The following is a 50118-nucleotide window of genomic DNA, read 5'->3' on the forward strand; positions in this document are numbered from 1 at the left end:
AGTGATAAAACTAAGAATTAAATTTTGAACTGTCGTTCTTAGTACTCCTTAGAAAGGAGGTGATCCAGCCGCACCTTCCGATACGGCTACCTTGTTACGACTTCACCCCAGTCATTAACCCTACCTTCGACGCCTTCCTCCTTGCGGTTAGATCGGCGGCTTCGGGTATTGCCAACTCCCATGGTGTGACGGGCGGTGTGTACAAGACCCGGGAACGCATTCACCGCGACATTCTGATTCACGATTACTAGCAACTCCGACTTCATGTAGGCGAGTTGCAGCCTACAATCCGAACTGAGATTGGCTTTTAGAGTTTTGCTTGACATCACTATCTCGCTTCTCGTTGTACCAACCATTGTAGCACGTGTGTAGCCCAAGACATAAAGGGCATGATGATTTGACGTCATCCCCACCTTCCTCCGATTTATCATCGGCAGTCTCTCCAGAGTCCCCACCTTTACGTGCTGGTAACTGAAGATAAGGGTTGCGCTCGTTGCGGGACTTAACCCAACATCTCACGACACGAGCTGACGACAACCATGCACCACCTGTATAGCTGTCCCGAGGGACTTATCAATTTCTCAATAACTCAACTATATGTCAAGCCTTGGTAAGGTTCTTCGCGTTGCTTCGAATTAAACCACATGCTCCGCTGCTTGTGCGGGTCCCCGTCAATTCCTTTGAGTTTCAGTGTTGCCACCGTACTCCCCAGGCGGAATGCTTAATGTGTTAACTTCGGCACCGAGATTTGACTCCCAACACCTAGCATTCATCGTTTACGGCGTGGACTACCAGGGTATCTAATCCTGTTTGCTCCCCACGCTTTCGTACCTGAGCGTCAGTAAAAGTCCAGAAAGTCGCCTTCGCCACCGGTATTCCTCCTAATATCTACGCATTTCACCGCTACACTAGGAATTCCACTTTCCTCTCCTTCACTCAAGCCTTCCAGTTTCAAGTGCTTAATGAGGTTAAGCCTCACGCTTTCACACCTGACTTAAAAGGCCGCCTACGTACCCTTTACGCCCAATAATTCCGGACAACGCTCGCCCCATACGTATTACCGCGGCTGCTGGCACGTATTTAGCCGGGGCTTCCTCCTATGATACCGTCATTATCTTCTCATAGGACAGAGCTTTACGATTCGAAAACCTTCTTCGCTCACGCGGCGTCGCTGCATCAGGGTTTCCCCCATTGTGCAATATTCCCCACTGCTGCCTCCCGTAGGAGTCTGGACCGTGTCTCAGTTCCAGTGTGGCCGTTCATCCTCTCAGACCGGCTACTGATCGTTGCCTTGGTAGGCCTTTACCCTTCCAACTAGCTAATCAGACGCGAGCCCATCTTACACCGATAAATCTTTGACCCCTATACCATGCAGTATTGTGGTCTCATGCGGTATTAATCGTCGTTTCCAACGGCTATCCCCCTGTGTAAGGTAGGTTGCTCACGTGTTACTCACCCGTTCGCCACTTTCATTTTACTTCCGTCCCCGAAGGTCCTTCCATAAAAATCACGTTCGACTTGCATGTGTTAAGCACGCCGCCAGCGTTCGTCCTGAGCCAGGATCAAACTCTCTATTAAAAGTTCGTCTGCTCTCGCTGACTTTTTGTTACACCAAATTATTGTTTTTCTTTGTACTCTCAAAGTTTTTATCACTGTTTACTTTTCTTGGTTCATTGTCACACTTACTGCGACCTTAATATTATATCACTTGGATACTCCTTTGTCAACACTTTTTTTAAATTTTTTTAAAAATATTTTTAAAGGATTAAATATTAGTCCGTTTACATGTGTCTATATATTATATCAATCTAGTTTTATTAAGTCAATACTTATCTATAAATAAAAAAGGAATCCAAAACGGATTCCTTATTATCTTATTATATAGTAACTTTTACAAAATTGAATTTCCTGTTATGTTCTTTCCTACCCATGATTTTAAAACATCTATACTTGGGAACATAACTTGACTTGCATAAGCGTCTCTCATTAATCTTTCGATATTTCCTTTTCTATTGTATGCTTGTCCACCACCAATTCTCATTGCAATATTTGCATTTTCAATTGAATTTTCAGAAGCTATTATTCTAGCAGTCATTATTTTTCTAAATCCATCTTCTTCTAATTTACTAAATGAATTAACAGCTGATTCTAAAGCTCCTTTTGCAGCTAGTACATTTGCATATAGTTTTGATAAATGAACTTGAATAGGTTCAATGTCTGCTAGTGAACTTTCACCGTATTTTCTATTTTCTGCATGATATAAAGCTGATTCAAATAATGATTGACATACACCTGAATAAACTCCTGCAAGTCCAGTCATAAAGTATATTACATCTATATTCACTTCATAAGGTTGAGGACAAGTTTTTCTGCAAATTTTAATTCCATATTTATTGTCTAATTTTATATTTTCCATAATCATTGGACAGGAGTTATTACCCTTCATTCCAATTCCTCTCCAATCACTTTCTTTAAATGATAACCCTTCTGATTCTCTTGGTATTAACCAGTTTTTCATTTCACCTTTAGAATTTTTAGGAACTGAAATTAAATAGTAATCAGCATAGTTAGCTGATGTAATCATACTTTTAACTCCATTAATTGCTGCATGATCTTCAAACTCCTCCAACTGTGTTTGAGATTTGAATACATGTACTCCAGTTTCAAATTCACTTCTAGCTAGTGATAACATTTTATTGTTTTCGACAACTTCTTTAATAATGAATTTTTTGAAGTCTTCATCTGCAAATGTTAAAACAAATTTTAATGCAACATTATGCATTGTATATCCTAACCCAACTGTTGCAGCACCTTCAGCAAATGCTTGAGTAATAAAAGCTTGTGCCTCTGGACCTGCACCTTCTCCGCCGTATTCAGTTGGAACTAAAACTTTAAAAAATCCTTCTTCTTTGATTTTGTCAAATATTTCTTTTGGGAATTTTCCTTTTTCATCAATTTCTTCTGCCACTGGCTTTATATACTTGTCAGAAAATTCTTTTGCCCATTTATAGTAATCTCTCATCTCTACCTCCTAAAATTTGATTATTTGAATTATACCCCTAACACTCGACATTAACATTAAAATTTTCTATGCTAATTTTCTGTTATAAATAAAATTTATGGATAATTTCGCAAACAAAAAAAGACTCAATTCAATTAAACTGAGTCTTTAAAATATACCTTATTCTTCATCTTTATCCCAATCAAAAGTTCTTTTTACAGCTTTTCTCCAGCCCTTTAACTTTTTCTTTCTATCTTCATCGCTTATTAAAGGTTGAAATATTTTATCTTTTTTCCAAATATTTTTAATTTCATCTGTACTTTTCCAAAAGCCCACAGCAAGCCCTGCTAGGAATGCACAGCCCATTGCTGTTGTTTCAAGAATTTCCGGTCTTGTAACTTCTGTATTCAACATATCTGATTGAAATTGTAGTAAAAATCCATTAGCACTTGCTCCACCGTCAACTTTTAAATTTTGAATTTTTATATTTGTATCTTCTTCTATGCAGTTAAAAACATCCACACATTGATACGCAATTGATTCAAGCATCGCACGAATTATATGTTCTCTTTTTGTTCCTCTTGTAAGTCCAAAAATTGCTCCTTTTGCATTCATATCCCAGTATGGAGCTCCAAGTCCTGTAAATGCCGGAACTATGTATACGCCATCAGTATCATCAACTAATTTTGCATATTGTTCAGATAAACTCGCATCATATAGTAGTCTAAGCTCATCTCTTAGCCATTGAATTCCTGCTCCTGCAATAAATATACTTCCTTCAAGAGCATATGTAACTTTGCCATTAATTCCCCAAGCTACAGTTGTCAGTAAACCATTTTTAGATTTTAGAACATCTTCTCCTATATTCATTAAAAGGAATGCTCCTGTTCCATAAGTGATTTTAGCTTCAGCTTTTTCAAAACAAGTTTGTCCAAAAAGAGCTGATTGTTGATCTCCTATAACTGCAGAAATCGGAATTTGAGCTCCACCAAATGTATATTCATCAGTATATCCATATATTTCACTCGAATCTTTAACTTCTGGTAACATTGACTTTGGTATATCCAAAATCTTTAAAATATCTTCATCCCATTGTAGAGTATTAATATTAAATAACATTGTTCTTGAAGCGTTTGAATAATCAGTTATATGCACTTTTCCTCTTGTTAAGTTCCAAACTATCCAAGTGTCAACAGTGCCAAATAACAATTCGCCTCTTTTTGCTCTTTCTCTTGCCCCTTCAACATTATCTAGTATCCATTTTATTTTTGTGGCGGAAAAATAAGCATCAAGTTTTAAACCAGTTTTTTCAAAAATCAAATCTTCATATCCAGCTTTTCTTATTTCTTCACAAATCTCAGCAGTTCTTCTACATTGCCAAACTATTGCGTTATATATTGGTTTTCCAGTTTCCTTTTCCCATATAATCGTAGTTTCTCTTTGATTTGTTATTCCAATCGCCTTTACTTCATTAGGTCTTACGAAGTTTCTTTCTAAAACTTCTCTACAAACTCCTGATTGTGTAGCCCAAATATCCATTGCATCATGTTCAACCCAACCAGCCTTAGGAAAAATTTGTTTGAATTCTTTTTGAGAAACTCCTTTTATTGTTCCATTGTTATCAAACAAAATAGCTCTTGAGCTTGTAGTTCCTTGATCTAAAGCCAATATATATCCGTCCATAAAAACCTCCTAAGCTCTTATATCAATATTTAATATCCACTTTCTATTAGCACGTGCTAAGTAAAATTGTAAACAACAAAACAATACAACAATAACTGCCAAAACAATAATTGTATAATACTCTTGAACATTAGGATATACAATTCTATATATATAAGTTAAAAGAATAACTCCAAATGAGTACATATATCTATAGAAAGTTTTATGAACACCCTTGCCTTTTTTCATAGAAATATTTTTATAAAGTAATGATATAAAAGTTGCTAATTCAGCACTAACACATATCGATAAATAGATTACAACTAAACGAATAATAGTCTCTAAATCCATAATATTTGAAAATAATTTCGCATAGAAAATTTCAAATAAAAATATCAATAAAAAGAAGGCTAAACTATAAATCATACAACTTAAAGTTTTTATATTTGCTATTTTCTTTCTGCTAAAACCATTTATAAACAATTGATTTATAATGTTTTTTCCCGAAAAAATAAATGTTAAGAAAATCGCAACTAAAACGGACATAAATACATCTGTATCAAGATAAATATCAAAATTCAATAGTTTTGCTATTGCTAAAAATACTAATTCACTTAAAACAGAAAATAAAATTCCAGCAAGAAAAGTATCAAACAATACTCTTAAAGAATAATTTAATCCCTTTTTCAACTTAACGACCTCCTTCTTCAGAAGCAGTAATAGCTTCATATAATTCTTTCAAGGAAACAGTTCTGCTCGCATGAGCTCTAACTTCATCCTCATCATTAGCTAGAATATAAGCTATTTTCAATTTAGAAAAGTTTTTAAGCGTTCTAATCGCCAACACATTTCTATCCTTAACAGCTGTGCCAATAAGATCAACAGAACCGGAAATAGAATAAACCATTTTTTTAAGTTTTTCTCTACTTTCAAAAAGTACAACTTTTTTATCTTTTATAATTATTATATAGTCAAGATAATCAAAAAAGTAATTTGCATTTTTACTATGAATAATTGGAGTATAGCCTCTTCTTCTATAATTTCCCATTAAAATATCACTTAATTTTCTAATATCCAGACTTGAAAGTCCAATTTCTGGTTTATTAAATAGAAGATATTTTTTATTCATACAAATTGTAACAATAGTTCTAAAAATAGTGCAATTTTGAACATTTTCCTCTGCTTTAAACTTGCTATCTAAATCTATTTTAAAGGATTCACAAAGCTCTAATGCATAGTCTAAATCAAATTCGGAATTAAATTCAGAAATTGTCTTTAAAACCTGTCTTAATGTATATCCATTATAAAATTCCATTTTTGGACACATATATATCAAATCTCTTGCGTTTTCAGGAGCTTTTCCATCAATCAAAACAGTTCCATCTTCTTGAAAAGTATAATTACATAGAATATTAAAAATAGTCGTTCCACCAGAATTAACTCTTCCTAAAATTCCATATGTTTTTCCTTCTTTAATTTCTAAATTAAAATCATCAATTGCAACAAATTTGCCGTAGTTTTTCTTTAAATTTTTAATTTCAATCATCTATATTTCCTCTATAATATCCAAAATAATACTCTTAACAACCTTTGCTGACTCTAAAACAAAAGTTTCAAAATCACAATCTGCCTCTTCGTTTGCATTATCAGATATTGAACGTAAAGCTAAATATCCAACATTGTTTAAATGACAAGTATGCACGATAGAGCAACTTTCCATTTCACAACAAAGAGAGTCAAAATTTTCTTTAATCCTATCTTTAATTTCCTTTTTAGCTACAAAAATATCCCCAGTAGCTATAATTCCTTTAAAAATTCTATTTTCAGGAAGAACTTTTAAAGCCTTTTCATAAGAAATATCAACTAATTTTTTATCAGCAATAAATTTAACATCACGAAGTGCTGGTATTTGTCCCATTACATAACCAGCTTCTGTACAATCAAAATCATGATAGAAATATTCTGTGCCTATAACTAAATCGCCAATTTTTACTTTATCATCAGTAGAACCAGCAACACCAATATTAATAATAACGCTCGGAGAGAAGTTGTCAATCATGCTTTGAGTATAAATTGCAGAATTTACCTTTCCTACACCGCAAATTCCTAAAACAACTTCCTTATTAGAAATATTTGCAAGGTAAAAAGTAAAATAACCCTTTGTAACTTTTTTTGTTTCAATTTTATCTATAATTTCCATTAGCTCTTCATCAAGAGCACTTATAATACCTATCATACAACCACCTCGTCATTATTTTTTTAATTTTTTCAGGATTTTTATTTTTTAAATTTTATTTAAGGTTAATATGGCAAAATATATATATCTTAACCAAGATAAATAAAAATTTAAATTAGTATTACATAAAAATGTAAACTAATAAATCATACTTTAAAAATAATTCCCCAATAATAAAGTATGAAACCATAAAACCTTATACACCAAATCTTTTTTGATAATTTTTAAGATGGGTGTAGAATTATCTTACTCAATGTAAAAGTACTAAAATGAAAGTAAAATAATTGTGTCTTTATCATTTTGCATAAAGGCACTTTTATTTTGCCTAAATACTATACCATAATTTCTTTAGATTATTTTTTATGGCAATTATGGTTCAATATTTATAGATTAAAACAAAGTTTTAATCTATAAATATTATATCATACACCACAATTATAAAAAAGGGAATTTTCCCTATTTTTCAAAGTTTTTCAAAAAAAAAAAAAAACGCAAAGACAAAAATTATACTTTATCTTCGCTCTTAATGTATTGTATATACATATTGAAATTATATTTTTTTATTTCTTTCAGAAATATTATTGTTTGTAAACAAACAATAATTGAGATCTCTCCGCTCCGTTACTCTCCGGTCGAGATGACGTGTTTGGGGTTCTTCTTTTTTAATTGCTATGACGTGAACTATTTTGTTTTATAGCCTATATTTTTAAATAAGTTTATATGATTTTTTACTATATTTTTTCTACTACATTTAAAAAGATATTTTGGAGTTTATTTACTCTTAACGTCTAGCTATTAAACAACGATTATTCCCTTATACGTCATCTTGAGCGAAACGTAGCATAGCGAACCGAAGTCAATCTAGCCCTAACTTTGTTTACTCGTAAACAAAAGTAGGTCTGACGCAAAGATTGTTCAAATCTTTGATTTGAGTACAATCGACTGTGAAGATCTCATACTTTTGCTTTAGCAAAAGTAAATGTATCGTAGATACATTGGGTACCCAAAAACCTTGTTGTTTCACAATAAAAAAAAGTGTGGAAATTTTCCACACTTTATTTTTAATTATTTCTATTTATCAACTTCTGGTGATTCTTTAGTTAATTCTAAGTCAGAATTTCTAAATGGAGCTTGTCCTTCTTTAGGTAAAGAAATATCATATTTTTTAACTCTATTGTTAACAAATGATTTTGTAGTATGTGAGAAAGTTGGAATTACTATAGCTTCATCAACAACTAAGTACTTACTTAAATCTTTATAATGTTGTAATCTAACATTTGGATCAGTGTTATCAAGAGATACTATATTAGCTAATAATTTATCTAATTCTGGAGAAGCAAATCTTTGGAAGTTATATACTTCATGTCTTCCGTAGAAACCAGTTGGGTCTGGGTTAGAACCTGTACTCCATCCACCCATGTAAGCATCGATTTCTGGATCATCTTTTTCTATTTTTTCATAGAATGAGTTGAATTCAATTAATCTTCCAGTAACAAGTTGAACATCAAGACCGATTGCTTTCCATTGTTGAATTAGGAATTGAACTGTTGGTTCTTGAGTAGCACCACCTTGCATTGCAGCAAAGTTAATCTTTAATGGTTGTCCATTTTTATCTTCTCTTATTCCGTCGCCATTAGTATCTTTGTATCCAGCTTCATCAAGAACTTTTTTAGCTCCTTCTAAATCATATTTAATTCCTTCGAAGTTATTATCATAAATTGTAGAGAACATTGGTGGAATTAATTGATATAGAGGAATACTTAAATTATTTTGTAATTTCTTATTAACAGTATCTCTATCAACAGCCATTGCCATAGCTTTTCTTAAGTTCTTATCAGCCATTTTTGCATTAGGATCTGTAACAACTTCGTTCTTTTCTTTGTTCCATTTTCCTAATTTGAATGAAATATATCCATATCCACCATAGTAGTTACTTGCTATTTTACCATTCTTTAATTCTGCAAATTTTTCATACAAATCAGATCCAAATGTATCAATAATATCATATTCACCTGATTTAGCAGCTGCTACTACTTGTGCAGATGGAACTGCTTTGATTTCCATTTTTGGAGTCTTTGGTTTACCAAATGCATAGTATGGGTTAGCTTCAGCTATAACTTGTTGTCCAGGAACTATTTCTTTGATTACATAAGGTCCAAATGATAATGGATGTTTTCTTGTAGCATCAGCTGTTGCTTGTTCTTTAACAGGAATATCTTTGTAAACATGGTCTGGTACTGGATTGAAAGGAATTCCCTTACCCCAATATATAGAGTGGTCAAATTCTTTAAAGCTTATTTCTAAAGATTTATCAGAAAGTATTTTAACCCCTGATACTTCTTTTGATTTTCCATCATGATATTCTTGCATACCTACTACGTTCATGTAGTCAGTACCGAAACGAACTCCTTCATAATCTGGATGTCCGATGATTAAATAATATCTTAAAAAGTCTTTTGCAGTAACTGGAACTCCGTCACTCCAAGTTGCTTTTTCATGAATTGTAATAATTGCTTTCTTTTCTTCTTTTTTAAATTCGATCTTACCTAGTCCTGTATTACCAAGTTTTTGGTCAGGGTCTCCATCAAAGAAGCCTCCCATACCAACCCAGTTCATAATAGTCATATCGAAGTTATCATTAGCGAATGCTTCGTGGAATACACCCTTGAATGGTGATTCAGCAATGATACCAATTTTTATAGTACCATTTTCGATTGGTGTTCCTTCATTTTCAACTACTGGATTTGGTTTAAATCCTGATTCTTCTTTCTTTCCGCTGTCTTTGCTGTCTTTGCCATCTTTTCCAGTTTTAGCTCCACAGCCTGAAAGTATCATCAAACTAGCTAATGCTAAAGCTGTTAATTTTGACGCTTTTTTCATCTTAAGTCTCCTCCTTGAGAAAAAAATAAATATTTTTCAAGATAATCGTTTTCTAATTTATATCACACAAAAAATTTAGTTCTACTGTGATTTTATATGAGTATAACTCAACACTTAAGAAACATATCTTATCTTTACAACTAGAATTATAGCATAACATTTCCTAAAACAAAAGTTTTTTTTTGATAAATTAAAATATAGACAAAATTATTAACTATAATAATGTTTTAACACTTAACTTATTCATTTAGCTTTTTATTTCAAGCAAAAAATTTTTTGTATATAAAATCCCTTATTTTCAATATTTTAATTATTTTTTTTACTTTTAAAATTAAAAAAATATTAAAATTTTTACTTTTGAAAAAAGTTACATTTTTTTAATAATTTCCTGATTTTGTAATTCAAATCACATTTTTAAAGTTTTTTTACAAAAAAAGAAACCACTTTCGTGGTTTCTTATTAATAATTTACTTACTATTTAACTGGTTCTTCAGAAGTTAATTCAACATCATATAATCCAAAGCCAGAGCCTGGAGTTATATCCCATTTCTTAACTCTGTTGTTTACAGCAACTATATTTTTTCTAAATAGAGTTGGTACAACTGGTGCATTTTCAAACATATAGTTTGCAAATTCTTTGTATGCTTTTGATCTAAAATCTTTATCTACTGCTTCTACAGAGTTTATCTTAGCTAAGATAGCATCTAATTCTGGAGATGAAAATCTTGAGAAGTTAAATGCAGCTTTTCTTCCGTAAAGATTAGTTGGATTAGGGTTTGATCCTGTTCCCCAAGCTCCTTGGTAAACATCTATTTCTGGATCATCATTTTGAATTTTTTCGTAGAATGAGTTAAATTCAATTAATCTTCCAGTAGCAAGTTCAACATCTAATCCGATTGATCTCCATTGTTGGATATAGTAGTTAGCAATAGGTTCTTGAACAGCTCCACCTGACATTGAAGCGAATTTAATTTTGAATGGTTGTCCATTCTTATCTTCTCTTAATCCGTCTCCGTTAACATCTTTGTATCCAGCTTCATCAAGAAGTTGTTTTGCTTTTTCAACATCTAATGTATATCCTTTTAATGAATCATCATAGAATTCTTTAAATGCAGGAATCATTAATTGTGTTGCATTTCTTCTTAAACCTTGGAAGAATTTTGATCCAACTGCATTATTGTCAATTGCATAAGCCATAGCTTGACGTAATTTAACATCTGCCATCTTTGCATTAGGGTCAGTTACTACTTCACCTTTTTCTTTATCCCATTTACCTAGTTTAAATCCTATATAAGTATAAGATAATTCATCTTTAATACCAAGTTTAATATTTTTTAAATCTTTAACTTTGCTATAAAGATCTGAATTCAATCCAACAGTTACATCATATTCTCCAGCTTGTAATGCAGCAACGATTTGTGCTGATGGTACAATTTTCCAAATAACAGTTTTAACTTTTGGTTGTCCTTTATAGTAATATGGGTTAGCTTCAAAAATTACTTGTTGTCCAGGAACTATTTCTTTAATATAGTAAGGTCCTGGAGATAATGGGTTCTTTCTAGTTATGTCATGAGTTTCTTGTTCCTTAACAGGAATATCTTTTAACTTATGACTTGGAACTGGCTCAGATGGAATTCCACCACCCCAAAGGATACTAGGAGTGAATTCTTTAAAATTAACTTCAAATTGTTTATCACTTAAAGTTTTGAAACCTGATATTTCTTTAGCTTTTCCATCATGATATTCTTCAATACCAACTACATTTCTTATATCGCCAGTAAAACGAACACCTGTGTAGTCTTTATCAGCTATAATTTTATAGTATTCTAAGAAGTCTGCTGATGTAACAGGAGTTCCATCATTCCATGTATATTTTTCATTAATAGTTACAATTATTTTCTTTTCTTCTGGTTTAAATTCAACGTCAGCACCGCCGCCGTTTACAATTTTAAAGTTTTCATCAACTTTGAATGTTCCACCAGCTGAATACTCTAAAATTTGCATATCTGGATCTGCTGTTGCGAATGCTAAATGGAAAATACCTGTAAATGGTGAGTCACTAATATAAGCAACTTTTAATGTAGCATTTTCTACTGGAGTTCCTTCGTTTTCAACAACTAAGTTATCTTGAACCCCAGCTTCTTTCTTTTCTTCTTGTTTAGTGCCGTTAGATTCTTTCTTTTCACTCTTACCACAAGCGGAGAATAAAAAAGATGTTGCTAGACACAATGCAACTAATTTTGATAATTTTTTCATATCTTTATCTCTCCCTTTTCTAATAAATTTACACGAATTACGGATCGCGCATAGATGGATTATAGACTTTAACAATAATCCTCTTTATTGTATTAAATAAAAACTTACAAAATAAAGAAGCCCCCAGTTTGCTTCCCTTTCCGTTAACTCTATTTAACTTTGAACTATTATACTATATAAAAATTATTTTTGCAATACTTTTTTAGAAAAAAATAAACTTTGTTTTTAAAATAACATAAAACTTAGGAAAATAACATTTTCCCGTTAAGTAAATAAAAAAGAAACCACTTTCGTGGTTTCTTATAAATAATTTACTTACTATTTAATTGGTTCTGGTGCTGTTAATTCAACATCCTTAACAGTAAATGTAGATCCAGGAGTTATATCCCATTTCTTAACTCTGTTGTTAACTGCAACTATACTCTTTCTGAATAGAGTTGGTACAACAGGAACATTTTCAAACATGTAGTTTGCAAATTCTTTGTATGCTTTTGATCTATAGTCTTTATCTACTGCTTCTACAGAGTTTATCTTAGCTAAGATAGCATCTAATTCTGGAGTTGCATATCTTGGGAAGTTGAATGCAGCTTTTCTTCCGTAGAAAGCTGTTGGGTTAGGGTTTGATCCTGTTCCCCAAGCTGCTTGGTAAACATCAATTTCAGGATCGTCTGCTTCAACTTTTTCATAGAAAGAGTTAATTTCTATAAGTCTTCCATTAGTAAGTTGAACATCTAATCCGATTGATTTCCATTGTTGCATATAGTATTGAGCTATTGGTTCAGCAGTAGCTCCACCTGACATTGAAGCGAAGTTAATCTTGAATGGTTGTCCATTTTTATCTTCTCTTATTCCATCGCCGTTAACATCTTTGTATCCAGCTTCATCAAGAAGTTGTTTTGCTTTTTCAAGATCTATTGTATATCCTTTTAATGATTCATCATAATATTCTTTAAATGCAGGAATCATTAATTGTGTTGCATTTCTTCTTAAACCTTCATAGAATTTAGTTCCTACTAAGTTATTATCAATTGCGTAAGCCATAGCTTTACGTAATTTAACATCTGCCATCTTTGCATTAGGGTCAGTTACTACTTCACCTTTTTCTTTATCCCATTTACCAAGTTTAAATCCTATATAGCTGTAAGATAAGTCATCTTGAACTCCTACTTTAATATTCTTTAAATCTTTAACTTTACTATAAAGGTCTGCATTTAAGCTAACAGTTATGTCATATTCTCCAGCTTGTAGCGCTGCAACGATTTGTGCTGATGGAACTACTTTCCAAATAACAGTTTTAACTTTTGGTTGTCCTTTGTAGTAATATGGGTTAGCTTCAAAAACTACTTGTTGTCCAGGAACTATTTCTTTAATATAGTAAGGTCCTGGAGATAATGGGTTCTTTCTAGTTATGTCATGAGCTTCTTGTTCCTTAACAGGAATATCTTTTAACTTATGACTTGGAATTGGTTCATAAGGAATTCCACCACCCCAAAGGATTCCTGGGTTAAATGTTTTGAAATTAATTTCAAATTTCTTATCACTTAAAGTTTTAAAACCTGAAATGTCTTTAGTTTTTCCAGCATGATATTCATCTATACCAACTACATTTCTAATATCATCATCAAAACGGATACCTGTGTAGTCTTTATGAGCTACTATCTTATAGTATTCTAAGAAGTCTGCTGATGTAACAGGAGTTCCATCATTCCATGTATATTTTTCATTAATAGTTATAATTACTTTCTTTTCTTCTGGTTTGAATTCGATATCGGCACCACCACCGTTGATTATCCTGAAGTTTTCATCAACTTTAAAAGTTCCACCTGCACAATAAGTCATAATTTCTAAGTCTGAACTATTTTGTGAAAAAGCATAGTGGAAAATACCTGAAAATGGAGAGTCGCTTATATAAGCAATCTTTAAAGTAGCATTTTCTACAGGAGTACCTTCGTTTTCGATAACTAAGTTATCTTGAACTCCAACTTCTTTCTTTTCTTCTTGGTTTGTTTTACTCTTGTTATTACTTTTACCACAAGCAGTAAATAAAAACGATGTTGCTAAACACAACGCAACGATTTTTGATAATTTTTTCATATCTAAATCCCCCTTTATGTATTTGTACGAATTAAGTACCGCACACGAGCGACAAAACACGTTAACAATCGCTCACTTTATTGTGTTATACAAAAAGTACAAATTTAAGAAGTGATAACAAACACTTCTTTTTTGTTACTTCTCTTCAACTTTACAATATTATACTATATAAAAAATCTTTTTGCAATAGTTTTCTGTAAATTTTTTATTGATTTTTCAAAATATTTAGGAAAATACTATAACATTTTCCTATTAAGAAAACAAAAAAGAAACCACTTTCGTGGTTTCTTATAAGTAATTTACTTACTATTTAATTGGTTCATCAGCTGTTAATTCAACATCGAATATAGTAAAGTTATTTCCTGGAGTTATATCCCATTTTTTAACTCTGTTGTTAACTGCAACTATACTCTTTCTGAATAGAGTTGGTACAACTGGAACATTTTCAAACATGTAGTTTGCAAATTCTTTGTATGCTTTTGATCTATATTCTTTATCTATTGCTTCTACAGAGTTGATTTTGTTTAGTATAGCATCTAATTCTGGAGTTGCAAATCTTGGGAAGTTAAATGATGCTTTTCTTCCGTAAAGACTAGTTGGGTTAGGGTTTGAACCTGTTCCCCAAGCAGCTTGGTAGATATCTATTTCTGGATCATCTGCTTGAACTTTTTCATAGAAAGAGTTAAATTCTATAAGTCTTCCATTAGTAAGTTGAACATCTAATCCGATTAATTTCCATTGTTGGATATAGTAATTTGTAATTGGTTCTGCTATTGCACTACCTGACATTGAAGCGAAGTTAATCTTAAATGGTTGTCCATTTTTATCTTCTCTTATTCCGTCTCCATTAACATCTTTGTATCCAGCTTCGTCAAGAAGTTGTTTTGCTTTTTCTAAATCTATTGTATATCCTTTAATTGAATCATCATAGAATTCTTTAAATGCAGGAATCATTAATTGAGTTGCATTTCTTCTTAAACCTTCATAGAATTTAGTTCCTACTAGGTCATTATCTATTGCATAAGCCATAGCTTGACGTAATTTAACATCTGCCATCTTTGCATTAGGATCAGGTATAGCTTCACCTTTTGCTTTATCCCATTTACCTAACTTAAATCCTATATAACTGTAAGATAAATCATCTTGAACCCCTACTTTAATATTAGAAAGAGCCTTTACTTTGCTATAAAGATCTGCATTTAAGCTAACAGTTAAGTCATATTCACCAGCTTGTAGAGCTGCAACGATTTGTGCTGATGGAACTATCTTCCAAACAACAGTCTTAACCTTAGGTTGACCTTTATAGTAATATGGGTTAGCTTCAAAAATTACTTGTTGTCCAGGAACTATTTCTTTAATATAGTAAGGTCCTGGAGACAATGGATTCTTTCTAGTAATGTCATGAGCTTCTTGTTCTTTAACAGGAATATCTTTTAACTTATGACTTGGAACAGGTTCAAAAGGAATTCCACCACCCCAAAGGATAGCTGGGCTAAATGATTTAAAATTAATTTCAAATTTCTTATCACTTAAAATCTTAATACCTGAAATATCTTTAGCTTTTCCATCATGGTATTCATTTATACCAACTACATTTCTAATTTCATCATCAAAACGAACACCAGTATAGTCTTTATGAGCTACTATCTTATAGTATTCTAAAAAGTCGGCTGATGTAACAGGAGTTCCATCATTCCATGTATATTTTTCATTAATAGTTATTATTACTTTCTTTTCTTCTGGCTTAAATTCAATATCAGCTCCACCACCATTAGTTAACTTATAGTTTTCATCCATTTTAAACGTTCCATTTGTACTATAAGCCAAAATTTCCATATCTGGATTTCCAGTTGCAAAAGCTTGATGGAAAATGCCTGTAAATGGAGAGTCGCTTACATAAGCAATTTTTAATGTAGCATTTTCTATAGGAGTTCCTTCATTTTCAATAACTAAATTATCTTGAACTCCAGAATCTTTTTTCTTTTCTTCTTGTTTAGTTCCGTTAGATTCTTTCTTTTCTGTCTTACCGCAAGCAGTAAATAAAAACGATGTTGCTAAACACAACGCTATGATTTTTGATAATTTTTTCATATCTAAATCCTCCTTTATGTATCTGTACGAATTAAGTATCGTACTTCGAGTAATTAGGTACGTTACCAGTTACTCACTGTATTGTGTTATAAAAAAGTCCAAAATTAAGAAGTGACCAGGACACCTCTATCTCATTACTTCTCTTTAACTTTATCATATTATACTATATAAAAAATCTTTTTGCAATACCTTCTTAAACTTTTTTGCAATTTTTATATAATTTATATTTTATTTATGAAATTAATTACTGTGAATTTATGCTGAAGTGGCTATCTTACTAATTTTGTCAAAAATTTTATATTATATAATTATAGTTCGAAAAAGTGGCTTTAAAATAATTCTTTAATAAATTTTTTCTATTTAAAAAATTCATATATCTCCTATCTTTTATACAAAAAAGCAGACAAATAATTGTCTGCTTTTTTTATTTAATCTCTTTTAAATCTACAATTTTATCTAATTTACTTTTAATAAGCGAACTATCCATTGCTGTTCTAAAAATTTTCTCACTATCAATATATATAGTCTTTCTTGTACTATTTTTATTTTCACTTGATTTATTAATTGTAAAACTCTTTTCCTCACCATTTACTTTATATTTTACAACTATCTCTCCTGACATTGGCATTCCTTCAATAATTACCTTCTTTGCTCCAGTAATATTCAAATCAGTAGTTAAGGAATTCAAATCAACTTCAACAAAGTCTTTTACATTTTTTGTATCTACATTGACTTCTGGCAAATCATCATATTCCTCTTCATATGAACTCTTATCTCCTGATATGAGTAATTTTTCAATATTTGTAGTAGTATAATTCAATTTTTTTAATTTTATTTTTGGTATTTCGATTATTTCATCATTTACATCTTTTATTGTAAACTCATTAAATTGATTTAAAATATTTCTTATAGTTCTATCAAAAAATAAATCTTTATCATATACACCATAAGTCAACTCTTTTTTTAGTAAATCATTATTTTTATTATCTTTTGATATTCCCATAATTTCAATAGGATTTTTAACTTCAATTATAATTTTAGTCTTATCTTCCATATTATCCATTTTTGAGAATGTAGATGAAAATTTATTGTACATAACTGAATCTTCTATTATTTTACCAATAAAATTGAATCTTGAAAATTCTTCCTTTTTAATAGTTTTTGTTACTACATTAATTTTATTTTCATTTTTTTTATCAAAAACTACTTCATTTTCAAAATATTTATCCTTATAAATTACAGTTATATGATTATAATCATCCTCACTTTTCTTGATTTCTACATTATCTCCATTATATTTGATTAAGTCTACATATTTTATTTCCTTGTCAGTTTTCAAAATCTCTTTTGTAGTATAAGTCAATTTTTTCTCAATTTCTTCATCAACTCTCTTTTGAACTTCACAAAACATTTTGTAAGAACCTGTAAATCCTACAGCAATTAAACAAAATGAAACAATCGCTAATACTTTTAATTTAAAATATTTTCCTTTCATATTAGTCCTCCTTTGTTTTTTGCAAATAAACTCTTGAATACATAAATTTTATTTTTATCCAATCATTATATTTTAAAACTAATCTATATATAAATATTGAATAATATTTTATCAATATGCACATTGCAATAAAAAGTCCTATCGCAAGCATTATTGGAAAAACTATCCATAATGAATTAAGAGATAATGTTGATAAAGCTGTTAACACAACTGGAGTTAAGAAACTTGCAAGTCCAACTCCAAAAATAGTCATTCCTACGAATAAAAACCAAATTCCACCTAAAACTATAAAAATTACAGCGCATACTAGCGAAATTAATACAAGAGAAAATATTCCCTTTGAAAATATGAATATTAATATTAAATTTAAAATGGACATTATAAATGCTAAATCAAATCCTACGCTTAGTATATTACCAGTTCCTCTAAATGCAAATAGTCCAAACAATAAAATAAAAATTATATTTACAAATGTTAGTAATTTTCCTTCTTTTGTTTGTAGCCCTTTATTTGTTCTAACTAAAAAAGACATTGAAACTACATATATTCCCAACATTTCAGTTATACCTATTAGTGAATATAAACCTAAAAACATCTCTACAATTGAAAAAATTGCCAGAAACATAAAAGTGAAAATTCCATATTTTTCAAATAATTTATCACATTTATTTTCTATTATTTCAATTTCTCCACTTTTGTTTTTATCTGAAAGTCCTTTTTCAAACCAGCCGTCAAATTTTTTACTCAAATTATAAAAAGCACCTTTCTTACTGGAAATGTTTTTTTCTTCTTCCCTTATCTCTTGAACAATTTTCTTAGGAGAACCAAGCTCTAAAATTATTTCTTCTTCTGTTTTTCCATCAAGTTTTCCATTTAAAAAATATTCTTCATAATCTCTAAGAATATCTAAACTTTCCTCTTCTGAGTAAAATTTTAAGAGATAATCTCTTAAAACATCTAAATAATCATTTTTAGTTATCATTATTTTCACCTCTCTTTAAAATACTATCCATTCCGTTTTTTAATTTTTCCCAAGAATTTAATTGTTTTTTATAAAATTCAATTCCTGAAGCTGTAATTCTATAATACTTTCTTGCAGGCCCTTCATTAGACTCAACAATATATGTTTCAAAATAACCTTCTTTACTCAGACGTCTTAGAATAGGATAAATAGTTCCTTCACTTACTTCAATCGATTTAGAAATACTTTGAACAATTTCATATCCATACATATCTTTGTCGATTAAAAAACTTAAAACACAGAGATCTAATAGACCTTTTTTTATTTGCGTATCCATTTTTACCTCCTTTTTAGTTTATATTATATCTTTATATATATTCTATCATACTACTATATATTACACAATACCTTTTATTGTATTTTATTAAATATTTTTTACTACATTAAATTTTTTCTATATAAATAATAAACTTATGTTGATTTTATTTTAAATTAGTGATAGAATTAAATTGATAAAATAGTTAAGTTAATATGCTAATTTTTAATTTTACCCTATATAACATGAAATACTGAAAAAGCGATTTCTTTTATGATTTTTTTTGATATTATCGTTATAAATGGGTATTTTATAAATGCATTTAAAATTTGGAAAATTTATAAATCATTATGGGAGGTGTTATAATGAAAATTTTATTCGAATATCCAAATTGTACAACTTGTAAAAGAGCAAAAAAATTCCTAAAAGACCATGATATTGAATTTGAAGAGATAAGCCTTAAGGAGAAAACTCCAACAAAATCTCAAATAAAGGCAGTTCAAGGAAGCATGGGACTTAAAAGACTTTTCAACACTAGTGGTAAAACATATAGAGATTTAAATTTAAAAGAAAATTTTGATGATCTATCTGCAGAAGAAGCTATTAAGTTATTAGTTAAAGATGGCTCTCTTATTAAAAGACCTGTATTAATTGATGAGGAAAACAAAGTTTTTCTAATTGGATTCAAAGAAAAGGATTGGAATGTTTTACTTAAAAAATAATTTATTAAGGAGAGAGAAAATATGGAGCAACAGTATTCATTAGTTGAAATTTATCCTTCTTATGAAAGTGCTGAATTTCAAAACGATTTCAAAAGAATAGACAGTTTATTTGCTGAATTCGACAAAATTAAATTAGAGGATAACATTGATTGTGTAAAATCAGTTATTAAAAAACTAGAAGAAATTAACACAACAATTTTTAGACTTTTTACTTATATCGAACTTAATCAAGCAATAAACACAACTGATGAAAAGACAACTTATTATAGCAATAATTTGAGTGCTAAACTTTCAGATTATGCTAAAACATTTACAATAATAGATAAATTCTTAGGTTCTATCACTTGTGATATTACTCAAGATGAATATTTAAAACAATATGAATTCTTCTTTAAAAACAAAAAAGAAGCATTAAAACATGTATTACCAGAAGATATTGAAGAAGTTATTGCAAAAATGAAACTTTCAAGCTCAAATGCTTGGGAATTTATGTTCAACTTCTTAACTTCTAAAGCATCAGTGGAATTTAGAGGCGAAGAAAAAACTCTAAGTGAAATCAGAAACTTAGCTTATTCTGAAGATGCACAAACAAGAAAAGAAGCATTTTATAGTGAATTGAAACTTTACGATAGCATAAAGGATTCAATAGCTTTCTCATTAAATAATATTAAACAAGAAGTTAATACAACTTCAAAAATGAGAGGTTTTGAATCAGCTCTTGCTGAATCTTTAGAAAATTCAAGATTAAAAAGAGAAACATTAGATGCTCTTTGGTCAAGTATTGATGATTACCTACCTCATTTTAGAAAATACTTTAAACATAAAGCAAAACTTTTAGGTTATGAAGGTGGATTAAAATTCTATGACCTATTCGCAAGTATTGGAGAAAGCAATAGAACATTTACAGTTGAAGAAGCTCAAGAATTTTTATTAAAACATTTTGCAACTTTCTCAGATGATATGGTACAAATGGTTAAAGGTGCTTTTGATAATAACTACATTGACTACTTCCCTAGAAAAGGAAAAGTTGGCGGTGCATTCTGTAGCAACCTTCCTTATATAAAGCAATCAAGAGTAATGATGAACTTTGACGGAAGTCTTTCTTCAGTATTAACTCTTGCACATGAATTAGGTCATGCTTACCATGGACTTCATGTTGAAAATCATTTACCTTTAAACTGGGATTATCCAATGCCAGTTGCTGAAACAGCATCAATTTTCAATGAAAACTTAATAATGTCCGCAGCATTAAATGAAGCATCCGAAGAAGAAAAGATTACATTAATGGAATCACAAATTTCAGACTGTGCTCAAATCACTGTTGATATATATTCAAGATTTTTATTTGAAAAAGAAGTTTTTGATAGAAAACTTGACCACTTTATGATGAGTGAAGAACTTGAAGAAATTATGAGAAACGCTCAAGAAAAAACTTATGGAGACGGACTTGATCCTGAAACTTATCACCCATTTATGTGGGCTTGTAAACCTCATTATTATTCAGCAAGTTTCTCATTCTATAACTATCCATATTCATTTGGTGGACTTTTCTCAAGAGGTCTTTATGCAATATACAAAGAAAATCCTGAAGGCTTCGTAGAAAAATATCAAGAACTTTTACACGCAACAACAATTAACACTTGTGAAGATGTTGCAAAAGTTATGAATATTGATTTAACTAAAAAAGATTTCTGGTTAAAATCTCTTGAAAGCATTAAAGAAGAAATTGACGAATTCATAGAATTAACAAGTAAATAATTATTAAAAATGGCGATAACTAATCGCCATTTTTTATGTCTAAAAACAAAATTAATATATTTTCCTTTTTTTGTTTAAAGTGTTGACTTTATTAATTTATTATGATAAGCTATGGCTAATAGAATATTTTATTAATAAACCGTTATAAATAAATACAGGTGGTGCTTTATGAAATCGAAAAAAATACTTATTTGTTTATTTATATTTTCTATTTTTCTAACTTCTTGTTCATCAAAAGAAAAGAAAAACTCAAATGTTGAAACTAATACAGAAGCAAAAAAAGAAAATGTAGAAAAAGTAGAATTTGATGAAGAAATAAAAAATGTAGAAATTCCAAAAAACGCTACTGAATTTCGTTTTTTAAATTACAATCCAGAAAATAATAAATTATATTTTACCTACACAAGTGAGGATAGAATAGTTTATGCATCTAAAAATCTAAAAGACGAAACTACTGACATAATTTATGAAATAAAAGGAAATGAAAAAGAAAATATGTTTGCTATTGCAAGAGATGGTGTTATTGACGAAACATTATTCATAGTAAAAGTGAATAATAAAAATGTAGCAAATAACAAAAAGAATAATAACGGAAAAGAAACCTTTGAATACAATTTTATAGTTGTGGATAAAAATAAAACCATTCAAAAATATTTTGATGAAGATAAATCTTCAATTACAAATGATAATCAAGTATATAATAAAATACCATCAGTAACTGTTGACGGTCATAATTTAATTTTAACTTGTGAGAATAATGTTGGAAAAGATATTCTTAAATCCTATCTGCTACAATTTAATATTGACGATGCACTTTTATCCTTACTTGAGGAAGAAGAGTTAAATACTAAAAACAATAAGTTAAATGGTAAATATATTATGTTTGCAGGTGGTATTGAAAATCATATATATTTTCAAGTTATAAATTACCAAAATGATGATTCTATGGAAAAAGGATATGCAGATATTTATAAACAGATTTCCCCAAACGAGTCTAAAAAAGTTTTAGAATTGGAAAAAATAACAACTCCTAAAGCTGTAAAAAATAGAAAAGTTATATTTGTTTCAGGAGATGATAAATTTTTATTTACAAGCGACTATGTAATAGAAGCATCAGACTACAATATAGGCAAAGTAATTAATTTAGAAACTATGGAAAGTTCAGAAATTCCAAATGTTGACAGCACTCACTACCTTACAGATGCTTATAAAATAAATGATTTTTACCTATTAGATAATAATGACAATATCTATGTTTATAATAAATCAGGAAAATTATTAATTCAAAAAAACTATAAAGAAAAAGGAAAATCAGCCTCTAAAATGGCTATTTCAAAAAATACTATTTCTTATTTGGTTAGAGAAAATGACGAATCTAAAGAAGCACAGCTTCATATACTAAGAATTAAAGAAAAATAAAATAAATTTTATTATTCATAAAACTTGACGTTTTTACTTTAATATGATATTATAGTTGTAGAGTGATATTAATAGGAGGGCTTATGAACAATAAAACAAAAAAAGGGCTTCTTTTAGTATGGTTATTATTGATACCGTATATAACAAATATTTTGATGTATATCCCATTTTGTGGACATTATTTAGATTTTGAATATACATTTTTAATATATCTTTCAATGTTAATTACGATATTAATTTTATATTATGAAGTATCTAAGGAAAAGTAAAAAGTAAAAACTTAAAAATAAATCAAAATTTAATATTAAAACTATCACTCAAAAGTAAATAAAACAAAGGGCATTCAAACGAATGCCCTTTTAATATATTATTTTCTTTTTGCGATTCCCGGTGTAGTCATTGAGAATACGTCTAAGATATTGTCAATTTCTTCTTCAGTCATAATTTTTTCAGCTATTAAAACTGCCTTTACAGGTAAGTTTTGTTCAATAGCTTTCTGAATAACTTCAACTGATTTTTCGTATCCAATATGTGGAGCGAAAGCTGTTACTATTCCATAGCTATTGTGAACCATATTTTTAGTTCTTTCTGCATTTGCAGTAATTCCTAAGATACAGTTATGAACAAATGTATTTGCAGCTTTACCAATAGTTTCAACTGATTCAAATAAATTGTAGAAAATTACTGGTTCAAAAGCATTGAGTTCTAATTGTCCTGCTTCTGCTGCCATTGTAACTGCAAAGTCATTTCCTGCACAGTTGAAAGCAACTTGTGAAACAACTTCTGGAATTACAGGGTTAACTTTTCCTGGCATGATTGAGCTTCCTGCTTGTCTTGCTGGTAAGTTGATTTCTGCAAAACCACAAGTTGGACCTGAAGACATAAGTCTTAAGTCATTAGCTATTTTAGACATACTGATTGCACAGCTCTTTACAAGACCTGAAACGTGAACGAAAACGTCAATGTTTTGTGTTCCGTCAATTAAGTCTTCAGCTTGTACTAATTCCATATCAGTAACTTGTGCAAGATTTTTTACAATCTTGTCCATATAGCTTACATCTGCATTAAGTCCAGTACCAATTGCAGTAGCACCCATGTTTACAGTTTTTAAAACTGTACATGCAGTTTTGAATAATTTAATATTTCTAGCAATTACTGTTGCATAAGCTTTGAATTCTTGTCCAAGTCTAATAGGAATAGCATCTTGCATTTGAGTTCTACCCATTTTAATTACATCATCAAATTCTTCTGATTTTTGTAATAAAGCACTTTCTAATTCTTTTAAGCTTTCAATAGTATCACCTAAAAGTCTAATAAGAGCAATTTTACCACTAGTTGGATAAACGTCATTTGTAGATTGTCCCATATTTACATCATCATTTGGATGTACTATTGAATAATCTCCAAGTTTTCCACCTAAATGTTCAATAGCAATATTTGCAATTACTTCATTTGCATTCATGTTATGGCTTGTTCCAGCCCCACCTTGAATTGGGTCAACAATGAATTGATCTAAGTATCTTCCCCAAATAATTTCATCACAGGCAAAAACTATTGCATCTTTTTTCTTTTCACTTAAAACTCCTGCTTCAAAGTTTGTAATAGCACAAGCTTTTTTAATTTCTGCAACTGATTTAATCATTTCAGGATTTGTTGTTTTTCTAGTAATATTGAAGTTTTCAGTTGCTCTTTGAGTATGAATACCATAATAAGCATTTTCAGGAATTAAACATTCTCCTATACAATCATGTTCAACTCTGTATCCTTGTTTTGCTTCCATTTCTAATAATTCTCCTTTATATAAACTATATTTAAACCATTTTTTTAGGATCTACAATTTGATCAAATTCTTCTTCAGTTAAATAACCAAAATGTAGTACCGCTTCTTTTAAAGTTGTATTTTCTTTGAATGCATATTTTGCACATTGACTTGCCTTATCATATCCAATATATGGGTTAAGTGAAGTTACAAGCATTAAAGATTCATTCAAGTATTTTTCTACAACTTCTCTATTTACCTTAATTCCTCTTACACAGTTTTTAACGAAAGATTCTATCGCATCTGAAAGCAAGTTTACAGATTCTACAAAACTGTAAATAATAACAGGCATGTAAACATTAAGTTCAAAATTTCCTTGAGATGCTGAAAAACTAATTGTAGTATCATTTCCTAAAACTCTTGCACAAACCATAGTCAATGCTTCTATTTGTGTAGGATTAACTTTTCCTGGCATAATTGAACTTCCAGGTTCATTTGCAGGAATTTCAATTTCTGAAAAACCACAACGTGGTCCACAAGCTAAAAATCTTATATCATTTCCAATCTTTAATAAATCCATTGCAAGAGCTTTTATTGCTCCGTGAGAAACAACAACTGCATCTTTCATTGTTAATGAATGGAAGAAATTTTCAGCAGGTTTGAATTCTTTTCCAGTAATCTTTGAAACATATTTTGCAACAATATTCTTAAAGTTTTCTTTTGTATTAATTCCTGTTCCAACCGCAGTTGCTCCAAGTGAAATTTCTAAAAGACCTTTTCTTGTATATTCTATATATTCCAAACATTTTTCGATAGAATTTCTATAACCACTAAACTCTTGTGAAATCTTAATTGGTACAGCATCTTGTAAATGTGTTCTACCAATCTTTACAACATCACTATTTGCTTCTTCAAAAGCCTTGAAAGCTGAGATTAAAGTTTTCATTGACGGAATAAGTTTTCTATCAATAACATCTAAACAAGCTATATGCAAAGCTGTTGGAAAAGTATCATTTGAACTTTGAGATTTATTAACGTCATCATTTGGATGAATTAAAGTTTTACCCACCTTTTGATTTGCATAATTTGCAATAACTTCGTTCAAGTTCATATTTGTTTGTGTACCACTACCAGTTTGATAAACAACAAGTGGGAAATGTTCATCAAGATTTCCACTAAAAATTTCTTGAACAGCATTTTCAATAGCTGTAAATTTTTCCTTGTTTATATCACCAAGCTCGTAATTTGCCATAGCACAAGCATATTTTACTGTTGCCATAGCTCTGATAACTTCAGTTGGCATCTTATAGTCCCCAATTTTGAAGTTTTCAAAACTTCTTTGAGTAGTTGCTCCCCAAAGTTTATCGCTTTCTACCTTAATTTCTCCGATAGAGTCTTTATAAACCTTATAACTCATCAAGAACCTCCTATAAAAAATTCTATATAAATAAATTGAAATAATATATCAAATTTGTGTCCAATAATAGGATACCACATTTTACCTAATACAAACAATTAGTTTTACCATAACCCATTTTTGATTTTTTATGGTAATTATGGTGAAATTAATATATAGTAATATCTTCTTCAATCAATTATATCATAATCTCCTTTTTTAATACTTTCTTTATTGTAGATTATGATGAAATTAATATAGTTTTACACTAAGTGTAAAACTATATTATCTTACCTAAATCTTATTGTATCTCTTATTTCTTGACTTTGGTATCTTAATTATACCATAATTCCTTTTTGATTATTTTTTATGGTAATTATGGTGAAATTAATATATAGTAATATCTTCTTCATTCAATTATATCGTGTTTCTTTTTCGATTATTTTTTTATTGTAAACACGATATAATTAATATAGTTTTACACTAAGTGTAAAACTATATTAATTATATCACAAAATGTCTCAATTTGTTCATTTTTTTGTTAATAATTATTTTAATAACGATTTATTCTTATAGTTTATAACTTTTTCATATTTTTGTTAAATAATTTTATTGTATTTTACTCATAAAAAAAGTGTCGATTAATTATCGACGCTTTTTTTATTATTTTCTTTTTTTCTTACCGTAAATTCCAAGTCCTATTCCAGAAGCAGTCATAAGTCCTAATGACATAATGATATTAGCATCAATTCCAGTTTTTGGGATTTTTGATCCTGGTTCTTTTGGTTTAGGAGTAGGAATTGTTGGTGGAGGTGGAGTTTCACTGTTTGTGATAACTATTCCCTTTGTAATATCCTCTTCATCATTTTGTTTTATTTCTGATTTATATCCATCAACTTCAACTTCTTTTATATAGTATTTATATTTACTTGAACTATTTTGGTCAGTATAAAATTCTTCTAAATCTTTAAATGTATATTTCCAATTATTTTCTTTATTTAATCTAATAGTTGTAACAAGTTCAGTTTTTTGTGTTTTTGATAATATTGCACTATTAAATTCAAAGTCAGTAACTTCATAATCTCTATATAACTGAATTACAACTTCATTTTTTTCTTTTCCAATCCATTTCTTTTCAATCGGAATATCTATTAGAGATTTATTAACTATATAGTCTGAACCCAGAATAGTTTTATAACCAGGAACTGGATCTTCTTTAATTTCATACTTGATTAAATGTCCATCTTTTTCATCAAACATCGGTAAATTCTCAAATACATATGACCAATTATCAGCTTGTGTTAATACCTTGGTAGCTATTAGTTTTCCGTCAGCATAAAGATGAATAGTTATTGATTCTGGAAGTTTTACTAATGATTTTTCTTCTAATAAACTGACAAGTCTGGCATTTCTCAAAATATCTCTTATTGATTGTGGAACTGCAAGATTTAGTGGTTCCTTATTCCAATATTTATTAACTTTTAAGTCAAATAGTTTGTAATTATTAATTACAAATCCTTTTGAAACATCTGCTTCATCTTTTAGTTTAATAACTGTATTATATCCTTCAATCGGTGTTTCTTCAACAGTATATTTTATAACGGAATCATCAGCATTTACTCTATCAAGACTTTCAAATGTATGTTTCCAGTTATTTTCTCTATTTAATTCAACCCTTTCCTTTTCTATTCCGTCAGCCTTTAAAATAACTTCAACTTTGCCAAAAGGAGTTCCAAACCAATGTTTCTCAACTGGTATAGACAATTTGCTTATATCAATATTTGTAATTGTATACCCACTATCTTCATTTCCAGTGATTACTGTTTTATAGCCATCAATTTCTTTTTCTTTTACATAGTATTTATATTTTGTTAAATTCCCAAATTCTGTATACATTTCTTCTAAATCTGTAAAAGTATGTTTCCAATTATTATCTTTATTCAACTTAATAGTTTCAACAGCTTCTGTTTTAACTGATTTTTTGAATGTTTCTGTTAAAACATCATATTCTGAAACTTCATAATCTCTATATAGAGTTACTTCTGCCTCATCCTTTGGAGTTCCAACCCATTTCTTCTCAACAGAGATATCTACAACTGATTTATTGATAATAAAGTTACCGAAATAAAGGTAATGATATATTGCTTTATAACCCTTTACAGGTTCTTCTTTAACTTCATACTTAATTTCATGCCCATCTTTTTCATCATATTTTGGCATATTTTCAAAATTACATTCCCAATTATCTTCTTCAGTAATTACCTTTGTTGCTACAATTTTACCATCAGCAAGAAGATTAACTGTTATTGATTTTGGCATAGGAACCTTCGAAATAGGAGAATCTATTGGATTACCATAAGCATCCACTGGTACATCTTCCCTCACACCATTTACTACTTCTAATTTTCCATTCAAATTGCTTTCTAATTTATCCGGATTTAAGCTCATAGGAGATGGCTCACCTGGATGTGATATATTCCACAACTTTATGATATGCACTGATTTGACTTGAAAATTAGTAATAACAAATCCTCCATTCATATTTCCAGTAACTCTTGTTTTAAGATAGTTTTCCATACCTGTTGGTTTTTGTGAAACAGTATAAACTATCAACTTACCTTCAGCATTGTATTTAGGTAAATTTTCAAAAACATATTTCCAATCTGCATCACTTGTTATTGTAGCGGTATTAATAAGTTTATCATTTGCAAATAAATCAACTTCAACAGAAGCTAATAACTCCTCATTAATCCAATTAACTTCGATAGAAACACTTGTTTTATCATCTTCACTTTTATCTGCAAATACTTTATTATTATTTATTCCAACAATACTTCCAACAAAAATGGCAAGTATAAGCAAAGTAACATTTAATAATCTTTTCATATTTAATCCTCCAAAATAACAAAAGATTTTATATATATTTTCAATAAATATCAATTTAATTCTGCTGTAATATATCACTATATACTTAGTATATCATAAACAATTATTTTTGTCAGTGTTTTTTTTAAAAAAATTATAAGGCTTAATATAAAAAAAGTGTCGATTTATTATCGACACTTATGTTTTATTATTTTCTTTTTTTCTTACCGTAAATTCCAAGTCCTATTCCAGAAGCAGTCATAAGTCCTAATGACATAATGATATTAGCATCAATTCCAGTCTGAGGAATGCTTGCCTTTGGTTGTTCTGGCTTTGGATCCGGTTGTGGTACCGGATTTGGATTTGGTTGAGGATCTGGATTTGGTTGAGGATCTGGTGTTGGTACTGGTTTTTCACTATTAGTAATTACAATACCTTTTGTAACATCTTCTTCATCATTTTGTTTTATTTCTGATTGATATCCATCAACTTCAATTTCTTTTACATAGTATTTATATTTAGTTGAAGTAATTGAATCAACATAAAATTCTTCCAAATCTTTAAAAGTATATTTCCAACTATTAGCTTTGTTTAATTTTATAGTATCAACAAGCTCAGTTACTTTAGTTACTTTCTTTGAACCATCTAATAACTCATATTCAGTCTTATCATACTCTCTATAAAGTTGAACTTCAACTTCATCTTTAGCTTTTCCAACCCATTTCTTTTCAACTGGAATATCTATAATAGATTTATTTGTAATAAAATCAAATTCAACGAGAGAAGTTTTATAACCTTCTACTGCATCTTCTTTAAGTTCATATTTAATTCTATGACCATCAGTTTCAGAATATAAAGGTAATTTTTCAACTGTATAAGTCCAATTATCCGCTTTTGTTAATACCTTTGTGTTAATAACTTCACCATCAGCTAGAAGATGAATTGTTATTGATTCAGGTAATGGAACAACGGATTTTTCAGCTTTATCAGCACCTAATGCAGCTAAAATATTATTAACTACAACAGCATTTTCAACACCAAAATCTCCATTTACACCAGTAGGTAACATACGAGGAGCTGGCATTTCATTCCAATATTTTGTAATTTTTAAATCAATTAACTCATAATTTGTTATTTCTACACCTTTTGAAATATCTTCAGGATCTTTTTGTTTTAGTACTGTTTTGTAATTATCTAATGCTTTTTCTTCAACTGTGTAATTAATAAGTTCATCATTATCATTTAATCTATCAAGATTTTCAAAAGTATGTTTCCAATCATTAGCTTCTGATAATTTAACAGTTTCTTTTTCTACTCCATCAGCTTTTAAAACTACTTCAACTTCATCAGCAGTTTTACCCTTCCAAGTCTTTTCAACAGGAATTGACATTTTACTCTTATCAATATTTTTAATTGTAAAGCCTTTTACGTCATCTCCACTGATTACAGTTTTATATCCGTCAATTTCAGTTTCTTTAATATAGTATTTATATTTACTATGACCTAAAACATCTGCATAATATTCTTCTACATCTTTAAAAGTGTATTTCCAATTATTAGCTTCATTTAATGTTACAGTTTCAACAAGCTCTCCCTTAACAGGAACTTTTACTTCATTACCAGTATTATTATCATATTCAGTCTTTTCATAATCTCTGTATAATGAAACTTCTGCACCTTCTTTTTTATTTCCAACCCATTTCTTTTCAACAGGAATATCGAAAATTGTTTTATTTAAAATAAAGTCTGAGCTTTTTTCACCTATTTTAAAACCTTTAACTGGTTCTTCTCTTAATTCATAGTCTATTCGATTACCTTCATTATCATACATCGGTACTTTTTCAAATACAGCTTCCCAATTATCAGCAGCAGTTACTACTTTTGTTTGAACTATTTTTCCATTTGCAACTAAATGAACTGTAATTGATTCAGGCAATGGAACTCTTGAATCAGGAAATTTTCTTTCACTTGTTCTTGAAGCATTGTTATTAGATCTAGGTTGAATACCTGAAGCTCTTGAAGTAGTAGCAACACGTTTACCAGGTCTAAAACTTGCTGGAGAAGGTGTACCAGGTCTTGCAATAACGTATCCGCCTCTAATATCATTCCAATATTTTGTAAAAGGTACATTAGTTAAAAGTGTATTCTTAACAACAAAACCATTTTGTGCATCACCAGAAATTGTAGTAACAAAATTATTTTCTTTTAAACTTTCATCATCTACATTTATTGTATATTTAATCTCTCTACCCTCAGCATTATATTTAGGTAAATCTTTAAATTCGAAATTCCAGTCAGTATATGATTCAGCGGCGTCCTTTTTAACAAACTCACCATCAGCATATAATTCTACAAAGAAACTTCCCCAGTAGTATCCTACCCAATCAGTTTTTATGGAAATATTAATTTTTTCATCTGCTTTATTAGCATTTTCTTCGGCAAATGAATTATTATTAGCAAAAACTGCAATAAATGTAGTCGCAACAATAGCTAATGCTAATAGTCCAACTTTAACAAGTTTTTTCATAATTCCTCCTATTAACTTTTAAAAAAAATCTTTTATAAATTCTCTTGTTTTATTTACTCAAAACCTTATAATAAGTCATAATTATGTAATATATTATATCACATTTTTCTAAAAAAAACACATTTAGACAGTATTTTTTACTAAAAAAAGTTAGTATTTTAGTCCATAATTGCTAAGTGTTTATTATATTCACAAAGAAATGAACTTTTTGAAAAAAAGTTTTGATTTCTTTCAGAAATACTATTGCTTTAGCAAAAGTAAATGTATCGTAGATACATCACAGAAGTATTTATAAAAAATAGTCTAAACAATTAAAAACTTCACATTTAAAAGGGTATAAAATAATTATAGAGTTTTATTTAAAGGAGGGAATTATGTTAAAATTAATTAATGCATTTTTTATTATGCTAAGAGCTCACATTAAACAAAAAGATAAAGCTGGAAGATGTTATATTTTCCATCCAATTAATGTAGCTTTAGGAGTAAAAGGAATTAGAGCAAAGACAGTCGCTCTACTTCATGATGTTATTGAAGATAGTGATTTATATTGTATTGATGATTTTAGTTTTTTAGACGATGAGCAATTAGAAGCTATAAAACTTTTAACTCATAGTGATGGGGAAGAATATTTTACTTATATTAATAAAGTAAAGACAAATAAGATTGCAAAAGCCGTTAAGTTATCAGATTTAAGACATAATTCAAACTTAAAAAGATTAAAAAATATTACTGAAAAAGATTTAGATAGAAGAACAAAATACTTAAAAGCTATTGAAATATTAGGAAATTAAAACAACTATAATAGTTGTTTTTTTATTTACATTAGCTTATTTACCTTTTACGTCAAACTATCAAACGAAGATACTCCCTTATACGTCATCTCGACTGTAGCGTAAGCGAAATGAATCTAGCCCTAACTTTGCTTGTTTACAAGCAAAAGTAGGTCTGACGCAAAGATTGTTCAAATCTTCGATTTGAGTACAATCGACTGAGAAGATCTCATGCTTTTGCTTTAGCAAAAGTAAATGTATCGTAGATACATCATTTTTTATTTCTTTCAGAAATACTATTGCTTGTTTGCAAGCAATAGTTGAGATTTCTCCGCTTCACTTCACTACGTTCCGTTTCGGTCGAAATGACGTGTTGGGAGCTTTTCTTTGCAAGGTATCGTGACGTGAAACTTTTTAATTTCTATATAATATATAAACAAAGTTAGGGCTAGATTGAATATACTACGTTTCGCTCAAGATGACGTGTTGGGAGCTTTTCTTTGCTAAGTGCTATGACGTGAAACTTTTTATTTATAAAATCTTTATTTTTATTAAATTAAATTAAATTTACATAAAAAAAACGTTGGAAAAAATTTCCAACGTTTCAAATTCATATTTACTATCTCTTTGAGAATTGTGGGCTTCTTCTTGCCTTTTTAAGACCATATTTCTTTCTTTCTTTCTTACGAGGGTCTCTTGTTAAGAAACCAGCTCTTTTTAATACAGGTCTTAATTCAGCAGAAACTTCTAATAAAGCTCTTGCAATACCATGTCTGATTGCTCCAGCTTGTCCTGTAAATCCACCACCTTTTACGTTTACGTAAACATCGAATTTACCAAGACTTTCTGTTATTTCTAAAGGTGACTTAGCAGTAACCTTTAATGTATCATAATCAAAATATTCATCTATATCTTGTTTGTTAATAACAAATTTTCCATTTCCAGGTGTTAAGAAAACTCTAGCTACAGAAGTTTTTCTTCTTCCTGTTCCTATATATTGAGTTGCCATATATGTTATATCTCCTTTCTATTCCTATTTACTTAATGTTAAAACTTCTGGTTGTTGAGCTTCATGATTGTGTTCTGGACCAGCATAAACCTTTAATTTCTTGAACATTTGTCTTCCTAAAACATTTTTTGGAAGCATACCTTTAACAGCTAATTCAATAACTTTTTCAGGTTTAGTTTGTAACATTTTTTCATAAGAAATAGCTTTTAAACCATTTGAATATCCAGTATAGTATCTATGTTCTTTTTGTTGTAATTTGTTTCCAGTTAATTTAACTTTTTCAGCATTAACAACAATAACATAATCTCCCATATCGAATGATGGTTGGAATCTAACATTTCTCTTTCCTCTTAAGATTGAAGCAACTTCTGCTGCAAGTCTACCTAAAACAACGTCTTTTGCATCAACTACATACCATTTACGATTAACATCGCAAGGTTTTGCTACGTAACTTTTCATTTCATTCCTCCTTAATTCTTTTTACAATATTGGGTTATTTAGACATCGCTACCCAGCGATTTTGTAGGCGAGGATTTATTAATCGCAACCTCGACTGCTATGCGATCGATATCGTAAAAAGGCAAGGCTTTTTAAATATCAAAGCGTCTAAGAGTGACACTCAAAAATTATACCACAAAAAAATATATATTGCAATACTTTTTTATAAATCTTTTAGAACTTTTGAAGTTAAATCTGGATAATTTCCTATTAGAGCATCTACTCCCATTTCAATTAAAAATTTCATATATTTTTCGTCATTAACTGTCCAAGTGTTTATCTCAAGACCCATTTTTTTAAATTCCACAGCCCAAGAAGGCTTTTGTAAAAGCATATAGTATCCCGGATGAACCGCTTCATGCTTAATTCCCCTCATATACTCAACTGTATTCATCAAAGGGCTTTCAAAAAGTAATCCTGTTTTAAAACTTGAATCTATCTTTTTACAAAGTTCCATTGATTCGTGATTAAAAGAAGATAAAATTACATCATCTTTTAGTCCAAAATCTTTTACCATATTTATAACAGCCTCTTCCAGTCCAGAATAAAAAACATAGTTATTTTTAAGTTCTAAATTTAGAAATAACTTATTATCCTTTACTATTTGCAATAATTCTTCTAAAAATATAATTTTTTCACCTAAAAACTCACTTCCCTTATGTGAACCAAATTCCATTTGTAAAAGCTCTGTTGATGTCAAATCCTTTATAAATCCACTTCCATTTGAGCAAGTTCTATCTACTGTATCATCATGAATAATTACTAATTTTTTATCTTTAGTCATGTGAACATCTGTTTCAAAACCGTCACAATCACTATATTCTATCGCTTTTAAAAAAGCTATTTTTGTATTTTCAGGATATTTTCCAGAAAACCCTCTATGTGCTAAATTTAATATTTTTTTCATAATATCTCCTCTAATTCTTTCAAATATGAATAAAGTATATCACTTTTAGTAGATTTTCTCAACAAATATAATGTTTAATGAATTTAATTGAAGGGTAAAAAAATAAAGTATATAAATACAAAATATTTTTATTCGCTAGGGGTGCTATTTAGCTGAGAAATACCCTTTGTACCTGATTCAGATAATACTGACGTAGGAAAGTTGAATACTCTTTTTATGGGCTTTCTAGTGAATATCTTAGGAGGTTTTTTTTATGGAAAATTTTGGTAAATTTTTCTCAAGTACTGCAGGAAAAACAACTCTTATTTTGTTGATTTCCTTTTCTTTTTTATTTATTGTCTTTTATTTTAGAAAAGACGAAAAAATATTTTCTACAAAGGCGCTTACTTATTCTGCCATTCTTTTGGCTCTTGGTATAAGTGCAAATCAAATAAAGATTTTTAGTCTTCCACAAGGAGGAAGCATGACTTTATTTTCAATGATTTTTATAGTTTTCATTGGTTATATGTTTGGACTTAGAGTTGGACTTATAGCAGGTATTTCTTTTGGACTTTTAAATTTATTAATTAAGCCTGAAGTATATACACCGGTTCAAGCAATAATAGACTATATTTTAGCATTTGGCGCACTTGGACTTAGTGGATTTTTTGCAGATAAAAAAGATAAATTAATTTTTGCTTATTTAGTATCAATTATAGGAAGATTTGTATTTGCAGTATTTTCAGGATATGTATTCTTTGGTTCTTATGCACCAGAAGGATGGAATCCACTACTATACTCAATATGGTATAATCTTTCATATATAGGAACAGAAGGTGTTATAACTGTATTATTGCTTTCAATCCCAGTTGTAAGAAATACTTTAGAAAATCTAAAATCAAGCAATTTTAAAATAAATTAAAATTTCAATTAAAAATAGAGAGTTTTTAACTCTCTATTTTTTTATATTTTTCCTATTTATCATCTTTTTTCTTTGATATATAAGCTCCACCAAGCCCTGCTAATGCAAGTACAACATAAGACATACCACTTTGGATATTTGTCTTTGGAAGATTGCCTTCTTTTTGAACTTGTGGCTTTTGTGGTTGTGGTACCGGATTTGGTTGCGGTACTGGGTCTGGTTGTGGTACTGGGTCCGGTTGTGGTACTGGGTCCGGTTGCGGTACTGGGTCCGGTTGTGGTACTGGGTCCGGTTGCGGTACTGGGTCCGGTTGCGGTACTGGATCCGGTTGTGGCACTGGATCCGGTTGTGGCACTGGGTCCGGTTGCGGTACTGGATCCGGTTGTGGCACTGGGTCCGGTTGTGGCACTGGGTCCGGTTGTGGTACTGGGTCCGGTTGTGGTACTGGTTTTGGAGTGTGAGTATTTGTTATTGTTACAACTTTATTTTCAGTTTTATATTCTACATTGTAACTATTTTCTCCATGACTAACTTTTCCATCAGCCTCTCCAACTTCTTTTACTTCATACACATTCGCTTGTGCTTGAGTTTCAGTATCTTTTACCAATAAATTTTCAAATTTATGAGAGAAATTATTTCCTTCATTTAATTCTACTTCATCCCCAAGTTTTGCACCATTTTTATAAAGTTGAACTTTTACAGTAGTTTCCTTTACTTCTCCAACCCATTCCTTTTTAACTTCAATTGAAGTTTTTTCAGGAGTTTTTTCGTAAACTGCATAAGTATTTAAAGTATTTTTACTTGCAACATTTAAAATATCTGTAATTTCTGAAGTAGCATTAGCACTCCAAGTCTTAGTAAATGTTGAATTAGCAAAATCATATTTCTTAGAATCAGCAAGTTTATCTAATGGTTTAGATTTAGCTTCATCATTATACCAAGAAATAAAATCATGTCCATCTAAAGTAGGTTCTTTATCTATTTTTGTAAGTTCAGTAGCAGCAACATTGTCTATTGAAACTCTTGGATTTCCATTTCCAGAATCATAGAAAGTATAAATTTGCTCTAATTTTTGACCATTAGGGTCATTATCAGCTAAACCATTATCTATAGTAGCAGTTGGTTCATTTGTATGATATACCATTTTTGCTCTTTGTCCAAGAACAACTGTATTGTTATCTGGATTTAAAACATAGTCCCAAAGACCAGTTCCAACATGGTCAGAAACATCAGCAATTTTATCAGCTTCTACAGTTTTAGAAACATAATGGAAATTTTTTGCATCTTCAGCTGTTGGTTTATAGCTTTCAGCTCCAGTTGGTTTATAAGTAGCTTTTAAATCTGCTTTTTCAAGACCTTTTCCAACTAAATAACCAACATGTCTATGAGCCTTTTCAACAAAATCTCTTCCATAAAATCCATCATTTGCTTCACTGTCTACTTCACTGATTGAAACATTTATTACAGAATTTCTAGCTCCACTTAAAATAACAGAAGATTTTTTATCTATAACTCTTATGTCATTCTTATCAGCTGTTGAGAATGTTGCATCAGTTCCGATAATCACATCTTTTTTAGCATAGATTGTTCCACCTGAATGTTCTCCATTAGAGAATTGATGATTACCACCACTGAAATATGCATCATCTGTTTTCTTATTATTTTCAAATTCAGCACTATGAACATTTAAGTAGCCGTCATTGAAAATTCCGGCAGCCATTTGAGTTGTTCCATTATGTTTAATAGCAGCTTTATTATCAAGAGTTAAATTACCTTTATTGTAAATAGCTCCACCATAATTAGCGCTTGTATCAGTTATTGAACCACCTTTTATAACTACATTTGAATTTGGAGCAATGTATAGACCAGCTCCTGCTGAATTTGCATTAAATGTATATGCTCTAGCACCTGTTAATGTTGAATTTTCAATTAATAAATCAACTGTTGTATTTCCGTATGAATCTTCAGTTGGTTTTCTATGTCCAACAGAGATAATAGCACCTGTATGATCTACTGTGAAATTTGATAATACAGAGTTTTTGATATGAGATTTTGCTGAAGAATTATTTTCAAAAGCAATACCTCCACCATATTTAGCAGATTTTTTAGATAGGTCGTTCCAACCATATCCATTACCTGTTAATTTTGAATCATAAAGATTAAATTCTCCAGATCCAACTATATCAATAAAACCACCAGCAAAAGCTACAGATGGATTATTTTCCATTGTAAAATCTGTACTTGTAATTGTTAAATAAGAATCTTCTGAACAAATTGCACCACCAGATGTTCCAAAATAAGCTGAAGCAACTGGTTTTGTTGGTAATTGACCACCAACTAATTTGAATGTTGAATTTGTAATCTTATTATGTTTAGCTTTTGTACCAGATTGTTCAAATTTGATAGCTCCACCTGTATCGAAACCACCTTTTACAATGAAATCTGTTTTATTTATATTAACTATAGAATTTGTAGCTTCAATAGAACCACCTTGAAATCCTCCCTTATTACCATCTGTATGATAAACATGGTTTCCTTCAAAAAGTGTTCTAATTTCTTGTCCGTCTTTTTCAAAAACATCAATATTAAGAACTGAGTTTTCAACTAACTTTATAGCTCCACCTTCTCCATTTGAGCCAAATAGAGTTTCACTTGTTCCAGAATAACTGTCAAGGAATTTTCCACCTTTAACATTTATTGTAGAATTATTAGAAAAAATTGCACCACCATTTGATTCAATACCTGGATCACCAGCTTTTTCTGGAAGTGGAGTTACAGCTTTACTATGATTTTCTTGGAAAATAACATTTTCTAAATTAAGTACAGAATGTGAAATAGTAACAGCTCCACCACTATACTGTTGAGTATTAGAACCATTTTCTATCTTTTTAGGAAATTTCTCTGTACTAGCATTTTTAATGGTTGTACCCTTAACAGTAAGATTAGAATTACCAAATATATTAAAAGCACGACCATTTTCATTACCATTTATAACACCACCGTCTAATGTAAAATTAGCACCTTGAACAACAAACATATCACCAACAAAATTCATATTTAAAGTTGAATTCCCTGTTAATTTAATTGTTTTATTGTAAGTGTTTGGAATAGTAATTGACTTTGTAATTGAAATATTTGTATTAATAACTATATCTTCATTATTATTTATTGCAGTTTGAAGTTGATCTTCAGTAGTAACTGTAGTTTCAGCATATGAACTATTCATCGCAAAAAGTCCAATAAAGAAAGATAATAAAAATACAAAAATATATTTTTTTAATAATCTTTTCATGTTCACTCCTCCTATGTAACATATTAGATACACGAAAGAGAAATAGGATTCCTATTTCTCTTTTTTTATTATTCATTATCTTTTTTCTTTGAAATGTATGCTCCACCAAGTCCAGCTAATGCAAGAATTACATAAGATAATCCGCTTTGTACATTAGTTTTTGGAAGACTTCCTTCTTTTCTTGGTTTTTGCGGTTGAACTGGTTTTTGTGGTTCAGGCTTTTGAGGTTCTGGTTTTTGTGGTTCTACTGGTTTTTGCGGTTCTACTGGTTTTTCATCTTCAACAAAAATCCATTCTCCAACTAAAATTAAGTCATCTCCATCAACTGTTGCTTCATTTGTAACAGCTTCAGAAACACCATTTTTATCTACTGACCAACCTTTGAATTTCCAAGTTCCACCATCAACTTTAACATCTGCAAAGTTTTGAAGAGTTTCTTTTACTCCATTTTCAATACCGAATTTGTCTGCTGGTTGTTTTTCAGCAACTTCAGCTGGTAAATCTTTACCTTCTGTTCCGGAAATAAATGTAAAAGTTACATTGTATTTTTCTATTGTATATCCAAGAGCAATTGTATTTGCATCAACTCTCTTAATTTCTTCTTCATGATTTAAAGTAAGGAAAGAAATTCTTCCTGCATTTACCATTGTGTTTCCTTGAATATAACCTTTTATTTTTAAAGTAGTTTCGCCTTCAGTATCTGCTAATTCCTTAGCTTTTTCATCAGTTATTCTTAAAACATTATTATTTAATTCTGCATCTGATTTTCCAGGTAATAAAGTTTTTAAATCTTTCTTTGAAAGAACTTTTAACTTCATATTTTGTAAAATCTTTTCAGCAATTGATTGACCTGCATCTGGAGTTATATTGCTTTCTGCGATTTTTTCATTACCAGTTCTAATAATCATTCTAACAGTAAAATTCTTATTGTTATTAGTATTTACTCCAAATGTAACTTTTGGATTAGTACTACTTACCAAAGTTTTAAAACTATCTTTTGTATTTCCTAAATCAGCATTTGTATTAGGATCAAAGATATTTAAAACTTGTTTATTTGCTCCCATTACATATAAAGGTCTCCATGCATAGCCTTCATATTCTAAATAGATTTTTTCAGGAACTACTAAATCATTATCAAGATTAACATTTATATCTACATAAGTGTATCCTGTCTTACCGTCATCAGTTTTAAATTCATTATCTTTGTAAGTATTTGAGAAAACTGGTCCAACATAACCAACATGAGGATCTCTATAAACTAACATTGATATTACAGGGTCTGTTTGAAATTCTGATGTTGCAATAACTTCGTGAATTTCATTAACATCATCTTTTTTAGTGTAATTATCTATTATTTTTCTATCTTTATTTTCATCTTTTTCTTCTGCTAATTTTGTATCTGGTAAAACTTCTTCAGAAGTTTTATCCTTATCAATTGTTATTTCAGTTCCTTCTAATTTGAACTTATTAAGACCACCAACAATAGAAAGTCCTAAACCAAAAGTACTATCTGGTAATGGAGTTTCTGGGTCATTTAAACTGAAATAAACACCATAAATTTTAGCATCAGCAGGAATTCCATCAGGGAATACTGTTGAAATCTTATCTTCTGGTGAGAATAATCTAGCACCATCAGCTAATTTTCCATTTTCAACAGGAGCCTTGTCTGACCAACCTAAGAAAGTTTTTCCAATTGATCTAAATAATCCTGGATTAGTTAAAGGAGCACCTAATTTTTCATCAGCATTTGTAAAGTTTTTAGTTGAATCTTCTTTTCTTCTAGATTCACCAGTCCATTGTCCTACAAATGTAACTGTTCCTTCGAAATTAGCTTTAACTTCTCTTTTATTTCTTGCAGATCTAGGTTTTACTTCTTCTGCGCTCTTTTCTTTCTTATCTTCTGATTTTGGAGCTTCAACAGTATTTTGTTTTTCTGTATTTTCAGCTTCAGCTTTTTTTTCAGTTGAATTTTCTTTATTTTCTTCAACTTTTGGAGCTTCTTTTTCGTTCTTATTTTCCTTTTCTTTAGTACTTACTGCTTCAGTAGTTACTTTTTCTTCTTGTGCAAAATTTGTCTTTGGTAATATAGAAATTAACAATGCACAAATTAAAATTTTTGAAATCGACTTTTTGCTCATTTTTCCTCCTCTTAAATAAATAAATCTACGTAATTTTATTAATATCTAACATAACACCATTAATAGTTACCCAAATATAAACTTTCTAACTAAATAGCGGAATATAAAATTATTATTAATCTAAAAAATGTCATATAAAATCTTTTTTGTATATAATTTATACTCCCACTCAGTAAGCTTATTATACCATAAAATCAAGAAAAATACAGTATTTTTTATATATTTTCAAAATTTATTTTTTTATTTCTTTCAGAAATATTATTGTTTGTAAACAAACAATAATTGAGATCTTTCGACTACGCTCAAGATGACGTATTGGGGGATTTTCTTTTCTAATTGCTATGACGTGAAAATTTTCAATTATTAAAATATACAAATAAAATGATTTTTTTAATAAATAAAAAATTTCTTATACTATTTTTTATTTTCTACTTATTTAATAAATCTATTTTGATGTTTATTTACTTTTAACGTCTAGCTACTAAACGAGAGAACTTCCCTTATACGTCATCTCGACCGGAGTTGAGCAGAGCGAGACGGAGCGGAGAGATCTCATACTTTTGCTTTAGCAAAAGTAAATGTATCGAAGATACATAAATATATATTTATTTTTTATTTCTTTCAGAAATACTATTGCTTGTAAACAAGCAATAGTTGAGATCTTTCGACTACGCTCAAGATGACGTGTTAGGAGCCTTTCTTTGCTAGGTTCTAAGACGTGAGATATTTAAGTTTCTATACCTTATAAAAAATAAGGGCTAGATTCACTCCGTTACTCTCCGGTTGATATGACGTGTGTTGCGGGGATTTTCTTTTTTAATTGCTATGACGTGAATTATTTTGTTTTCTATACTATATAAGAATAAAATTATATTTATATTTTCTACTATTTTTTTACTATATTTTTTCTACTACATTTACAAAGATAATTCGAAGTTTATTTACCTTTAACGTCGTTCTATATTCTAAACAAAAATATTCTGTATTTAGCAATAAAAAAAGAACGAGTTAACTCGTTCTTCTAATTGTCTTTAAATCTTTTAATTTTGTTTGCTTTTACCTTTTTTGCTAATGAAATATCCAGTTGTGAAGATTACTAATCCTCCAACTGTCATTAATAAAAATAAAATATCTCCAGTTTTTGGAATACCTGGTTTGAAAGGTTCGTTTTTAATTATTGTCGCTTCATTATCTTTTGATGTTCCGTCAATTTTGAACTCAACACTTCCTGATAATAAGCTGTAACCATTTGGAGCCTTTGTTTCTACCAAATAATAAGTTCCATAAGGAAGATTTTCAACTTTAAATCCACCGTTTTTTCCAGAAACAAGTACATAATCTTGTCCATCTCTCTTAACAGGAACAAACTTGTCGCCTTCCTTAACCATTACCTTAAAAGTAGCACCTTCAAGGAATTGTGGATCTTTTCCACTTGAAACCTTAACAAACAATTTATCTCCCGTTTCAGTCTTTTTATTTATAACTCTAAGCGGAATTTCTGTTTCGTCAACAACTGTAAAAGTTGTATCAGTTTTATCTACAGTATATCCTGAAAGAGGTTCAACTTCTCTAAAGAAATAGTCTCCTGCAGGAAGTTTATCAATAAAGATTTGTCCTGTACTATCTGTATAAAGAGTTCTTGGAGCACCGTCTTTATCATAAGAATTTCCGTTCAAAGGTACTTCTACATCTCCATCTGCAGTTCTCATAAATAATTTGAAACCTACATTTTCAAGAGTTTTTCCGTCTTCAGACACTTTGTATAATCTTACTTTACCGTCAAGAGCGGGCGTCTTCTTTATTGTCTTAGAGTAAATGAATTTTCCATCATCTGGAACTTTGAAAGCAAAAGGTGCAACTTCATATTCCTCTGTAGCATCTGAATCTCCACGAACATAATATGTTCCTGGTTCAAGACTTAGAGTAATTCTTCCGTCATTATCACTTTTTGGAGTTTCAAAATAATTTCCATTTTCATTGGAAATATCTTCATCTTTCAAATCTTTAAGTTCTTCAACAATTTCAATTTTATTTTTACTAGCATAACCGTCTTTAAGCTTCCAAACTTTTAATTTAGTCTTAACTATTGGATGTTTTTCATAATCATCCTTTTGAGAATAAATATAAATATCTAAAGGCTCAGATGCAAACACTGTTTTGCTAATTAGTCCGATATTCAGAAGCAATATAAAAGACATTACAATTGATATAAAATTTTTCGTAAATTTTCTCAATGCTTCCTCTCCTTTAATTAAAATTATATCAGGAGAAAAATCTCCTGATATAATTCTTTAATTTTTAATATTTATATTATTTTTCTTCAGCATTTCTTTTCTTCATTGCGTAAACAGCAGCTCCCATTAGAGTTACCCCTACAACAGTGAAGATTATAGTACCTACTCCACCAGTTTGAGGAATAGAAACTTTCTTGTTCACAACTTTAGTAGCATCAGTTGCTGTACCAGCTGGATCATAAGCGATATCGCCAGCAGCTGCTGAGTAAGAAGTTGCATTTACTTCAAAACTAATAGTTCCGTTTAATAAAGCATATCCTTCTGGAGCTTTAACTTCTTTTAATTTGTAAGTTCCAGCTGCAAGACCAGTTACTTCAAATTGTCCATCTTTGTTTGATGTGAATTTAATAGCTTTTGCTTCTTGAGTAGTCCATTCATAATCAGTTCTAACTTTTCTGAAAGCTTCATCACGAGCAACTTTCTTAGTTTCGATTAATTCTTTAGCAGTTGTTCCTTGAGCTCCTTGTTGTTGATCTTTAGTTAATGCATTGTAAGCTGCAATAGCTTGATCATATTCTTGTTGAGCTTGGTCATAAGCTGCTTTGTCAGCTGCAACTGTTGCAGTATCTTTTAATGCTAAATATTTATCTTCAGCATTTAATACTACGAAATCAGCTCCTGCTAATCTTTCAGTACCAGCTTCATTAGTCTTAACGAATTTCTTTCCGTAAGTTACTACATCTGGAGTTGTTGGAATGATTGGTGTAGGAACGTCAGGTCTCTTAGTATTCTTAATTTCTACTTTACCTTGAGCGTTTACAGTGTATTCTGGAGAATATCCAGCAACAACTTCTTTTACATAGTATTTTTTAGCTGCATCTAATTTAGTAAATTTATGGTTATAATCTGGACCAGTTTTAACAACTGAATCAACTACTTTGTCATCAGCTGCGTTAGCTGCTTTTTCATATAAGTAGTAAGTAACAGTAACACCTGTTGGTGCTGCTCCATCAGCCCAAGTCTTAGCAACTTCAATTTCATTGTTCTTTGGAGTTATTTCTTTATCTCTTGGGTCAACATAGTTAACTGGTTTGTTAGCATAATCAAATTTAACTTGGTTCTTGTCAGGAGTTTCAACAACTGCTTCACCATTGATTACTGCTTTATATTTTAATACGAATTCAACTTCACCTTTTTTAGCAGCTGCTTCGATTTTTTCAAGACCAGATGCTTTGAAGTTTAATACGAATCCACTTGCATTTTCAGTTAATTCATAGTCAGTTCCTTGAGCTAAAGTAATAGCTTCAGCTGGAGCTACAACATTAGCAGTAAGAGTTAAACCAGCTTTGTAAGTAAGACCTTTAGTCATTGTATCTTCCCATCTGATTGTCTTATAAGTAGCATCTTTAGGAATCTTAGTCTTAACTTCGTAAGGAACTTCTTGTCCTACAGTTTTATTAATTAAATCTTTAGGATTGTTTGAATTAGCATAGTCAGCTTGTCCTTCAATGTTCTTATCAACTTGTGGTTTTTCTTGAGTGTTCTTTGGATAAACATGAGCATTTTCAATTGTTCCTGTTTCATTTACTAATGGTAAAGTAATAACAACTGGAACAGCTTTTTGAGCAGTTAATGTTTGTCCATCAGTTCCAACGTAAGTTGATTTTTCTTTAACTTCAAGAATTTGGTATTCACCAGCTGGAAGGTTAGTAACATCGAAAGCTTTACCATTAGCTTCTGTAAGTCCACCTAAAGCTTCGTCAATATTTTCTGTTACAGTACCATCAGCTTTAACATATTTAAAGCTTCCATCAGGTTGTTTTGCTTGCCATACAAAGTAAACACCAGCGATTTCAGAAACTGAATCAGGATGTCCGTTTCCGATTGTTGCTAAAATTGTGTTTAATTGATTTAGGTCTTGAGTACCATTGTAGCCTTTTTCTTCTACTTTAGCACTATCCCATTTTTCTAATTTTTCTTTTTCTAAAAGTAATTTGTGTAAAGTTACTTTTTTAGTTCCATTTGGTTCTGCAGCATTAACTTTTGCAGTAGGTAATACTGATGCAAAGATTCCAAGAATCATAACAAATGCTAGAACACTTGAAACAATTTTCTTAGTTATTGTTTTCATAACTATAATTCCTCCTATAAAAATATAATAACAAATTTCTAGACATGTAAAAATTTTAGATCTAAAATATCATTCTACTTTTAGTTCTAAAAATTTTTAAGTAATGCCCATATAAATTGAAATTTTATGAATATTTGATTTAAATATTCTTTAAACTCATGCTTAGTATAACATTAATTAAAATAAATTTCAATACCTAAATTCATATTTTTTTAAATTTTTTATAAAAATATTTTTTTAATATTTTAATTTTACTAGATTAAATTTTTTTATAAAAATATATGTAAATATATATTGATTTTATTTCAAATATGATGTAAAATTATATTGAGAAATTTTGTAAGAAAAATTTTATAAGTGCAAACTTATGTGCAATTTCTTAAAAATTGGTTAATTTTAGCGTTTTTTTAGGAAAAACACAAGTATTTGCAACATTTATTTATTTATTTTATACATTTATTTATTTTTAAGGAAGGTATTTATATGAAAACGAAAAAAACCTTAGTTAGTTTTTCATTATTATTCGTTTTTTTGTGTCAGTTTATCATACCAACAATTGTTAGGGCTGATATAGGATATACCGATAATACGAGTGGTAGATTTCCTACTGATTACACAGAAATTGACGGAGTAATAAGAAACTACAGAAATCAACCTATTGAGTATGATGAAGCCTTTGTTTCAAAAACTGCAAGTAAGGGTGAAAAAGACGGAGAGTTTTATATTGACTTGAAAATTCAAGGAAAGGAAAAACCCGAAGCAAAGAGAAAAGATATTGTTATAGTTTTAGATAATTCAAACTCAATGAGACTTAATGGTAGAGATGGAAGTGGAAATCTTTCTAGTGATCCACTACATGGCGCTCATGACCGTGTAACTGCTGCTAACAACGCAATTAAAACTTTTTTAGATAATGTTAAAGAAAAAGCAGGAGAAAATGTTAGATTTGCTTTAGTAACATACGGATCAGATGTTTTTGATGGAAGTCTTTGTAAAGAATTCTATTTTGAAAACCAATATTTCCCTGATAATACTGTTGGAACTTTAACTCCGAACAAAGAAGATATAATTGCTAAATTACCTACAAAAGCTCCTTATGAACTTGGTAAGTCTTGTGGAGCTACTTTTACACAAGCCGCTTTAAAACGTGCAGCAGATATTTTAAAAAATCAAAGTCCTGCTAGCAACGAAAAATATATTATACATTTGACAGATGGTACTCCCACTCGTTCATATAAAATGAAGAGTGTAGATAGAAGCGGAATTGCTACATTTGACTATTCTAAGCATATAGTTTCGGAACAAAACACGTATTATTCAAAACTTTTTCCTAGGAAGCCAAAACAATACTCAAATATAGATACTAATATAATGGGAGATGGACAAGCATACAAATTAGTACCTAAAGGAAATAGCAGATACGACGAAGTTTATAGTATTCATAGAGCTTATAATGTTCCTGATGCTTCAACTGGAAGACGATTAGATATTACTGATCACGGTATACCTACACTTTACGAAGCTAAGAATATAGTAAATAAGTACCAAACTTTCACTGTTGGTGTAGAACTATCAGGCTATACATTTAATAATGACGGTTACTCAGTGAGATATCCTGAGCCACATCACGTTGACAAACCTTCTGCTGTAGACATTATGGAAAGAATGTCAACTAGCAAAAATCATTATTATGATGCTACACATATTGATCAACTAAGTACTTTGTTGTCAAAAATTGAAGCAAGATTGTTTAATCCGACAGTTATTAACGGTTCAGTAAGCGATCCAATGGGCGATATGGTTGATTTGAATTTGAATGCTAATTTAGACGGAAATAAATTCTATAAACTTACCGCATCAAATCCTTCACTTCTAAACGGTGTCAGTGTCAGTTACGATAAAAATACTCGAAAAATATCTATGACAGGATTAAATCTGGGTGCAAACCAATGGGTTAATTTAAGATATAAGGTTAATTTAAGAACAGAAGACCCTCAATATAAAGGTGATTTCTTCTATCCTACAAATGGACCTACTACTTTAACTCCAAACGAGAAAAATCCTAATACAAAAAGAGACTTCCCTGTTCCTTCTGTAAAGGCAAATACTATTGATGTAAATGTTCAAAAGGTTTGGAAATACAAAAATGGTACAGAATTACCAGATAGTATGAAAAAGGAAATCAAAGTTAAACTTGTTAGAAAATCAACAAATCCAAATGTAGCAGCAGCTGATAGAGAAAAGGAAATTGCAGAAAAGACTTTAAATAAAGCTGGAAATTGGACTGGAACTTTTGAAAAATTAATTCCTTTTGATAATTTAGGTTATCATTTTGAATATACTGTAAAGGAAGTTGCACTTGAAGGTTTTGAAAGTAAGATTGAATATTCAAACAACAAAACTTTCATTAAATCTGAAAGTGCAGATGTTAAAATAACAAATACTAAAAATATCGAAGTAGAATTTTTCAAATACAAAATTGAAAATGAACAAAAGATTGCCCTACCTGATGTAGAATTTGAACTATATAAACAAGATATCACCGAAAGATATTTACCAGTGCAAAAAAATGGTAAAAATCTTGTTGTTAAATCTGGAGCTGACGGAAAATTCAAATTTGATAATCTTGAAGTTGGAAAATATGCTATAAAGGAAATAAAAGCTCCTGAGGGTTTTCGTCTTCCAAAAGATTTTGTAAGAGAGTTCGAAGTAACAAACCAAGGAAAGATTAAGTATAGAGAAACAATTTATGGTTCAAAAGATCTTTTCTATCAAATACAAAACTTTAAATTAAATCCTATGTATTTTATGTTTAGCAAACAAGATTCTTTAGGAGAGCTTATTAAACAAGGTACTTTGGTACTAGAATTAAAAGGACCTAAAGAAAAAACTCAATCTTATGACTTAACAACAAGTACAGAAAATGGATTTAAGTTTGATATTCCAGATGACTTCCCTACTGGCGACTATGTTTTAACTGAAAAGACTGCACCAATGGGATATGCAAAGACAAATATTGAATATCATATAAGAATTGATGCTGAGGATAGAACAATAACTCTTGTAAAAGAAGTTAAGGGACGTGTAGAAACTCCTAGAAATATTGTTCTATATGAAGATATTTATGGAAATGTCCAAACACAAAAAATAGATATTAAAAATGATAAAGTTACTTACCCATACACAGGTGGAACTGGAACTTTAATATTTATTGTTTCAGGGCTTTTCGTAATGCTCTGTGCAGGTTCAGTTTATATGCTTAAAAAGAAAAAATCATTAAATAATTAATTTTAAAAAGACCTTGATTTGATGTGAACCCCTAAATCCGGACAAAGGATTTGGGGGTTTTTGAATGTCAAAATATGATAAAAAATTAAAAATAAAAGTAATTAAAGAATATGAGAAAAATAATATTAGTCAATGTAAATTATCAAAAAAATATAAAATACCACTATCAACAATCAAAAATTGGATAAAATGGTATATGGATAATGGTATTAAAGGCGTAAGTAAAAAAGTAAAAAATAAAAGTTATACTAGTAATTTTAAGCTGTTTGTATTACAATATAAAAAAACTAATAATCTAACTTTCAGAGAAACTGCTGTTAAATTTGATATAACAAATGATTCAATCATAGTTAATTGGCAAAGGAAATATGATGAATATGGATTAGAAGGTTTAAATAGTAAAACAAAAGGAAGAAAGCCTAAAATGAAAAAATCTATACCAATAGAACAAAAAAGAAAAAAAAATTTACAAGAAAGCGAAAGAGAAGAACTTTTAAGACTAAGAGAAGAAAATCTCCTATTAAAGGCAGCTATAGCTTATGAAAAAAAACTTCAAGCCTTGCTTATGGAAAAGGACTTAAAAACAAAGAAAAAGCAAAAGCGATAATTGAATTAAGCAAGGCAAAAGAATATAAATCAATTACAATATTACAATGGTTAAAAGTGGCTAAATTAAATAAAAGTTCCTTTTATGAGTGGAAAGAAAAACTATATAAACAGATAAAGTCAAAAGAGATTTATATTATTGAAAAAATAAAAGATATAGTAAAAGAATCTAAAGGAAGATATGGATATAGAAGAGTAAGTAAGGTATTAAGATTAGAATATGGACTTATTGTAAACCACAAGAAAGTTTTAAGAATAATGAAAGAAAATGAACTTTTATGTATAAAGTTTAAAAATAGAGTTAGAAAGTATAATTCATATAAAGGAACAGTAGGAAAGATAGCAAATAATATTGTTAATAGAAATTTTAAAGCTGATAAACCAAATAAATTATGGCTAACAGATATAACAGAATTTAAAATAAGAAATAGTGAAAAGAAGATATATTTATCACCGATTTTAGATACTTTTAATGGAGAAATAATATCATATTCAATAGGTTTTAGTCCTACAGTAACTTTAACAAATAAGTCATTAGAAAAAGCTTTAAAAAGAATAAAAAACAAAGAAGATTTAACAATTCATACAGATCAAGGCTTTCATTATCAACATAGTAGTTTTGTAAGAATATTAGAAAATAACAATATAAGACAAAGTATGTCTAGGAAAGGAAACTGCTTAGATAATGCACCAATGGAGAATTTTTTTGGAATATTGAAACAAGAAATGTTTTATGGAGAAAATTATTCTTCTTATGAAAAATTAATAGAAGATATAAAAGAGTATATTAAATGGTACAATACGAAAAGAATTAAGGAGAATTTAAAAGGAATGTCTCCTATTGATTATAGATTACATTCCTTTGAATAATTTATTTAACTGTCCGTATTTTTGGGTTCAGCTCAA

32 protein-coding genes, 1 rRNA gene and 1 riboswitch are annotated in these 50118 nt (G+C 29.8%); of the genes, 9 read left to right on the forward strand and 24 right to left on the reverse strand.

The window, feature by feature from the left end:
- Positions 1–52 precede the first annotated feature (52 nt).
- The 13 genes from ACLGL0_RS06915 to ACLGL0_RS06975 all read right to left on the reverse strand — a co-directional run bounded on the left by ACLGL0_RS06915 (position 53) and on the right by ACLGL0_RS06975 (position 19013).
- Positions 53–1578 (reverse strand): 16S ribosomal RNA (locus ACLGL0_RS06915).
- A 313-nt stretch (positions 1579–1891) separates the two neighbouring features.
- A complete protein-coding gene (locus ACLGL0_RS06920; protein WP_411014140.1) occupies positions 1892–3022 on the reverse strand; it encodes an acyl-CoA dehydrogenase family protein in 1131 nt (376 codons plus the stop codon).
- 159 nt (positions 3023–3181) lie between these two features.
- Positions 3182–4684, reverse strand: a complete 1503-nt coding sequence (gene glpK, locus ACLGL0_RS06925; RefSeq protein WP_411014141.1) for a glycerol kinase GlpK — start codon at positions 4682–4684, stop codon at positions 3182–3184.
- Between the two features lie 9 nt (positions 4685–4693).
- Positions 4694–5353: a hypothetical protein gene (locus tag ACLGL0_RS06930; protein ID WP_411014142.1), complete on the reverse strand. Its 660-nt coding sequence runs from the start codon at positions 5351–5353 to the stop codon at positions 4694–4696.
- 1 nt (position 5354) lies between these two features.
- Entirely contained in the window at positions 5355–6209 is an 855-nt protein-coding gene (locus ACLGL0_RS06935; RefSeq protein ID WP_411014143.1) for an ATP-binding cassette domain-containing protein, read from the reverse strand.
- A complete protein-coding gene (locus ACLGL0_RS06940; RefSeq protein ID WP_233055817.1) occupies positions 6210–6899 on the reverse strand; it encodes a 5'-methylthioadenosine/adenosylhomocysteine nucleosidase in 690 nt (229 codons plus the stop codon). It lies immediately after the preceding gene.
- A 1071-nt stretch (positions 6900–7970) separates the two neighbouring features.
- Positions 7971–9779, reverse strand: coding sequence for an oligopeptide ABC transporter substrate-binding protein (locus ACLGL0_RS06945; protein ID WP_411014144.1), 1809 nt, complete (start codon positions 9777–9779; stop codon positions 7971–7973).
- 474 nt (positions 9780–10253) lie between these two features.
- A complete protein-coding gene (locus ACLGL0_RS06950; RefSeq protein WP_411014145.1) occupies positions 10254–12035 on the reverse strand; it encodes an oligopeptide ABC transporter substrate-binding protein in 1782 nt (593 codons plus the stop codon).
- Between the two features lie 318 nt (positions 12036–12353).
- Positions 12354–14129: an oligopeptide ABC transporter substrate-binding protein gene (locus ACLGL0_RS06955; RefSeq protein WP_411014146.1), complete on the reverse strand. Its 1776-nt coding sequence runs from the start codon at positions 14127–14129 to the stop codon at positions 12354–12356.
- A 306-nt stretch (positions 14130–14435) separates the two neighbouring features.
- The gene (locus tag ACLGL0_RS06960) at positions 14436–16220 is read right to left on the reverse strand and encodes an oligopeptide ABC transporter substrate-binding protein (RefSeq protein WP_411014147.1); all 1785 of its coding nucleotides are present in this window, start codon (positions 16218–16220) and stop codon (positions 14436–14438) included.
- Positions 16221–16644: 424 nt separating this feature from the next.
- Entirely contained in the window at positions 16645–17715 is a 1071-nt protein-coding gene (locus ACLGL0_RS06965; RefSeq protein ID WP_411014148.1) for a hypothetical protein, read from the reverse strand.
- Between the two features lies 1 nt (position 17716).
- Complete coding sequence (locus tag ACLGL0_RS06970) at positions 17717–18697, reverse strand: DUF1700 domain-containing protein (protein ID WP_411014149.1); 981 nt, start codon at positions 18695–18697, stop codon at positions 17717–17719.
- Complete coding sequence (locus tag ACLGL0_RS06975) at positions 18687–19013, reverse strand: PadR family transcriptional regulator (protein ID WP_411010432.1); 327 nt, start codon at positions 19011–19013, stop codon at positions 18687–18689. The genes ACLGL0_RS06970 and ACLGL0_RS06975 overlap by 11 nt, the downstream gene beginning before the upstream one ends.
- A gap of 344 nt (positions 19014–19357) precedes the next feature.
- On the opposite strand from ACLGL0_RS06975, the gene ACLGL0_RS06980 reads away from it, so the two are divergent.
- From ACLGL0_RS06980 to ACLGL0_RS06995, 4 genes are all read left to right on the forward strand, one after another.
- Positions 19358–19714, forward strand: coding sequence for a Spx/MgsR family RNA polymerase-binding regulatory protein (locus ACLGL0_RS06980; RefSeq protein ID WP_411014150.1), 357 nt, complete (start codon positions 19358–19360; stop codon positions 19712–19714).
- A gap of 21 nt (positions 19715–19735) precedes the next feature.
- Complete coding sequence (locus ACLGL0_RS06985) at positions 19736–21472, forward strand: M3 family oligoendopeptidase (protein WP_411014151.1); 1737 nt, start codon at positions 19736–19738, stop codon at positions 21470–21472.
- Positions 21473–21640: 168 nt separating this feature from the next.
- Complete coding sequence (locus ACLGL0_RS06990; RefSeq protein ID WP_411014152.1) at positions 21641–22891, forward strand: hypothetical protein; 1251 nt, start codon at positions 21641–21643, stop codon at positions 22889–22891.
- Between the two features lie 83 nt (positions 22892–22974).
- Positions 22975–23160 carry a hypothetical protein gene (locus ACLGL0_RS06995; RefSeq protein WP_411014153.1) on the forward strand — a complete coding sequence of 62 codons (186 nt, stop codon included), beginning with the start codon at positions 22975–22977 and terminating at the stop codon, positions 23158–23160.
- A 98-nt stretch (positions 23161–23258) separates the two neighbouring features.
- On the opposite strand, the gene ACLGL0_RS07000 is transcribed toward ACLGL0_RS06995, so the two are convergent.
- From ACLGL0_RS07000 to ACLGL0_RS07015, 4 genes are all read right to left on the reverse strand, one after another.
- Positions 23259–24671: an aspartate ammonia-lyase gene (locus ACLGL0_RS07000; protein ID WP_411014154.1), complete on the reverse strand. Its 1413-nt coding sequence runs from the start codon at positions 24669–24671 to the stop codon at positions 23259–23261.
- Between the two features lie 31 nt (positions 24672–24702).
- On the reverse strand, positions 24703–26067 hold the full coding sequence (fumC, locus tag ACLGL0_RS07005) for a class II fumarate hydratase (protein ID WP_411014155.1): 1365 nt from the start codon (positions 26065–26067) through the stop codon (positions 24703–24705).
- Between the two features lie 642 nt (positions 26068–26709).
- Entirely contained in the window at positions 26710–28932 is a 2223-nt protein-coding gene (locus tag ACLGL0_RS07010) for a Cna B-type domain-containing protein (protein ID WP_411014156.1), read from the reverse strand.
- Positions 28933–29119: 187 nt separating this feature from the next.
- The gene (locus ACLGL0_RS07015) at positions 29120–31438 is read right to left on the reverse strand and encodes a Cna B-type domain-containing protein (protein ID WP_411014157.1); all 2319 of its coding nucleotides are present in this window, start codon (positions 31436–31438) and stop codon (positions 29120–29122) included.
- A 374-nt stretch (positions 31439–31812) separates the two neighbouring features.
- Here ACLGL0_RS07015 and ACLGL0_RS07020 point away from each other — a divergent pair, with 374 nt between their 5' ends.
- Positions 31813–32229 carry a GTP pyrophosphokinase gene (locus tag ACLGL0_RS07020; RefSeq protein ID WP_411014158.1) on the forward strand — a complete coding sequence of 139 codons (417 nt, stop codon included), beginning with the start codon at positions 31813–31815 and terminating at the stop codon, positions 32227–32229.
- 598 nt (positions 32230–32827) lie between these two features.
- Here the strand turns inward: ACLGL0_RS07020 and rpsI are convergent.
- The 3 genes from rpsI to ACLGL0_RS07035 all read right to left on the reverse strand — a co-directional run bounded on the left by rpsI (position 32828) and on the right by ACLGL0_RS07035 (position 34622).
- A complete protein-coding gene (gene rpsI, locus ACLGL0_RS07025; RefSeq protein WP_233055833.1) occupies positions 32828–33217 on the reverse strand; it encodes a 30S ribosomal protein S9 in 390 nt (129 codons plus the stop codon).
- Between the two features lie 24 nt (positions 33218–33241).
- Positions 33242–33676, reverse strand: coding sequence for a 50S ribosomal protein L13 (rplM, locus tag ACLGL0_RS07030; RefSeq protein WP_411010424.1), 435 nt, complete (start codon positions 33674–33676; stop codon positions 33242–33244).
- 202 nt (positions 33677–33878) lie between these two features.
- A complete protein-coding gene (locus ACLGL0_RS07035) occupies positions 33879–34622 on the reverse strand; it encodes a glycerophosphodiester phosphodiesterase (RefSeq protein WP_411014159.1) in 744 nt (247 codons plus the stop codon).
- A 127-nt stretch (positions 34623–34749) separates the two neighbouring features.
- A riboswitch (TPP riboswitch) is annotated at positions 34750–34838 on the forward strand.
- Between the two features lie 37 nt (positions 34839–34875).
- Here ACLGL0_RS07035 and thiT point away from each other — a divergent pair.
- Positions 34876–35523, forward strand: coding sequence for an energy-coupled thiamine transporter ThiT (thiT, locus tag ACLGL0_RS07040; protein WP_411014160.1), 648 nt, complete (start codon positions 34876–34878; stop codon positions 35521–35523).
- A 52-nt stretch (positions 35524–35575) separates the two neighbouring features.
- On the opposite strand, the gene ACLGL0_RS07045 is transcribed toward thiT, so the two are convergent.
- The 4 genes from ACLGL0_RS07045 to ACLGL0_RS07060 all read right to left on the reverse strand — a co-directional run bounded on the left by ACLGL0_RS07045 (position 35576) and on the right by ACLGL0_RS07060 (position 45318).
- On the reverse strand, positions 35576–38815 hold the full coding sequence (locus ACLGL0_RS07045) for a Cna B-type domain-containing protein (protein WP_411014161.1): 3240 nt from the start codon (positions 38813–38815) through the stop codon (positions 35576–35578).
- A gap of 68 nt (positions 38816–38883) precedes the next feature.
- Positions 38884–40953 carry an SHIRT domain-containing protein gene (locus ACLGL0_RS07050; RefSeq protein WP_411014162.1) on the reverse strand — a complete coding sequence of 690 codons (2070 nt, stop codon included), beginning with the start codon at positions 40951–40953 and terminating at the stop codon, positions 38884–38886.
- A 1040-nt stretch (positions 40954–41993) separates the two neighbouring features.
- Positions 41994–43187, reverse strand: coding sequence for an MSCRAMM family protein (locus ACLGL0_RS07055; RefSeq protein ID WP_411014163.1), 1194 nt, complete (start codon positions 43185–43187; stop codon positions 41994–41996).
- A gap of 76 nt (positions 43188–43263) precedes the next feature.
- Positions 43264–45318: a SpaA isopeptide-forming pilin-related protein gene (locus ACLGL0_RS07060; protein ID WP_411014164.1), complete on the reverse strand. Its 2055-nt coding sequence runs from the start codon at positions 45316–45318 to the stop codon at positions 43264–43266.
- A gap of 483 nt (positions 45319–45801) precedes the next feature.
- Between ACLGL0_RS07060 and ACLGL0_RS07065 the strand changes: the two genes are divergently transcribed.
- From ACLGL0_RS07065 to ACLGL0_RS07075, 3 genes are all read left to right on the forward strand, one after another.
- A complete protein-coding gene (locus tag ACLGL0_RS07065; RefSeq protein ID WP_411014165.1) occupies positions 45802–48606 on the forward strand; it encodes a SpaA isopeptide-forming pilin-related protein in 2805 nt (934 codons plus the stop codon).
- Between the two features lie 64 nt (positions 48607–48670).
- Positions 48671–49213 (forward strand): helix-turn-helix domain-containing protein, encoded by a 543-nt coding sequence (locus ACLGL0_RS07070; protein WP_411013180.1) that lies wholly within the window; start codon positions 48671–48673, stop codon positions 49211–49213.
- A complete protein-coding gene (locus ACLGL0_RS07075; RefSeq protein ID WP_411013467.1) occupies positions 49213–50082 on the forward strand; it encodes an IS3 family transposase in 870 nt (289 codons plus the stop codon). Before ACLGL0_RS07070 ends, ACLGL0_RS07075 begins: the two co-directional genes overlap by 1 nt.
- The last annotated feature ends 36 nt before the right edge of the window (positions 50083–50118 follow it).

Origin of the sequence: Parvimonas pharyngis (assembly GCF_046569675.1) — a bacterium.
Taxonomy (GTDB): Bacteria; Bacillota; Clostridia; order Tissierellales; family Peptoniphilaceae; genus Parvimonas.

Coding starts and splice junctions, on each gene's coding strand:
- ACLGL0_RS06920 (WP_411014140.1), bottom strand. CDS start 3,022: ATGAGAGATTACTATAAATGGGCAAAAGAATTTTCTGACAAGTATATA.
- ACLGL0_RS06950 (WP_411014145.1), bottom strand. CDS start 12,035: ATGAAAAAATTATCAAAATTAGTTGCATTGTGTCTAGCAACATCTTTT.
- ACLGL0_RS06995 (WP_411014153.1), top strand. CDS start 22,975: ATGAACAATAAAACAAAAAAAGGGCTTCTTTTAGTATGGTTATTATTG.
- ACLGL0_RS06935 (WP_411014143.1), bottom strand. CDS start 6,209: ATGATTGAAATTAAAAATTTAAAGAAAAACTACGGCAAATTTGTTGCA.
- ACLGL0_RS06945 (WP_411014144.1), bottom strand. CDS start 9,779: ATGAAAAAAGCGTCAAAATTAACAGCTTTAGCATTAGCTAGTTTGATG.
- ACLGL0_RS07000 (WP_411014154.1), bottom strand. CDS start 24,671: ATGGAAGCAAAACAAGGATACAGAGTTGAACATGATTGTATAGGAGAA.
- ACLGL0_RS07015 (WP_411014157.1), bottom strand. CDS start 31,438: ATGAAAAAACTTGTTAAAGTTGGACTATTAGCATTAGCTATTGTTGCG.
- ACLGL0_RS06985 (WP_411014151.1), top strand. CDS start 19,736: ATGGAGCAACAGTATTCATTAGTTGAAATTTATCCTTCTTATGAAAGT.
- thiT (WP_411014160.1), top strand. CDS start 34,876: ATGGAAAATTTTGGTAAATTTTTCTCAAGTACTGCAGGAAAAACAACT.
- ACLGL0_RS06980 (WP_411014150.1), top strand. CDS start 19,358: ATGAAAATTTTATTCGAATATCCAAATTGTACAACTTGTAAAAGAGCA.
- ACLGL0_RS06975 (WP_411010432.1), bottom strand. CDS start 19,013: ATGGATACGCAAATAAAAAAAGGTCTATTAGATCTCTGTGTTTTAAGT.
- ACLGL0_RS06955 (WP_411014146.1), bottom strand. CDS start 14,129: ATGAAAAAATTATCAAAAATCGTTGCGTTGTGTTTAGCAACATCGTTT.
- ACLGL0_RS07035 (WP_411014159.1), bottom strand. CDS start 34,622: ATGAAAAAAATATTAAATTTAGCACATAGAGGGTTTTCTGGAAAATAT.
- ACLGL0_RS06990 (WP_411014152.1), top strand. CDS start 21,641: ATGAAATCGAAAAAAATACTTATTTGTTTATTTATATTTTCTATTTTT.
- rpsI (WP_233055833.1), bottom strand. CDS start 33,217: ATGGCAACTCAATATATAGGAACAGGAAGAAGAAAAACTTCTGTAGCT.
- ACLGL0_RS07060 (WP_411014164.1), bottom strand. CDS start 45,318: ATGAAAACAATAACTAAGAAAATTGTTTCAAGTGTTCTAGCATTTGTT.
- ACLGL0_RS06965 (WP_411014148.1), bottom strand. CDS start 17,715: ATGAAAGGAAAATATTTTAAATTAAAAGTATTAGCGATTGTTTCATTT.
- ACLGL0_RS06970 (WP_411014149.1), bottom strand. CDS start 18,697: ATGATAACTAAAAATGATTATTTAGATGTTTTAAGAGATTATCTCTTA.
- ACLGL0_RS07050 (WP_411014162.1), bottom strand. CDS start 40,953: ATGAGCAAAAAGTCGATTTCAAAAATTTTAATTTGTGCATTGTTAATT.
- glpK (WP_411014141.1), bottom strand. CDS start 4,684: ATGGACGGATATATATTGGCTTTAGATCAAGGAACTACAAGCTCAAGA.
- ACLGL0_RS07065 (WP_411014165.1), top strand. CDS start 45,802: ATGAAAACGAAAAAAACCTTAGTTAGTTTTTCATTATTATTCGTTTTT.
- ACLGL0_RS07010 (WP_411014156.1), bottom strand. CDS start 28,932: ATGAAAAGATTATTAAATGTTACTTTGCTTATACTTGCCATTTTTGTT.
- ACLGL0_RS06960 (WP_411014147.1), bottom strand. CDS start 16,220: ATGAAAAAATTATCAAAAATCATAGCGTTGTGTTTAGCAACATCGTTT.
- fumC (WP_411014155.1), bottom strand. CDS start 26,067: ATGAGTTATAAGGTTTATAAAGACTCTATCGGAGAAATTAAGGTAGAA.
- rplM (WP_411010424.1), bottom strand. CDS start 33,676: ATGAAAAGTTACGTAGCAAAACCTTGCGATGTTAATCGTAAATGGTAT.
- ACLGL0_RS07020 (WP_411014158.1), top strand. CDS start 31,813: ATGTTAAAATTAATTAATGCATTTTTTATTATGCTAAGAGCTCACATT.
- ACLGL0_RS06940 (WP_233055817.1), bottom strand. CDS start 6,899: ATGATAGGTATTATAAGTGCTCTTGATGAAGAGCTAATGGAAATTATA.
- ACLGL0_RS07045 (WP_411014161.1), bottom strand. CDS start 38,815: ATGAAAAGATTATTAAAAAAATATATTTTTGTATTTTTATTATCTTTC.
- ACLGL0_RS07070 (WP_411013180.1), top strand. CDS start 48,671: ATGTCAAAATATGATAAAAAATTAAAAATAAAAGTAATTAAAGAATAT.